The organism is Oceanospirillum sediminis, from assembly GCF_014164585.1.
Classification (GTDB): Bacteria; Pseudomonadota; Gammaproteobacteria; order Pseudomonadales; family Halomonadaceae; genus Oceanospirillum; species Oceanospirillum sediminis.
Genome location: NZ_JACJFM010000021.1, coordinates 1 through 57,671, shown reverse-complemented (window position 1 = coordinate 57,671; position 57,671 = coordinate 1). Strand labels below are relative to the sequence as shown.

Annotated in this window: 50 protein-coding genes (1 of these 50 running past the window's edge); 23 read left to right on the top strand and 27 right to left on the bottom strand. The window is 48.7% G+C overall.

Going from position 1 to position 57,671, the window contains the following annotated elements:
* The 3 genes from H4O21_RS15280 to H4O21_RS15270 all read right to left on the bottom strand — a co-directional run.
* Window positions 1–173, bottom strand: partial view of a hypothetical protein gene (locus tag H4O21_RS15280; RefSeq protein WP_182809742.1) — the 5' end (the start) only. Its footprint begins 385 nt before the window's first position; only the first 173 of its 558 coding nucleotides appear in the window; the start codon lies at window positions 171–173; the stop codon falls past the left edge of the window.
* A gap of 124 nt (window positions 174–297) precedes the next feature.
* Entirely contained in the window at window positions 298–1,149 is an 852-nt protein-coding gene (locus tag H4O21_RS15275; protein ID WP_182809741.1) for a PilW family protein, read from the bottom strand.
* A complete protein-coding gene (locus H4O21_RS15270; protein WP_182809740.1) occupies window positions 1,136–1,693 on the bottom strand; it encodes a GspH/FimT family pseudopilin in 558 nt (185 codons plus the stop codon). The genes H4O21_RS15275 and H4O21_RS15270 overlap by 14 nt, the downstream gene beginning before the upstream one ends.
* Window positions 1,694–1,778: 85 nt before the next feature.
* Here H4O21_RS15270 and H4O21_RS15265 point away from each other — a divergent pair, with 85 nt between their 5' ends.
* The gene (locus H4O21_RS15265) at window positions 1,779–2,183 is read left to right on the top strand and encodes a type IV pilin protein (protein WP_182809775.1); all 405 of its coding nucleotides are present in this window, start codon (window positions 1,779–1,781) and stop codon (window positions 2,181–2,183) included.
* Window positions 2,184–2,410: 227 nt separating this feature from the next.
* Complete coding sequence (locus tag H4O21_RS15260) at window positions 2,411–4,039, top strand: methyl-accepting chemotaxis protein (protein ID WP_182809739.1); 1,629 nt, start codon at window positions 2,411–2,413, stop codon at window positions 4,037–4,039.
* Window positions 4,040–4,119: 80 nt separating this feature from the next.
* On the opposite strand, the gene ispH is transcribed toward H4O21_RS15260, so the two are convergent.
* From ispH to rplU, 11 genes are all read right to left on the bottom strand, one after another.
* A complete protein-coding gene (gene ispH, locus H4O21_RS15255; protein WP_182809738.1) occupies window positions 4,120–5,064 on the bottom strand; it encodes a 4-hydroxy-3-methylbut-2-enyl diphosphate reductase in 945 nt (314 codons plus the stop codon).
* A gap of 139 nt (window positions 5,065–5,203) precedes the next feature.
* Window positions 5,204–5,668, bottom strand: coding sequence for an FKBP-type peptidyl-prolyl cis-trans isomerase (gene fkpB / locus H4O21_RS15250; protein ID WP_182809774.1), 465 nt, complete (start codon window positions 5,666–5,668; stop codon window positions 5,204–5,206).
* Window positions 5,669–5,893: 225 nt separating this feature from the next.
* On the bottom strand, window positions 5,894–6,463 hold the full coding sequence (lspA, locus tag H4O21_RS15245) for a signal peptidase II (RefSeq protein WP_220495683.1): 570 nt from the start codon (window positions 6,461–6,463) through the stop codon (window positions 5,894–5,896).
* 59 nt (window positions 6,464–6,522) lie between these two features.
* A complete protein-coding gene (ileS, locus tag H4O21_RS15240) occupies window positions 6,523–9,330 on the bottom strand; it encodes an isoleucine--tRNA ligase (RefSeq protein WP_182809737.1) in 2,808 nt (935 codons plus the stop codon).
* A 129-nt stretch (window positions 9,331–9,459) separates the two neighbouring features.
* Complete coding sequence (gene ribF, locus H4O21_RS15235; protein WP_306667893.1) at window positions 9,460–10,470, bottom strand: bifunctional riboflavin kinase/FAD synthetase; 1,011 nt, start codon at window positions 10,468–10,470, stop codon at window positions 9,460–9,462.
* A gap of 258 nt (window positions 10,471–10,728) precedes the next feature.
* A complete protein-coding gene (murJ, locus tag H4O21_RS15230) occupies window positions 10,729–12,339 on the bottom strand; it encodes a murein biosynthesis integral membrane protein MurJ (RefSeq protein WP_182809736.1) in 1,611 nt (536 codons plus the stop codon).
* Between the two features lie 147 nt (window positions 12,340–12,486).
* Complete coding sequence (gene rpsT, locus H4O21_RS15225; RefSeq protein WP_182809735.1) at window positions 12,487–12,753, bottom strand: 30S ribosomal protein S20; 267 nt, start codon at window positions 12,751–12,753, stop codon at window positions 12,487–12,489.
* A 179-nt stretch (window positions 12,754–12,932) separates the two neighbouring features.
* Complete coding sequence (gene proB / locus H4O21_RS15220) at window positions 12,933–14,054, bottom strand: glutamate 5-kinase (RefSeq protein WP_182809734.1); 1,122 nt, start codon at window positions 14,052–14,054, stop codon at window positions 12,933–12,935.
* Between the two features lie 56 nt (window positions 14,055–14,110).
* Window positions 14,111–15,319 carry an Obg family GTPase CgtA gene (cgtA, locus tag H4O21_RS15215; RefSeq protein WP_182809733.1) on the bottom strand — a complete coding sequence of 403 codons (1,209 nt, stop codon included), beginning with the start codon at window positions 15,317–15,319 and terminating at the stop codon, window positions 14,111–14,113.
* A gap of 288 nt (window positions 15,320–15,607) precedes the next feature.
* A complete protein-coding gene (gene rpmA / locus H4O21_RS15210) occupies window positions 15,608–15,868 on the bottom strand; it encodes a 50S ribosomal protein L27 (RefSeq protein WP_182809732.1) in 261 nt (86 codons plus the stop codon).
* 129 nt (window positions 15,869–15,997) lie between these two features.
* Window positions 15,998–16,309, bottom strand: coding sequence for a 50S ribosomal protein L21 (rplU, locus tag H4O21_RS15205; protein WP_182809731.1), 312 nt, complete (start codon window positions 16,307–16,309; stop codon window positions 15,998–16,000).
* 360 nt (window positions 16,310–16,669) lie between these two features.
* Between rplU and ispB the strand changes: the two genes are divergently transcribed.
* The 4 genes from ispB (at window position 16,670) to H4O21_RS15185 (ending at window position 20,567) form a co-directional block, all read left to right on the top strand.
* Window positions 16,670–17,641, top strand: coding sequence for an octaprenyl diphosphate synthase (gene ispB, locus H4O21_RS15200; RefSeq protein WP_182809730.1), 972 nt, complete (start codon window positions 16,670–16,672; stop codon window positions 17,639–17,641).
* 244 nt (window positions 17,642–17,885) lie between these two features.
* The gene (gene fldB, locus H4O21_RS15195; protein ID WP_182809729.1) at window positions 17,886–18,401 is read left to right on the top strand and encodes a flavodoxin FldB; all 516 of its coding nucleotides are present in this window, start codon (window positions 17,886–17,888) and stop codon (window positions 18,399–18,401) included.
* An 86-nt stretch (window positions 18,402–18,487) separates the two neighbouring features.
* Window positions 18,488–20,224 (top strand): PepSY-associated TM helix domain-containing protein, encoded by a 1,737-nt coding sequence (locus tag H4O21_RS15190; protein ID WP_182809728.1) that lies wholly within the window; start codon window positions 18,488–18,490, stop codon window positions 20,222–20,224.
* Entirely contained in the window at window positions 20,214–20,567 is a 354-nt protein-coding gene (locus H4O21_RS15185) for a hypothetical protein (protein WP_220495682.1), read from the top strand. The genes H4O21_RS15190 and H4O21_RS15185 overlap by 11 nt, the downstream gene beginning before the upstream one ends.
* 89 nt (window positions 20,568–20,656) lie before the next feature.
* On the opposite strand, the gene H4O21_RS15180 is transcribed toward H4O21_RS15185, so the two are convergent.
* Window positions 20,657–22,048, bottom strand: a complete 1,392-nt coding sequence (locus H4O21_RS15180) for a dihydrolipoyl dehydrogenase (protein WP_182809727.1) — start codon at window positions 22,046–22,048, stop codon at window positions 20,657–20,659.
* Between the two features lie 195 nt (window positions 22,049–22,243).
* Here H4O21_RS15180 and H4O21_RS15175 point away from each other — a divergent pair, with 195 nt between their 5' ends.
* Window positions 22,244–24,301: a sensor domain-containing protein gene (locus H4O21_RS15175; protein WP_182809726.1), complete on the top strand. Its 2,058-nt coding sequence runs from the start codon at window positions 22,244–22,246 to the stop codon at window positions 24,299–24,301.
* A gap of 76 nt (window positions 24,302–24,377) precedes the next feature.
* On the opposite strand, the gene H4O21_RS15170 is transcribed toward H4O21_RS15175, so the two are convergent.
* Window positions 24,378–27,245 carry a bifunctional diguanylate cyclase/phosphodiesterase gene (locus H4O21_RS15170; protein ID WP_182809725.1) on the bottom strand — a complete coding sequence of 956 codons (2,868 nt, stop codon included), beginning with the start codon at window positions 27,243–27,245 and terminating at the stop codon, window positions 24,378–24,380.
* Window positions 27,246–27,494: 249 nt separating this feature from the next.
* Window positions 27,495–27,920 carry a YqaA family protein gene (locus H4O21_RS15165; protein ID WP_182809724.1) on the bottom strand — a complete coding sequence of 142 codons (426 nt, stop codon included), beginning with the start codon at window positions 27,918–27,920 and terminating at the stop codon, window positions 27,495–27,497.
* A 333-nt stretch (window positions 27,921–28,253) separates the two neighbouring features.
* Between H4O21_RS15165 and H4O21_RS15160 the strand changes: the two genes are divergently transcribed.
* From H4O21_RS15160 to H4O21_RS15140, 5 genes are all read left to right on the top strand, one after another.
* Window positions 28,254–29,252, top strand: coding sequence for a hypothetical protein (locus H4O21_RS15160; RefSeq protein WP_182809723.1), 999 nt, complete (start codon window positions 28,254–28,256; stop codon window positions 29,250–29,252).
* Between the two features lie 10 nt (window positions 29,253–29,262).
* Window positions 29,263–29,649 carry a CoA-binding protein gene (locus H4O21_RS15155; protein ID WP_182809722.1) on the top strand — a complete coding sequence of 129 codons (387 nt, stop codon included), beginning with the start codon at window positions 29,263–29,265 and terminating at the stop codon, window positions 29,647–29,649.
* 4 nt (window positions 29,650–29,653) lie between these two features.
* Window positions 29,654–30,892 carry an HDOD domain-containing protein gene (locus H4O21_RS15150; RefSeq protein WP_182809721.1) on the top strand — a complete coding sequence of 413 codons (1,239 nt, stop codon included), beginning with the start codon at window positions 29,654–29,656 and terminating at the stop codon, window positions 30,890–30,892.
* A gap of 211 nt (window positions 30,893–31,103) precedes the next feature.
* Window positions 31,104–31,541 (top strand): D-aminoacyl-tRNA deacylase, encoded by a 438-nt coding sequence (gene dtd, locus H4O21_RS15145; protein ID WP_182809720.1) that lies wholly within the window; start codon window positions 31,104–31,106, stop codon window positions 31,539–31,541.
* Between the two features lie 17 nt (window positions 31,542–31,558).
* The gene (locus tag H4O21_RS15140) at window positions 31,559–32,335 is read left to right on the top strand and encodes a glucose 1-dehydrogenase (RefSeq protein ID WP_182809719.1); all 777 of its coding nucleotides are present in this window, start codon (window positions 31,559–31,561) and stop codon (window positions 32,333–32,335) included.
* A gap of 121 nt (window positions 32,336–32,456) precedes the next feature.
* Here H4O21_RS15140 and H4O21_RS15135 read toward each other — a convergent pair whose 3' ends face one another.
* Window positions 32,457–34,967, bottom strand: coding sequence for a penicillin-binding protein 1A (locus tag H4O21_RS15135; protein ID WP_182809718.1), 2,511 nt, complete (start codon window positions 34,965–34,967; stop codon window positions 32,457–32,459).
* A 160-nt stretch (window positions 34,968–35,127) separates the two neighbouring features.
* Between H4O21_RS15135 and pilM the strand changes: the two genes are divergently transcribed.
* The 11 genes from pilM to H4O21_RS15080 all read left to right on the top strand — a co-directional run bounded on the left by pilM (window position 35,128) and on the right by H4O21_RS15080 (window position 49,956).
* The gene (gene pilM / locus H4O21_RS15130; RefSeq protein WP_182809717.1) at window positions 35,128–36,126 is read left to right on the top strand and encodes a type IV pilus biogenesis protein PilM; all 999 of its coding nucleotides are present in this window, start codon (window positions 35,128–35,130) and stop codon (window positions 36,124–36,126) included.
* A complete protein-coding gene (locus tag H4O21_RS15125) occupies window positions 36,123–36,749 on the top strand; it encodes a PilN domain-containing protein (protein WP_182809716.1) in 627 nt (208 codons plus the stop codon). Before pilM ends, H4O21_RS15125 begins: the two co-directional genes overlap by 4 nt.
* Window positions 36,749–37,384, top strand: coding sequence for a type IV pilus inner membrane component PilO (locus H4O21_RS15120; RefSeq protein WP_182809715.1), 636 nt, complete (start codon window positions 36,749–36,751; stop codon window positions 37,382–37,384). The genes H4O21_RS15125 and H4O21_RS15120 overlap by 1 nt, the downstream gene beginning before the upstream one ends.
* Window positions 37,385–37,409: 25 nt before the next feature.
* Entirely contained in the window at window positions 37,410–37,958 is a 549-nt protein-coding gene (locus H4O21_RS15115) for a pilus assembly protein PilP (protein ID WP_182809714.1), read from the top strand.
* Window positions 37,959–38,157: 199 nt separating this feature from the next.
* On the top strand, window positions 38,158–39,378 hold the full coding sequence (locus H4O21_RS15110) for a type IV pilus secretin PilQ (RefSeq protein ID WP_182809713.1): 1,221 nt from the start codon (window positions 38,158–38,160) through the stop codon (window positions 39,376–39,378).
* A gap of 23 nt (window positions 39,379–39,401) precedes the next feature.
* On the top strand, window positions 39,402–39,923 hold the full coding sequence (gene aroK, locus H4O21_RS15105) for a shikimate kinase AroK (RefSeq protein WP_182809712.1): 522 nt from the start codon (window positions 39,402–39,404) through the stop codon (window positions 39,921–39,923).
* An 8-nt stretch (window positions 39,924–39,931) separates the two neighbouring features.
* Window positions 39,932–41,035: a 3-dehydroquinate synthase gene (aroB, locus tag H4O21_RS15100; protein ID WP_182809711.1), complete on the top strand. Its 1,104-nt coding sequence runs from the start codon at window positions 39,932–39,934 to the stop codon at window positions 41,033–41,035.
* A gap of 135 nt (window positions 41,036–41,170) precedes the next feature.
* Window positions 41,171–42,859 carry an AAA family ATPase gene (locus H4O21_RS15095; protein WP_182809710.1) on the top strand — a complete coding sequence of 563 codons (1,689 nt, stop codon included), beginning with the start codon at window positions 41,171–41,173 and terminating at the stop codon, window positions 42,857–42,859.
* A gap of 282 nt (window positions 42,860–43,141) precedes the next feature.
* Window positions 43,142–47,599 carry a glutamate synthase large subunit gene (gene gltB / locus H4O21_RS15090; RefSeq protein ID WP_182809709.1) on the top strand — a complete coding sequence of 1,486 codons (4,458 nt, stop codon included), beginning with the start codon at window positions 43,142–43,144 and terminating at the stop codon, window positions 47,597–47,599.
* 47 nt (window positions 47,600–47,646) lie between these two features.
* The gene (locus H4O21_RS15085) at window positions 47,647–49,068 is read left to right on the top strand and encodes an FAD-dependent oxidoreductase (protein WP_182809708.1); all 1,422 of its coding nucleotides are present in this window, start codon (window positions 47,647–47,649) and stop codon (window positions 49,066–49,068) included.
* A gap of 225 nt (window positions 49,069–49,293) precedes the next feature.
* On the top strand, window positions 49,294–49,956 hold the full coding sequence (locus tag H4O21_RS15080) for a TetR/AcrR family transcriptional regulator (protein ID WP_182809707.1): 663 nt from the start codon (window positions 49,294–49,296) through the stop codon (window positions 49,954–49,956).
* Between the two features lie 66 nt (window positions 49,957–50,022).
* Here H4O21_RS15080 and H4O21_RS15075 read toward each other — a convergent pair whose 3' ends face one another.
* The 9 genes from H4O21_RS15075 to glyA form a co-directional block, all read right to left on the bottom strand.
* Entirely contained in the window at window positions 50,023–50,499 is a 477-nt protein-coding gene (locus tag H4O21_RS15075) for a phosphatidylglycerophosphatase A family protein (protein ID WP_182809706.1), read from the bottom strand.
* Window positions 50,500–51,456, bottom strand: coding sequence for a thiamine-phosphate kinase (gene thiL / locus H4O21_RS15070; protein ID WP_182809705.1), 957 nt, complete (start codon window positions 51,454–51,456; stop codon window positions 50,500–50,502).
* 4 nt (window positions 51,457–51,460) lie between these two features.
* A complete protein-coding gene (gene nusB / locus H4O21_RS15065) occupies window positions 51,461–51,958 on the bottom strand; it encodes a transcription antitermination factor NusB (protein WP_182809704.1) in 498 nt (165 codons plus the stop codon).
* A gap of 12 nt (window positions 51,959–51,970) precedes the next feature.
* A complete protein-coding gene (gene ribH, locus H4O21_RS15060) occupies window positions 51,971–52,438 on the bottom strand; it encodes a 6,7-dimethyl-8-ribityllumazine synthase (RefSeq protein ID WP_182809703.1) in 468 nt (155 codons plus the stop codon).
* Between the two features lie 19 nt (window positions 52,439–52,457).
* Window positions 52,458–53,576 carry a bifunctional 3,4-dihydroxy-2-butanone-4-phosphate synthase/GTP cyclohydrolase II gene (gene ribBA, locus H4O21_RS15055; RefSeq protein WP_182809702.1) on the bottom strand — a complete coding sequence of 373 codons (1,119 nt, stop codon included), beginning with the start codon at window positions 53,574–53,576 and terminating at the stop codon, window positions 52,458–52,460.
* 17 nt (window positions 53,577–53,593) lie between these two features.
* Window positions 53,594–54,256 (bottom strand): riboflavin synthase, encoded by a 663-nt coding sequence (locus tag H4O21_RS15050; RefSeq protein ID WP_182809701.1) that lies wholly within the window; start codon window positions 54,254–54,256, stop codon window positions 53,594–53,596.
* Window positions 54,256–55,386: a bifunctional diaminohydroxyphosphoribosylaminopyrimidine deaminase/5-amino-6-(5-phosphoribosylamino)uracil reductase RibD gene (gene ribD, locus H4O21_RS15045; protein ID WP_182809700.1), complete on the bottom strand. Its 1,131-nt coding sequence runs from the start codon at window positions 55,384–55,386 to the stop codon at window positions 54,256–54,258. The genes H4O21_RS15050 and ribD overlap by 1 nt, the downstream gene beginning before the upstream one ends.
* A gap of 29 nt (window positions 55,387–55,415) precedes the next feature.
* A complete protein-coding gene (gene nrdR / locus H4O21_RS15040) occupies window positions 55,416–55,907 on the bottom strand; it encodes a transcriptional regulator NrdR (protein WP_182809699.1) in 492 nt (163 codons plus the stop codon).
* 154 nt (window positions 55,908–56,061) lie between these two features.
* On the bottom strand, window positions 56,062–57,318 hold the full coding sequence (glyA, locus tag H4O21_RS15035) for a serine hydroxymethyltransferase (RefSeq protein WP_182809698.1): 1,257 nt from the start codon (window positions 57,316–57,318) through the stop codon (window positions 56,062–56,064).
* Between the last annotated feature and the right edge of the window lie 353 nt (window positions 57,319–57,671).

Sequence of the window (57,671 nt, the reverse complement as noted above, 5' to 3'; positions counted from 1 at the left end):
CTCCGGTTCTGTTCTTGCTCCGTCAGATGTAATCGGGCCAGAGCAAAGGTCATACCGGTGACCAGAACCAGCAGGACCAATGTCATCAACAGAGTAATCGCTCCATCCTGCCCTATCCAGAGCGGTGGCTTTGATTCTGTACAATCTGACTGTCTGTATAAAGTTATCCACATAGACGTTCCTTGTTACAAGACTCCTGATTCTGATGCCTTCCCTCACATCTCCTGCTTAATATGCCCCGGATATCAATTGCGAACAATCACAGGCATATCCCAGGACCCGATCTCCCACATCAGGTTATGGGTACATAAATATCCTGTCATTGCGAACCCGAACCTGTCCGCTGACAGTAACCACCTCTGTACCGGGAGCCAGTGCTGATAAACGGATCGACAGATGACGTGTTTCCAGACACCATTGCCCGGACTGACAGGCTTGTCCGGTCAGAATATCCTGACGAACCGGCTGAGACACTATATTGCCATCATCATCCAGCCAGGCCAGCGCCAGACGGGTAACAGTAATATCCGCTTCTGTCAGATCACTCCAGCGTCCTCCAGAATCTTCACAACTGAATTCACTGTTAACAATGGTATTACGGGAAGTCCGCACCTCCAGCGCACCATCATGCAAACGAAACCCTGACTGCTCCATATTTACCGTATTCTCTCCCGTTCCTACAGGGGCTGCATGATTAGAACTGATACCGACCAGACCATCTTTATTGCTGTCATAACTGAAGATCACACAGTCATAGAAATATCCATCCTGATTACCCGCTAATCGGAGCGTACTGCTGTCCGACATGAAGGGATTATGCTGATATGAATACATAAACCCGGACCGACCAGAAAAGGCTGCAGGGACAAAACCACCTGCTCGTTTTAATTCGGAGGTCATGCGGTACAGACTGGCTCTTATATTGTGATTTAACTGAGCCTGCCGCTGACTGGAAAGAAGCTCCCGACCTGAAGCGAGATAGACAGATAACATGGCTGCGGAGATGGTTCCGGTAATCATAATAACCATCAACAGCTCCAGCAGAGAAAAGCCCTGACAGCGTTTACCCCGAAATTCAGCAGACAAGGATAATGACCATAGCTTCGCAGCATCTGAACCATGCCCAGCAGCCAGTTTACGGACAGGCATCCCATTCTCCCATATACCGGCCCTCATCACACAGACTGACTCGCCCTAAAAGGGCGATACGAATCTGAGCACTATAGCTCTCTTTTACCAGAGTAAAGCGCCCCGGAGAACGAACCCCACCATGCAGAGGATTAAATTCAGGATTAAAATGCTTAGATAACTGTATTCCCGGATAGCTGTCGCTCAGAATTCGAAACAGGTGTTTACTGTTTTCTACCTGCATCATGCAGGCATCATCATGATTCACATCGGTTTGCCAGCAATCACAACTTAGCTCAACCCGGTAGCCCAGACACCAGCTCATAAGATCTGACGATTGCTGTGACGATAGCCGGATTTTCTGTCCTCTGAGGATAGCTTCTGATCGAGCCTGAATCAGAAACTGACGCACATCCAGGATAGCTGTACGCAGCCCGTACTGATCCAGCCAGTGGCTGATCGCCGGGACCGCCATTGCAGATATCCCGGCCATAATGCCTGCGGCCAGTAATAACTCTATCAGAGTAAACCCTCTCTGATGTTTAGTGTAAGTGAGGTATGACATAACGGATAATCCATCCCTGATTATCACAAATAAATTTTGATAATATTGTATTAACTAAATCACATGTAGCCAATGGAGTGCAAATATGGATAAGGGATTTACCCTGCTGGAGTTATTATTGGTGGTTGCACTGGCAAGCATACTGGCGGCAATGGCCTGGCCTTCTTATCAACAACACCTGTACACCAGCCGGAGAAGTGATGCCTGGAGTGCGATTCTGGCAATCCGTCTGGCACAGGAAAAATGGCGAAACCAGAATGTCGGATACACCAGTGAACTGAAAGACCTGGCAATAAAGAATGTTTCTGAACAGGGTTTTTACCAGTTAAAGCTGGATACCAATGCCTCAGTCAGTGCTTTTACTATCCGGGCAGATGCGATCAGTACCGAAGCCCAGAGTCAGGACACAGGCTGTACTCAACTGACTTTCAGCCAACAGGCAGGAGAAGTAATCAGACAACCTGCCGGATGCTGGCCAGCCCCCTGGTAACCATTATTTAATTGCTCATATTACCTGTTCAGCAAGACACTTTTGCTACTGCTATTTCTTTTTAATAGCTTATAGCGATCAAAACAATAGAAATAAATAGTTTAAAACTTTTATCAAGTTCCCCCAGAATCTATATCAGTCACTATCTTTCAGCATAGAGAAGTTTAATTCTTCAGGCTATTAGCCTCCTGCTGCCTGAATGCTAATCTGAATACTGGGAGCTCATTATGTTTAACCGCTTATCCATCACCCGTGCTTTACAGGTATCTTTCGGAGCAGCCATTGCAGCAACGCTCCTGCTGGGATTATATCTGCTACTGGCCATTAATAATGTTCAGCAGCAGTTTGTCATGGTAGTCGATCGGAATGTCAGCCTGCTGACAACAGTGTCTGATTTGCGCTATTACACCGTCACCTACCGGCGTTTTGCTCTGGATTATGGCTTAACCAGTGATAAAGCCGAACACCAGAAAATTCTGCAAACCATCCGCTTTAATGACGAGAAGGTCGCAGCCGCTATGGATCACATGAAGTCTCTGGCCGATACCCCTAAGATCAATAATGATTTACAGGAATACCGCCGCAGAATTGATGACTACCGGAGTATGCAGGAAAATTATATCCGCCTGATTGATAGCGACAAGATTGATGCCGCTCGTCGCGAAATGCTTGGAGCTATGCTGGCTCCATTTAACGCTATCGTTGATCTGCTGAGCCGACTGCAGCAGGATCTGGAAAAAGAAGCGATTGATATCAAACTGGCGGAAGCAGAAAATATTAAAGGTCTGATTAATCAGACTGCCGTTGCCGGAGTACTGGTTGCTATTGTAATTCTGGTTATGGCCATTGCTATTTCGCGCAAGGTGAACCGCCCTCTTGACCAGCTCATTTCCCAGATGCAGGCAGTGGAACAGGGCAATCTGCATCAGAAACTGAATATGGCTGATTTCGCTCCGGATGAATTAGGCTCTGCTGCGCAGTCTTTCAGCCGTATGCAGGAAGGGCTCACCACCCTGGCCAGAGAAATTAATGATAGTGTAGCCACACTGGAAACCACCAGCCATCAACTGCAACAGCGTGTCAACGAAACCTCTTTGAACCTGGCCACTCAGCGTAACGAGATCGCTCAGATTGCTGCGGCAACAGAACAGATGCAAGCAGGTTTTACTGAAGTCACTGACAGAACTATGAGTGCCTCAGAACAATCCAGCCAGGCCCAGAGTGAAGCCCATGACAGCCAGAGCAATATTCAGCGCTCGGTTCAGCAGAGCGAGGCTCTGTCCACAGCACTGACCCGAACCGCAGAAGTCGTACTGAAACTTCAGGAAGACAGTCATAGCATTAGCGTGATATCTGAAGTGATCGGAAGCATTACAGAACAAACCAATCTGCTGGCATTGAATGCAGCTATTGAAGCGGCACGAGCCGGAGAAGCAGGCCGGGGCTTTGCTGTCGTAGCGGATGAAGTACGCCAGCTGGCGCAGAAAACCCAGACCTCATTAGGTGAAATCGCTGAGATTATTACCTCATTGCAAAGCCATGCAGGACAGGCTGCTGAAATGATGACGACCAGTCAGGAGCAGATGCAGATGGGGCTGGATCAGGTCCGTCAGGCCGGGGCTTCCTTTGGCAATATTCTGGCGGCCTCCGAGACCATCGCGGGTATGAGCAGCCAGATTGCCGCTGCCACGGAGGAACAGACTCAGGTGGCCCGCAATCTGGGCACCAGCGTCAGTGCTATTCATGAAGCATCGGATAGTATTGCTCATGGAGCCCAGGCAACCGAGCAGGCCTGCCAGGCATTAAAAGATGAAAGTGATCATCTGAGCCAGCTGGCCGCTCGTTTTAAGCTCTGATTTTTTTAATGCTTTTGGATGGCAGGTGGCAGGGGATTGTAGATAACTTAAATCATCCACAATCCTTCTCTTTTCCGTTATCAGACTTCTTTTAGTCTGAGTTCCGTTGGAATAGAAAAGACAATGTTTTCTTCACGTCCGGCCAGCTCCTGAGGCGCATCAGCACCCAGCTCTTTCAGACGTTCAATTACCTGTTCAACCAGCACCGCTGGTGCAGAAGCACCGGCGGTAATACCTATCTTACTTACGGACTCCAGCCATTGAGTTTCAATCTCACTGGCGTTATCAATCAGATAAGCCTGGGTACCGATTCTCTCTGACAGCTCACGCAGACGGTTTGAGTTTGAGCTGTTAGGTGATCCGACCACCAGCATCAGATCCACTTCAGAAGCCAGTTGTTTCACAGCATCCTGACGATTCTGAGTGGCATAACAGATATCATCTTTCTTCGGGCCTTCAATCTGCGGAAACTTCGTTCTCAGCGCATCGATCACCCGGGCAGTATCATCCATCGACAGGGTTGTCTGAGTCACATAAGCCAGTTTCGTCGGATCGTTGACTTCCAGCGCCAGTACATCTGCCTCATCTTCTACCAGATAAATATTACCCCCGGCAGAGAAATTATAACGTCCCATGGTGCCTTCTACTTCCGGATGCCCCGCATGACCGATCAGCACACACTCCTGGCCTTTTTTACTGTATCGCAGTACTTCCAGATGCACCTTAGTCACCAAGGGGCAGGTGGCATCAAACACTTTCAGGCCACGACGATCAGCCTCATCCTTAACGGCTTTTGATACCCCATGAGCGCTGAAAATCACGATCGTATCGTCCGGCACTTCGTCCAGCTCATCGACAAATACTGCACCGCGGTTTTTCAGATCATTGACCACAAATTTATTATGCACCACTTCATGGCGCACATAGATCGGAGGTTCAAACATCTCCAGCGCACGGTTCACAATTTCAATCGCACGATCCACCCCGGCACAAAAGCCTCTGGGATTCGCAAGCAGTATCTGCATGATGGGTATACCTGTATTACTCAGACAGAAAGCCAGCCCTGGCACCAGTTGATCATCCTGTCAGCGCCAAGCTGAAATAGGCGCTGTTAATCACGCTTCTGTTTCTCATTGATCAGAAGCTTCATCACAGCGATTCATATCATTCCGCTGCATCAGCAGCCGTATCTTCCGCTGCCCGAACTTCCAGCACCTCCACATCAAAAATCAACGTGTGGCCAGCCAGAGGGTGGTTAAAATCAACATGAACATTTTTTTCGTCAAAGTCAGCAATGACGCCTGGCAGTTCACCGTTAGCTTTATCAGCAAAGCTGATCATCAGGCCTTTCTCCAGATCCATCTCAGCAAACTGAGCACGTGGAAGAACCTGTACATTACTGGGATTGTGCTGACCAAATGCCTGTTCAGGAGCAACAGTAAAGCTTTTCTTACTGCCCGCTTGCAAACCATGCAGCAGCTTCTCAAAGTTGTCCGGCAGGTTCTCATCACCTACCACAAAACTGGCTGGTGCTTTATCAAATGTACTGTCAACGACAGCGCCTTCTTCCAGTTTCAGGGAAAAATGCAAAGTGACCTGAGCTCCCGGACCAATCTGTTGTTCACTCATCTTACTTACTCTACCTTCCACAATTATGGCTTTATCCATCAGGCCCAGCCTGACAGGTGATTAATCATCGGTGAATTATGCATGCTCTGTAGACGGTCGAATATAACGACCGAAAACGCAGGTGAAGCATCTTATTGTACGTTGCCTGTGGGCCAGGAGATTGCCCGACATAAAGAAGCGCTGTGATAAACGCAGAACAGGCAGGGTATATCCCTGCCTGTTCTGTCAGGTTTCATTATTATCCGGCGTCTGATCTTTTTTGCCATCCGGATTACGGATCATATCAATAATCATCATACCCGCACCGACAGAGATGCCGCAGTCTGCCAGATTAAATGCCGGGAAATAGTTGTCTTCCCAGTGAAACAACAGAAAGTCTACCACGTAACCCAACAGCACCCGGTCATGCAGATTACCCAGTGCACCTCCCAGTACCAGCGCCAGCGCGATCGCCAGCCAGGTTTCTGATGGCTTAAGTCGCTTCAGCCAGACCAGCAGCACAGCACTCACAACAATAGCAATAATGGCAAAGAACCAGCGTTGCCAGCCTGACTGAGAGGACAGAAAACTGAACGCTGCTCCGGTATTGTGCAGCAAGGTCAGATCAAATACCGGTAAAACCGTATAGATCTCAGCATAGCGGAAACTGTCAGAGACCCAGGCTTTTGTCACCAGATCCAGTACCAGCACCAGTGCACTCAGCCAGAGCCACTTCAGTTGTCCCCAGCGTCCTGCTGAAGACGGCAACGGGCCAGCCTGTGCTGACCCGTACCCGGATTCTTCCTTTTTACTCATCTGCGATAACCGCTTAAACGGGGGCCCAGATGCAAGAAGACATCTGAGCCGGGTTGTCATTAAGCGAACTGACGCTGTTCGCCTTCACCTTCAGGCAGGTTAGACACACAGCGACCACAGAGTTCATCATGACCTTCATGCTGACCAACATCTTCACGGTGGTGCCAGCAACGGCCACATTTAGCATGTTCTGCGGCTTTAACCGCGACTTTCAGACCTGTCAGATCCGTTTCAGCAGCATCACCGGCTTCTGTCAGTGGCTTGATCTGAGCATCAGACGTCAGCAGAACAAAACGCAATTCATCACCCAGACGGCTGACCAACTGCTGCACATCATCATCGGCAAACAGCGTAACTTCGGTAGACAGAGAGCCTTTCACCTGACCGGCACTACGGGCATCTTCCAGCGCCTTATTGACCGCTTCTTTCACATCCATGATGCGATTCCAGTAAGCGCGATCCATCTCGCCACCTTCAGCCATTTCAAACAGACCGTCATACCAGGTATTCAGATAAACAGAGTCTTCACGCTGACCTGGAATATTCTCGTAGATCTCTTCCGCAGTGAAAGCAGTAATCGGTGCAATCCAGCGTGTCAGAGCTTCAACGATATGATATAGCGCAGTCTGGCAGGAACGACGTGCCAGACTGTCCGGCTGTGTGGTGTACTGGCGATCTTTAATGATATCCAGATAGAAACCACCCAGATCCTGGGCGCAGAAATTGTGTACTTTCTGATAGACGCTCAGGAAGTGATATTCTTCATAAGCCGCCAGCAGCTCGCCTTGCAGCTGCAACGTACGGTCTACCGCCCACTGGTCCAGTGAAAGCATCTCTTCCGGTTTAACCATGTCGGTGTCCGGATTAAAACCTGTCAGGTTGGCTAGCAGGAAACGAGCCGTGTTACGGATACGGCGATAAGAGTCTGCTGTACGTTGCAGAATCTGCTTGGATACCGCCATCTCACCGGAGTAATCCGTCGCAGCAACCCACAGACGCAGAATATCGGCTCCCAGAGAGTCCGTCACTTCCTGAGGCGCAATCACGTTCCCCAGGGACTTGGACATCTTGTAGCCCTTCTCGTCCACAGTAAAGCCGTGAGTCAGTACCTGCTTGTAGGGTGCGCAGCCATTAATCGCAATGGATGTCTTCAGAGAAGACTGGAACCAGCCACGATGCTGATCCGAGCCTTCCAGATACAGGTCCGCCGGGAAGGTCAGCTCATCGCGGTTATTCAGTACCGCGTAGTGAGTCGCACCGGAGTCAAACCACACATCCAGTGTATCGGTCACTTTGTAATACTGATCCGCTTCATCACCCAGCACCTCAGTTGCATCCAGTTCAAACCAGGCATCAATACCACTTTCTTCGATACGCTGAGCCACCTGCTCAAACAGTTCCGTAGTGCGGGGATGCAGTTCATCGGTTTCTTTGTGGATAAACAGCGTAATTGGCACACCCCAGGTACGCTGACGGGACACACACCAGTCAGGACTCTGGTCAACCATTGCCTCAATACGGTTCTGGCCCCAGCCAGGGAACCACTGTACGCCCTTGATCGCTTCTAGAGCACCCTGTTTCAGACCTTTCTCTTCCATCGAGATAAACCACTGTGGCGTAGCACGATAGATCAGAGGGGTTTTAGTACGCCAGCAATGAGGATAGCTGTGCTCAAATGCTTTGTGATGAACCAGCTTGCCTTCACGTTGCAGTGCTTCCATCACCGGCTTATCGGCTTTATAAACATGAACACCGGCAAACTCGCCCGCATCATCGGTATAAGTACCGTTCGCCTGCACCAGATTGATGGTGCCCAGACCATACTTCTGACCCACCAGGAAATCATCCATACCATGATCAGGTGCCGTGTGTACCGCACCGGTACCCGCATCAGTAGTCACATGATCACCCAGGATCACAGGCACTTGCTTGTCGAAGAAAGGGTGTTTCAGCAACTGGTTTTCTAATGACTGGCCGGAAGCCGTTGCCAGCACTTCAAACAGGTCTTCACCCCAGCGCGCCATGATATCGTCAACCATAGACGCTGCCAGCACCAGGCGCTGATCACGCAGCTGTACCAGGGCGTAATCCAGATTGGCATTCAGTGACACCGCCTGGTTAACCGGCAGTGTCCATGCAGTAGTAGTCCAGATCACAACGGACACATCACCTTCGCCCGCAGGATTGCCAAACAGTTCCAGTACTTTGCCCTGATCACTGAAAGTGAACGCCACATCCAGCGCGATAGAGGTTTTATCCTGATACTCTACCTCTGCTTCTGCCAGCGCAGACTGCCCAACCACACTCCAGTAAACCGGCTTATATCCTTTTACCAGATGGCCATTGTCCTGAATACGGCCCAGCGCACGTACAATATCCGCTTCAGTCTTGTAGTTCATGGTCAGATAAGGCTTGTCCCAGTCACCATGAACACCCAGGCGAATAAAATCAGCTTTCTGACCTGCCACCTGTTCAGCCGCATAATCACGACACTTCTGACGGAACTCACGAAACGGTACTTTGTCACCGGCACGACCGATCATGGTCTCGACCTTGTGCTCAATAGGCAGGCCGTGACAATCCCAGCCCGGTACATAAGGTGCATCAAAGCCAGCCAGAGTACGGGACTTAACAATCATATCTTTCAGAATTTTATTAACTGCATGACCAATATGAATATTGCCGTTTGCATACGGAGGGCCATCGTGCAGAATAAATTTCGGACGACCTTCACCGGCTTTACGCATTCTGTCGTACAGACCCATTTCATCCCAACGCGCCAGACGATCAGGTTCACGTTTTGGCAGATTGCCGCGCATCGGAAAATCGGTTTCCGGAAGATTCAGAGTGTTTTTGTAGTCGCTCATGGCTCAGATATCACTGCTCAGATTTACAGGTAACAGGGTTTCAGACCAGGTCTGAAAATTCTTTGCTCTTGCTTCAGACCATTTTATCGGGCTGAAAGGATCGCTTGTCCGGATGCACTATCCGGCGTTCTAAAGTCTCAGGGCATTGTGCGCTAACGGAACAGGCTGACCACTGCCCATATCCTGTTCCTCAAAATAACCACGGGCCGTCTGCAGATCCTGCTCAATCTGTGTCCGTAATGCACTGACATCAGAAAAACGAATCTCATCCCGCAATTTACAACAGAAAACAACCCGGACTCTTTGTCCATAAAGGTCGCCTTTAAAATCAAACAGATGAACTTCCAGCGCCGGACGCACACCATCAACCGTAGGCCGGTTACCGATATTAGCCACGCCCATTCGGACTACGCCGTCATCCCCCGTTAACAAAACAGTGTAAACCCCCTGCAAAGCAGGTTGCTTATCCTTCAGGGATAAATTAGCGGTAGGCACACCCAGTTGCCGTCCCAGTTTACGACCATGAATAACCCGGCCACTGATCTGATAAGGTTCGCCCAGTAGCTGACTGGCCAGTACAAAATTGGCATCCGCCAGCACCTGACGCAACCGGGTACTACTGACCCTTTCTGCCCCCACCTCATAGGTTTCGGTATTGACCACATCAAAATCATGCTCATCACCTGACCGTTTCAGCAGGTTAAAGTCACCAGAACGGTCACAACCAAAACGGAAGTCATCACCCACCACCAGATAACGGACACCCAGCCCTCTGATCAGGACCTGCTCGATAAATGCCTGTGCAGACAAACTGGCCAGTCGCCGGTTAAAAGGCAGGCAGACAACCCGGTCAATACCCTGTTCAGCCAGACGCTCCACTTTATCCCGGAACCGGGTCAGACGCGCAGGCGCCTGACTGCCGGCAAAAAACTCTCTCGGCTGAGGCTCAAACACTACCACTACAGAAGGAAGGTTCAGCTCCTGAGCCTTCGTTTTTACCTGACGCAGCACAACCTGATGGCCCAGGTGGACACCATCAAAATTACCTATGGTGGCGACACAGCCCTGATGTTCAGGCCGTAGATTATGCAAACCCCGAATCAGTTCCATTTTGCCCCGGCTATCATTATCTCTGTTCATCTTGCTTAATATCCGCCCTGACCGGTTATTGTTGCCCCGAACCGGCATTTCTGCCCTGCTTTAAAGGGACAGAGAGCTATAATAGAGGCGGATGAAAAAATAAAAAGAGTCTGATTATAGCGAAATAAATGTATACTGCACCTATTCGGAGCGAAAGACATATTAGCCTTGATGTTAAGCTGCCAGGCTGCTCAGCTGAAAATCACAACAAAACGATGTAAGCCATTGATATATAAAACCTTTAAAACCAAACCAATATCAATGGCGAATATGACGTAAACGCAGCCCTGTTAATAGTAACACCCCAAGATAAGTCGCACCTCCCATCAGAACCAGCCCCCCCATCCACATGGCTCTTTGTTGCCAGCCAAAATCCACCCAGTATGCAGCAAAAGGATTCATAATAAGCAGAACACCGGCCATCATGGCGGTAGCAGAAACCAGCTGAATCACATATTTCAGCCATCCGGGTTGCCAGACAAAAATCCCTGAACGCTTCAGCCCATACCAGAGTAACCCCGCATTCATGAAGGCTGACAGCGATGTTGCCAGCGCCAGCCCGGCATGATCCAGCCAGAACACCAACAGTAAATTGAACAGCATATTCGCCGCCATCGCTTTGATGCCAATTTTTACCGGTGTTTTTGTATCCTGACGGGCGTAATAGCCCGGAGCCAGCACTTTAATCAACATAAAGGCCAGCAAACCAACGGCATAAGCCCTGAGACTGAGCGCAGCCATATCCACATCATATGGCGTCATAGCGCCGTACTGAAACAGAGTGAATAATAGCGGCTCAGCCAGTATGATCAGAGCTACCGCAGCAGGTACAGCAATCAATAGCACCATACGCATCGCCCAATCCAGCGTACGGGCAAAGCCATCAGCGGACTTCTCCGCATGCCGGGTCGACAGGCTCGGCAGGATGACCGTAGCAATAGCAATAGCAAAAACACCAAGAGGCAGCTCCACCAGCCGGTCAGAATAGTACAACCAGGACACACTGCCGCTGACCAGAAAAGAAGCCAGCATGGTATCCAGCAGTAAGTTGATCTGGCTGACCGATACGCCAAACAGGGCCGGAGCCATCAGCTTCAGAATACGCTGCACCCCTTCATCCCGCCAGCGAACCTCTGGTCGCGGTAGCAGGCCAATCCGGGCCAGAAAAGGCAGCTGAAACATCAGCTGTACAGCACCGGCAATCAGCACCCCCCAGGCCAGAGCCATCACGGGTTCATCCATTTCAGGCGTCAGCCAGAGCGCTGAACCGATCAATGACAGATTCAGTAAGACAGGGGTAAAAGCGGGGATAGCAAAGCGGTCATAACTGTTAAGGATACTACCGGCAAATGCGGTCAGAGAGATCAGCAACAGGTAAGGAAAAGTTATCCGCAGCATGTCTGCCGTCAATGCCTGCTTTTCAGGCAACTGACTGAAACCCGGAGCAAAAATCCATACCAGAACCGGAGAGGCCAGGACAGCCAGCAGAGTAATACCCGCCAGAGTCACTCCCAGGGTACCGGCCACAGCATTGATCAGATCTTTTACATCAGCCTGTTGTCTCTGACTACGGTATTCAGACAATACGGGGACAAAGGCCTGATTAAATGCCCCTTCCGCAAACAGACGTCGCAAAAAATTAGGGATTTTAAATGCGACAAAGAAAGCATCAGCACCACTGCCTGCACCAAACAGGAGGGCAATAACGACATCTCTGGCCAGCCCCAGTACCCGTGATAACATAGTCATCACACTGACAATCAACCCGGAGCGTAATAAACCAGGTTTGCGTTGCAAGGGTTGTTTTGAGGAAGTGTCGCCATCCGGGGAAGAAGAGTTTTCTGGCGGCGAGGCGTCAGGCCGGGACATGGTGTTTCCTTAAATAAGAACAGGCTGAACCCATGACAAACCAGGTTCAATGAAAATCACCCATTCTACCCCGGAAACAGAGTAACACTGAAATTCAGGCAAAAAAAAACCGGCTGATGCCGGTTTTTTTTTAAGCTCATCTCTGAATTAAGCAGCCAGTGCTTTAACTCGAGCATTCAGACGGCTCTTAGTACGAGCAGCCTTGTTCTTAGAGATGATGCCTTTGTCAGCTACGCTGTCCAGCTTAGCCTGAGCTACATTGAACTCAGCCATAGCTTTAGCGTGATCACCAGCTTCAACTGCCGCTACAACGCGCTTTACGTATGTGCGCACCATGGAGCGCAGACTAGCATTGTGATTACGGCGCTTCTCAGCCTGGCGTGCACGTTTTTTTGCAGATGCGATATTCGCCACCGTTAAGCTCCTTGGAGAAATCGGTTAATGAAATGCGCAAGCACGCGCACGTCATAAATTTAAATTCAAGTGTCGTTAGGGGTGGGCATTCTACGGGAAACCGAAGCGCTTGAACACCCCTTTAACACCTTTTTTTTACCGGAAAAAAGGCTTTTTTCTGATCTTATCTGCGATAATTATCAGACCAGCACCAGATTATCCCGGTTAATCAGCTCCGGGTCAGCAATGTAACCCAGTAGCGCTTCTATCTTATGACTGGGCTGTCCCAGGATCTTCTGCACATCATCGTGATCATAATTGACCAGACCTTTCGCAATCAGCACCCCCTGTTCACTGACACACTGCACCATATCACCACGACGGAAACGCCCGGTTGCCTGTTTAACACCCACAGACAACAAACTGGTGTTCTTTTCTGTCAGCACCCTTACTGCACCGTCATCCAGCATCAGAGTACCACGGGTCTGCAGATGCCCTGCCAGCCAGCGCTTACGAGCAGCCCAGGGCGTATCTTTTGGAAGGAACAGAGTCCCTAACGCTTCTCCTTTAACCGCACGCACGAGAATATCTGGCTGACGCCCACTAGCCACCAGAGTTGTCGCTCCGGAGCGTGCAGCCAGACTGGCAGCACGAACCTTAGTGATCATACCGCCACGCCCCAGACGACCGCCATCACCTGCCATACCAGCCAGTTCAGGATCATCCGCCCAGGCTTCAGAGATCAGAGTCGCATCCGGGACAGAGCGAGGATCTGCCGTAAACAGGCCTTCCTGATCGGTCAGGATCATCAGGGTATCGGCTTCCATCAGGTTAGCAACCAGCGCTCCCAACGTATCATTATCACCAAAGCGAATCTCATCGGTTACCACCGTATCATTTTCGTTAATGATAGGAATAACGTTCAGCTCCAGTAGCGATTTTACCGTGCTACGAGCATTCAGATAACGCTTACGGTCAGACAGATCATCATGGGTCAGCAGAATCTGGGCCGCCTGAATACCATGTCTCATAAACTGAGACTCATACGCCTGCACCAGCCCCATCTGACCGACGGCTGCCGCCGCCTGAAGCTCGTGCAGGGTGGACGGTCGTTCGCGCAGACCCAAACGGCTCATACCTTCAGCCACAGAGCCAGAAGATACCAGAATCAACTCGATGCCCTGCTGATGCAGAGCGGCCATTTGGTCAACCCAGCCTGCGATCGATGGCAGATCAAGCCCTGCACCATCATTGGTTAACAGTGCACTGCCAATTTTGACCACAATCCGTTTTGCGCGCACTAATCTGTCACGCTGCGACATTATCCATCCACCTATTTAAATTTTCAGCCTGAACAATCAACTGATTATCAATTGATTTAAGGCGTGTATTCTACTTCAACATCGTAGTCATCGTCGTCAAAGTCATCGTCATCATCCTCCGGCTCATCCCGAACCATCGCTTTACGACCATGACGACGCTCCAGGTAGGCTTCCACACGAGCAACGGCTTCTTCTTCCATTCGCTCACGCATTTCGGCCTCTTCTTCTGCCAGTTCCGGATTTTCCGCCAGCAATTCACGCTGCTCATCAATCCAGTACATCACAGAGGAACAAACATCCTGAGTTCCTTCATTGCCAATAGCAGATATCCGGAACACAGGCCCATCCCAGTTCAGCTCAGAAATAATCCGTTCACAAACAGCTTCCTGCTCGTCTTCCGGAATAAGGTCCAGTTTATTCAGCACCAGCCAGCGAGGGCGTTCCGCCAGTGTCGGACTATACTGCTCCAGCTCACGAATAATCGCCTGAGCCGATTCAACCGGATCAGAGTCATCAAATGGGGCAACATCCACCAGGTGCAGCAGCAACCGCGCACGGGTCAGGTGCTTCAGAAAACGAAAACCCAGTCCGGCCCCTTCAGATGCGCCCTCAATCAATCCGGGAATATCAGCCATTACAAAGTGCTTATGCATACCCAGCTTAACCACACCCAGGTTAGGCACCAGAGTCGTAAATGGGTAGTTAGCCACTTTAGGCTTAGCGGCAGACACCGAACGAATAAAGGTCGACTTACCAGCATTTGGCAGCCCCAGCAGTCCCACATCCGCCATAACCTTCATTTCAAAACGCAGGTTGCGCTCTTCACCCAGCTTGCCCGGCGTTGTCTTACGTGGTGCCCGATTAGTACTGGACTTAAAGCGGGTATTTCCCAGCCCTCGACGGCCACCCTGAGCAACAATCAGTTCCTGACCGATCTCAGTAATATCCCCCAGCACCTCAAGGGTATCTTCATCAATGACCGTTGTTCCAACGGGCACCTGAATAAAAAGGTGCTCACCGGCCTTACCAGAACACTGACGTCCCTGACCACCCTCTCCATTCTGAGCGCGATAACGCCTCTGATAGCGGAAATCAATCAGAGTGTTCAGTGAATCATCACCGACCAGAATCACATTACCGCCATCACCACCATCACCACCATCTGGGCCGCCTTTAGCGACATATTTCTCCCGGCGAAAACTCAGACAACCATTACCACCTTTACCGGCTGCAACGTGGACACTTGCTTCATCTACAAACTGCATGTTTCTGTACTCTTCAATCTGGCCTGTTTTTCCAGCTTCTCAACGACCGCTGCCTGTCAGCTGTGACAGATAATCTCAGACAGAGATTCTTCATACGCGACAGGGACATCCCCGTGCTGAGGTCAGCACCAGAACGGTCTCAGACAGGTGCGACACCCCAGATTTCTCAGTATCGCCGGAAAATATAACCTTAGCGTGCATCAGTACGAAATAAATCAGAATTATTACGCTGATACGAAAAAAGCCTCGCACCAGGGCGAGGCTTTTTTAACCAATCCGAAGATCGGTTTAAGCAGCAGGAACGATAGTAACGGTTTTACGTTTCTTCGGTCCGCGTACTTCAAATTTCACTACACCGTCTGAAGTAGCAAACAGAGTGTGATCTTTACCCATACCAACATTGGTACCAGCGTGGAACTTAGTGCCGCGCTGACGAACAATGATGTTACCAGCTTTAACTACCTGGCCGCCAAAGCGCTTAACACCAAGGCGTTTCGATTCGGAATCGCGACCGTTACGGGTACTACCACCAGCTTTTTTGTGAGCCATTAGTGCATCCTCGTTAAATTAAATTTGCCGCTGTCAGCCCGGCTCTGTTGCCATTATGGGCTGGAGCGAAACCTCTGTATTAAACGTCGACTCCGGCTTTAATGCTGAAGTCTGAGCATAAAGCGTGAATTAACCAGCGATGCCGGTAATTTTCACTTCAGTGTACCACTGACGGTGGCCCTGACGCTTCATGCTGTGCTTACGGCGACGGAACTTGATGATTTTAACTTTATCACCACGACCGTGACTTACTACTTCAGCAGTCACTTTCGCACCGTCAACCAGAGGCGCACCAACTTTAACGTCGTCGCCATCTGCAACCAGCAGAACCTGGTCAAAATCAACTGAAGCGCCAGTTTCCAGCTCCAGTTTTTCAATTTTCAGGACATCGCCTTCTGCAACACGGTACTGCTTACCGCCGCTTTTAATAACTGCGTACATGTTTTTCTCCAAAATACTGCAGTGCCTGACTGTTGTGAGTGCTACTTACTTACCTGTTTTGAATGGAGGCGCTCTGGCAACCATCGGACAGGGAGCAAAGGAATAATGTCAGGCAGGGCGCGCATTTTATACGAACTTCCCCTCGGGGGCAACACCGCACAGCCGTGTAATACCGGCCTCCAGAGATAAAAAACACCATGCACGACAAATAGGTTCGCAACTCTTTCATTTAGCAGGAAAAAAGCTTTTCATGTAACTTTAGTGACAAAAAGGGTATGCCGCTTGACACCCCATGTCCTGCCCAATAGCATTCAGACACTATTTTAATAAGCCCGATTTAACAGCAGAAAAGCCTGAAATATGCAGCCAAAGAGCTCGATCCACGACATCGTTGCGGATGATTTTGCCGCACTGAATCAGAACATTCTTGATCAGTTACACTCCCGTGTCCCCCTGGTTGAGAAAATCGCCGAATATATTGTGGACAGTGGCGGTAAGCGCATGCGCCCCCTGCTGGTACTGCTGGTGTGCCGGTCATTCAATTGTCTGAAGGAAGAACGCATTCCTCTGGCTGCTCTGGTTGAGTTTATCCACACTGCCACGCTGCTGCATGATGATGTAGTCGATGAGTCAGACATGCGTCGAGGCCGGGATACCGCTAATAACAAATGGGGCAATGCTCCCAGTGTACTGGTTGGTGACTTTCTCTATACCCGCGCTTTCGAATTGATGGTACAGATTGGCAATATGGATATCCTGAAAATCTATGCCAATGCGACCAACGTTATCTCAGAAGGTGAAGTTCTGCAGCTGACAAACGTTCGCAATCCCAAAATCACAGAAGAACAGTACATGACTGTGATTAAAGCCAAGACAGCGATGTTATTCGAAGCTGCCACTGAATCAGCAGCGGTTCTGTCTGGTGCCAATCCTGAGCAACAAAAAGCACTGGCAGACTATGGTAACTATCTGGGGCTGGCTTTCCAGTTACAGGATGACCTGCTGGATTATCGTGGCGATGCTCAATCGATGGGCAAGAATGTAGGTGACGATCTGGCGGAAGGCAAACCGACACTGCCACTGATCAGAGCAATGGCAACAGGTACTGAGGAAGACGCTAAGCTGGTCCGAAAAGCGATTCGCAAAGGCGGCCTGGAGCTCCTTGATGAAGTTCTGGAAATCATCAATCGCACCGGTGCTCTGGATTACACGGAACAAAAGGCCTGTGAAATGGCAGACAAAGCCAAAGTGGCTCTGGAGTGTCTGCCAGACTCTGTCTATAAAGAACGTCTGGCATTGTTTGCAGACCTGGCTGTGAAACGCTCTGCGTAAACAGGTATAGTAAGTAAGGCAGAGTTCAACAACTCTGCCTTACTGCGTCTTTAGTATCATTTTCTCCCCTTTTTTTGTCTTCGAATTCAGCCCCGGAAATGCACTGTTAAGCCTTATCTGCCAGTACTATCAGACGGATAGCCAATAAAATTCAGACCGGGTTTAATAAAATTGCTTTCATATTTAACGCCAATCATTATCATTTGCATAATTTTTAACAACACTGCAAAGAGATAAATTAGCCATGATCGCACTGCTTTACGGTACTACCACAGGCAATACAGGAGATATCGCTGAGAAGGTCCAGAAAATTCTGGGAACAGACAATGTTGATCTGTTCGATGTCAAAAACGCCGATCTGGAAGTGATCAACGAATACAGTTTTATCATTTTTGCCATTCCGACCTGGGATTACGGTGAAGTGCAGGAAGACTGGGAGGAAGTCTGGGAAGATCTGGATAATTACGACTATTCCGACAAAATAATGGCATTCATTGGTCTGGGCGACCAACTGGGTTACGGCGAATGGTTCCTGGATGCGATGGGTATGTTACATAAAAAGGTCGTTGAACGTGGCGCAACCATTGTCGGTTACTGGCCTGTCGAAGGCTACGAATTTGAAGCATCACTCGCCCTGACAGATGACAAATCTCAGTTTGTCGGTCTGGCTCTGGATGAAGATACTCAGCGAGAGCAGACAGATGAACGTCTTGAAGCCTGGTGCGAACTCATTAAAGAAGAGATGGCCCTGACGGTCTGATACTCCCTTCCTGTTCAGGCAGCACTTTCGTGCTGCCATCCTCCCCAAAAACCAATAAGATCTGATTACGATGAGGAATCCCCTTCATGGATGCGCTGAAAGAAACTTCGTCTGAGACGGAGTCACTGGCAACATCTTCAACCAGGCGCCCCAGAGTCAAACGAAAATACAATCGTCAGTATATTGCTTACCTGATCCATAGTTTCGTTGGCCTTAAACTGACTCTGATTATGACTCTGGTACTGGCATCCGGTACTCTGGCTGTGCTGGCCAAAGAGATAGACTGGCTAATGATGCCAGAAATGCGGGTCACGCCTCAGGCTGAGCGCCTTGATCCGGGGCTTTTACTGGATAAATTACAAGCGGCTTATCCGGATCATGGGCTCAGTTTTTTCCAGAGTCATCAGATTCACCCTCATACTGCCTCAATGGCGATGTATAACGATGATAATGGCGGCTTCCGCTACGCCTGGATTGACCCTTATAACGGAGAGGTTAAAGGTGATACGCCATTATTAACTGTCGGTCGTTTCCTGAGTTTTTTGCACGGCACTCTGTTTCTGCCGGTGATTGGACGAAGCCTGGTTAACGCATTCGGATTACTGACCCTGATCTCCCTTATCGCGGGTTTACTGGCTTATCCAAAATTCTGGCGCTTTTTCCTGAAAAAACCCAGAACCGGTAATACCCGCGTTTTTATTGCCGATCTGCATAAACTGGCCGGACTATGGAGTATATGGTTTCTGCTGATTATCGGCATATCAGGCAGCTGGTGGTTTTATCAAACACCTTTTATTCGCTACCTGGATGCTCCGAATCCGGTAGAACCTTACCCATCCAAACCCTTACTCAGCTATGAAACGCTGGAGGCTCTGGGCCAGAACACGCCATCAACTCTGACAGGAGAAGAGATTTCAGCCGCTGTGCATGCTGTTTATCCTGAGATGAGAGTCGATATGCTGAACCCTCCTGAGCATAGCGCTGATCCTTACACTGTTACCGGAAGCTTCGGTGAATGGCTTACAGATCCCCTCAGAAGCAGCAAGGTTTATGTAAACCCTTATACCGGAGAAATCGTTCAGACCGATCTGGTGAAAGATTATACCGCGATGCAACGCTTTGATCGTGCGATGGATCCTTTGCATTACGGCAACTGGTCTGAAGGCAACTCAGCGGATTTAGCCGTTAAAATCACCTGGTTTATTTTCGGCACCCTGATGACAGGGATGGCAGTTACAGGTCTGATCATTAATATAAAACGCACCAGGCGAGCAGCACGTATTGTTTCAGCAAGAACCCCCTATTTAAAAGCGCTGAAGAAATCCTGGCATACTTTTAAACCCTGGGGCGGCCCTATGGGTGTCTTCAAATATGCCAACATCCTGATGTTGCTTGGCGTTGGTATTGGCTGCTCCATTGCACTCAGCATTGGCAGTCAGGGCGTCAAAGGTGCAGGCTTCAGTTACAGTGAAAAAACAATTGGCCCCTGGCAGGTCTCAATGAACGCCTATGCTGGACTGTTGGAAAAGAATCTTCCCCCTATCCGTGATGGCATGCGTACAAATCTGTCTGTCGACGTACCTGCTGAAGCGCTTCCCGCAATCAAATTCATGCACGTGCGTATAGGAAAACCCCGAACAATCAGGGCTCCGGGCACTCTGATTCATGGCCCTCTTGGTGCAAAGCATGCGCACTTTCAACTACCGAAAAAAATCAGAGAGAACGCCCGCTTCTGGATGACTATCCAGACATGGGGTGGACAAATCTATCAGACATCCTGGCCTGTTATGCCCGATAACAAGGAGACTTTTGATGCCCGTTAATACTGAATTCAGACCTGGTACAGGAAAAACACTGCCAGTCATGCAGTTCTTATTACTCCTGTCAGCCCTGACATCTTCAATAGCTATGGCTCACAGCATCAACCTGGTATGCAGTCAGTCTGATAAACAGGTCAGCTGTAAAGGCGGCTTTTCAGACGGCTCTGAAGCCAGCAATCTTCCCTGGGAAGTGATCAGCTATGACGACCAGTTACTCTATCAGGGCCATACCAGTAATCGTTCTGAGTTTTCATTTCAGGCTCCGGGGGAAGACTTCTATATCCTGATGGATGCTGGCCCCGGACATGTCGTCGAACTGGATATCACTGACATAGAGCAGAACTGAGCCTGACGAACCGTTACCGTTAAAGATCTGGCCGTTTCATTTATTCCAGCGAATAAAAATAAAGTTGTTATGCCGGGTACTTTCGACCTTTATATTTCAGGCAGAAAGTGCTCGGGTAACACACCACCCAGTTCTTCCCCCAGGTTATACAAAGCACTGCGCAACCCTTCTTCCATCGTCGGATGATAGAAAGGCAGCCAGACCATCTCATCAACTGTCATCCCATTGTGAATGCAAGTCGCCAATTCAAAAGCAAAGTGTTCTGCTCTGGGTACCAGCATCTCTCCTCCTGTCAGTTTACGACTAACTCTATCTGCATATAAACGCACCAGTCCCCGGTGCTCTCCCATAATCAGTGCCCGGTTCTGAAAACCAAAGTCAGCACTGCCAATCGCTGTTTCAGACAAATTCAGCTGATCATAGCGCAAACCAAAACGGGCAATCTGAGGATCTGTGAAAGTAATCGACAAAGGAACCCGACGCTGATAGCGTTTAACACCGTCCGGACCTGCAGCATTAAATCCAGCAATGCGCCCTTCATCTGCTGCATGATGCATTTTCATCTCTTTCTGCCCGGCATCCCCGGCAATAAAAATACCACTATCCCCAACCTGCAAAGTTTCCGGGTCAAAGATGGGCACACCACTGGCCGTCATCGGCAAACCTGTTACAGCAAAATTCATTGCAGACAACGCGGTTCTGCGGCCGCCAGTCACCAGAACTTTTTCAACCCGATACCGCTCTTTTCCACTGCCGACACTGAAACCTCCGGCTTCAGTATCGACACGTACACTCTGACCAGAACAGATCATATATTCAGAAGAGAAGTACTCTCTGGCCCAGTACTGAATATCCGGATCATATATCCCACCCAGCCAGTCTTCCTGTTCAAATGCAACCACCTGAACACCCAGACGAGACAGAGCCTGAGCTATTTCCAGCCCGGCACTCCCCAGACCTATCACCGCCAGACTGGCAGGAAGTTTCTCCAGATCAAAGAACTGATCCGTCGTCATCACGCCTGAAAAAGAGGCCCACTCAGCGGAAAGTTCTGGCGAGGAACCCACCGCCACAATAACTTTTTCAGCCTGTATCAGAATATCCCCAACCCGGATCTGTTCAGCAGATTCAAAACAGGCTCTGCCACGAATAAAGCGCTCTTCAAGTTTCTCAATAGCTCGCACAGGTCCCTGAGAAAAACGCTCACGGAGCTGCCGGATTCGTTTCATCACCTCTCTGGACTCAATATGCAAATTGTGAGCATGACTGATACCGAGTTCTGGCAAAAAATGACGCTTATGATATTCATGGGCTGCTGTAATAAGTGCTTTCGAAGGCATACAGCCACTTCGGGCAGACGTTGTGCCATCTGGCCCCGGATCAATCACAACAAAATCATCAGTGAAACGGCTCACCGTTTTCAGTGCGGTGAGTCCTGCTGTACCTGCCCCTATAATGGCCACCTTTACGCGCCTTATCATGATACGGCCTCCTGTAAAACCTGTATTCAGCTGTCTGAATTGCAAAGAAAAACAAGGGTATTAAATACCTGTATCAAGACTCTATGACGCTGGCATGAACCCTGATATTTTATTAATAGGAATCAGAGCAAGAGGGACTAAACTTTGATCTGAAGCAGTCGACTTTATATTTAACCCTGGCATAGAAAACAACGTATGAATGTACTGAATACCACCTCCATGACAGAACAGGAGTACCTCAACCAGGTACTGGATAATCTGCCAGTGGCCACAGTAGTACTTTCGCCTCGTGCCCACCTGAGATATGCCAATAAACTGGCGGGGCAGGTGTTAGGGATTTCTACACAGGAACATTCCCCTCAGTTTCATACCATCCTTCTCTGTCAGTTGAGGGAAGCAGAACAAACCAGCCTGACGATGGCCTGCAAGAACGGAAAGCCGGTTCAGCTGGCCTTAACTCTGGGCCAGTCACCTGAGCGTTATATCCAGCTACAGCTACAACCCGCCAGTGGTAACAGCGGAGATATGCAGGCTGTGATTCGGGATCTCTCTGACTATGTCGCCGCCAGCAAGTTACCGATTCACTTCCATCAAGCCATGCAACAGACTGAAGATATGGTAATGGTCACAGACAGCCATGGTCGTATCGAATATGTTAATCCAGCTTTTGTGAAACAAACCGGCTACCGGGAAGAAGATGTCATTGGGGAAATGCCAGGAATGCTGAGTTCAGGCGAGCATGACAATGATTTCTATCATCAGATGTGGAAGACATTGCGCTCTGGTCAGAGTTTCCGGACCGTATTCATTAATAAACGGCAGAATGGCGAACGATATCACGAAGAAAAAACCATCACTCCGATTCGGGATGATTATGGGCATATCAGCCATTTTGTAGCAACCGGACGTGATATTACAGATCTGATTAATAGCGAGCAGAAACTGGATTATCTGCGCCGCTTTGATCCTCTGACCGGGCTACCCAATCGTGAACGCCTGACGGAACAGTTTGACCTGCATATAAGACAACGCAGCAAAGAACCTATGGCAATGCTGCTGATGGACCTGGATCGCCTTAGCCGTATTAATGACAGCCTGGGACGAGGCTGTGGCGATGAGTTACTGCAAAAAGTCAGCAAACGTCTGAAGAAAAAACTCCCGGAATGTTTTATTGGTCGCCTGGGCAGCGATGCTTTTCTTGTGATGTCGGAAGGTATCCATAGTGCGGATCAGGCTGCTCATATGGCCCAGAAAATCCAGCGTATTATGGCTCAGCCTTTCCAGCTGAATCAGTCCGAGCTGTTTGTCAGCGTTAGTCTGGGTGTCACACTTTATCCCAATGACGGACGTCAGTTTGATGAGCTGATTAACAAAGCTGACAGTGCAATGCATCGTAGTAAGAACAGCGATCAGGGCTTTGGCTTTTTCACCGACGATCTGACCACTCAGATGCAGAACAGGGTCAGACTGGAAAATCAGTTACGTCAGGCGTTGTTACATCGGGAATTTCACCTGGTATTCCAGCCCAGAGTTGATCTGAAAACAGGCCGGGTCAACGGAGCAGAAGCACTGCTGCGCTGGATACGCCAGGATGGCAGCACAGTCTCTCCGACAGAGTTTATTCCAATACTGGAAGAGATGGGATTAATCACATCCGTAGGCGAGTGGGCACTGTTAAGGGCCTGTCATTATGCCAGTCAGTGGCTACAGCACGGTCATCAGTTATGTATTTCCGTTAATCTGTCTGCGCGACAACTCAGGCACCCTAAACTGTGTGAAATCATCGCCCGCTGCCTGGACCTGACCGGACTACCGGTTGAACTACTGGAGCTGGAGCTCACAGAAACCAGCATGCTGGAAGATGTTGAGCACTCTATTGATCAGCTTGCCCGGCTAAAATCAATGGGAATACGAATTGCTATTGATGATTTTGGCACAGGATATTCATCACTGGCTTATCTGAAACGTTTGCCTGTGGATACTCTGAAAATTGACCGGGCATTCATCAAAGAACTGAGCAGAGATAATACGGATATGGATATTGTTCGTGCTGTCACTCAACTGGCTCACAGCCTGAATCTGAGTGTCACAGCAGAAGGCGTAGAGACACCGGAACAGTTAGCCCTGATCAAAGAGCTGGGCTGCAATGAAGGGCAGGGTTATCTGATGGCCAAACCGATGCCTGAAATTGAACTTCTGCAGTGGAGCCGACATTTTGATATCTCTCAGTTTCTGCCAACAGATAATAATTGATCCCTTTGCCAAACCACTGATACCGGATACCGACACGCGATAACATCTCGCTTTCTCAGACAACCTGTCGTCAGATTCAGCGTTTCGAGGACTGACAGGCATCCTGCAACCGGCGAGCCATCTCTTCAGGCCAGAGCGGCTTATCCAGTAAATAGCCCTGCGCCAGCTGACAGCCCTGATCCGCCAGAAATGCCAGTTGATCAGATGTTTCAACACCCTCGGCAACCGTCAGCAGATTCAGATTATGTGCCAGACCGACAATAGACGATGTAATCGCAACATCATCCTGGTCATGAGGCAGATCAGAGATAAAAGCCCGATCAATTTTCAGCTTATCCAGAGGAAAACGTTTCAGATAAGCCAGTGATGAATACCCGGTACCGAAATCATCCAGAGAGATCCAGACACCCAATGCTTTCAGCTCTTTCAGAATCCGTACCGCCTGACTGGCATCCGCCATCAGTGTACTTTCTGTCATTTCCAGCACCAGCTTATCAGCAGGATAACCGGTTGAACGGAGTGCCTCCCGAACCTGAGCAACCAGCCCCTGACGGAATTGCAGCGCGGAAACATTGACCGCCAGATCAATATCAGGCATGCCCTGCTGAATCCATACCTGTCCCTGACGACAGGCTTCTTTCAGAACCCATTCACCCAAAGAGAGAATTAAACCGGTTTCTTCCGCCAGAGGAATAAAGAAATCAGGCCTGACCAGCCCTTGCTCCGGATGCTGCCAGCGAACCAGAGCTTCTGCTCCTCTCAGACGCCGGGTGCGAATACAGTACTGAGGCTGATAAACCAGTCTTAATTCACCTCGCTGTATACCTTGTCGAAGTGCATTTTCCATCTCCAGACGCTGGGAAACATCCTGATTCATCTGTGAGGTAAAGAACTGAAACTGATCCCGCCCCTGTTCTTTAGCGTGATAAAGTGCCGCATCGGCATTACGGTACAAAGTATCAAAGTCCAGACCATCGCCCGGAAAAAAAGCAATGCCTACACTGGGCGTTACCGTCAGGTTGTAATCCCCTAACTCAATAGGGAGCCTGATATCATGCAGCATACGCCGGGCAATACTGGCCACCTGATCCGGATGCTCCACTTCGGGGCAGAGAATGACAAACTCATCCCCGCCAACGCGACTGACGGTATCCTGCTCCCGTATACACTGTTTAAGACGATCCGCAACCACACACAGCAAACGATCTCCCATAGCATGACCCAGAGAGTCATTCACATTTTTAAAACGGTCCAGATCAACGAATAAAAGTGCCAGCTGACACTCTTTATGCCTTGAGCGCAGAATTTCCTGGGTACAGCGGTCTGACAACAGACGGCGATTCGGCAAATCAGTCAGTGAATCATACTCTGCCAGATAGCGCAGCCGGTCTTCATTCTGCTTACGCAAGCTGATATCAGCCAGAGTCGCAATATAATTTTTCACCCGCCCATCATCAGAGCGCACCAGACTTAATGACAGCCATTCAGGGAAAAGTACACCGTCCTTACGTCGATTCCAGACCTCTCCTTGCCAGGCGCCATACTCCAGCAGTTCAAGCCACATCTGCTGATAAAAAGCCACATCATGATTACCTGATGCCATAAAAGATGGATCGCGACCAACGGCTTCCTCGGGCTGATAACCCGTGATATCTGTAAAAGCCGGATTAACCGCAACAATCCGATTATCCGGATCAGTGATAATGATCCCCTCCGTGGCACTTTCAAAGACCTGTGCCGCCAGTTCAAGTTCTCTGGCATTCTCTTTCAGTAACTGAGCCTGATTATCAATATCAGACTGATAGTTCCGGAAAAGCCCTCTGAGCCAGTGAGAATAGACAATAGCAACCAGCACCGTTCCTGCTGAAGCCAGTACCAGAGTGAGTAACAGCGTCTGAAAACTGGACAACCATCGAGCCTCCAGTACCGCTCGATGCTGCTCCAGTAAGGGAGCAAGATCATCCGGGTAGATACCAGCAACCAGTATCCAGCCCCATTCAGGCACCACACTGACCATGACTCTTTTGGTAACCGGGCCACGTCCATCCGGATAAAACCAGGGGTAATCCACTACTCCCCCGCCTTTCCGGGCAGTACGCATCACATGATCCACAGCGTTCAGTCTCAGCTTCTGAACCTGCTCATTATCCGGTAAAGCACTCAATGAAGGGTTTGACAAGGTCCGGCCATTCTCATCCAGCACAGCAATATAACCGTGATCACCGAAGCGGAAGTTTCTGAAACGACGCAAAGTTTCTTCTTTCAGGTCATTTTCAATCCGGTACAGATAATCACCTGCCCCGATGATCCAGTCAAACGGCTCAAACAGACGCACATAGGCCAGCTTGTCAGACATCTGGCTGGTATTACCAGGAGGATACCAGCGATAACGGGAGAAACCGGCTTTGCCAGGATGGCTGACAGCATCTATCAGCCCTCGCATAATATAATGTCCGGTATCATCCTGATTATCGTACAAAGATTTACCTTCGATATGAGGCGCGGTAGGAAGGAGAATACAAAGCCCCTGAAAATCATCGATAAAGATATACCCACGACCTTCAAAAAAGCGCTGTTTACGTAACACCTCTACAATCAGTGCTCTGATTTCACTGTCAGGCATATGCCCTTGCTGCTGAGTATAAATAGCCTGAGCAAAACCCCAGGCCTGATCCACCTGATGTTTCGACTCATTTTTCAGTACATCTTCCGTACGCGTACGCATATAACGGATATAACTGATTGAAGCGTCCAGTTCAGATGCCAGTAATGCTTCCTGCTGAGCCAGTATTTCAGATTCCAGAGTCGCCAGCTGGCGCTCTTTCTGTTTTTTCTGTTCTATAAGAAAATAGCTACCCAGTACAATAGAAAAAAACAGAACAGTACACACCATTCCTATCATTTGGAGCCGGGGCAGCGTTCTGGCATCTATCCTGGTTTTCATCACAGTTTCGGGCATCCACCACAGAGCTGAGCATCGTCCTTAAATACGACAAATAAAGTCGCTAATATTTAAAATATTAACAAACTTCTATATTCCTGACAGTAATAAAAGCATAACACATGGTCTGCTTTTCCAGGCATGAATCTGATCAGGCTTTATACTGAAACGTCAGAACCTTAAGATACTGTATTCTTAACAGCATTCAATGAGCAGAGTTTTACCGGGTCATTTCTGAGTATCGGTTATGTGTCAGAAAAATCCACTCATTGCCAGAACAAGCAGCCCATAACGTACGCCTTTCCCGATCAGAACTAACACCAGAAACCACAGAAAAGGTACCCGAAGTAAACCGGCCAGCAGAGTCAGAGGGTCCCCTACAACAGGAAGCCAGGAAAACAGAAGAGACCACGTTCCCCAACGTTCGAAGTGACGACGACCTTTATCCAGCTGCTGTTCAGAAACCGGGAACCAGGATTTATGCCTTAAATGATAACCAGAGCGACCTAACCCCCAGTTAATAGTGGATCCCAGAGTGTTCCCCAATGTAGCAGCCAGCCAGAGCCACTCAGGTTGCCATTGAGGCTGTTGTAGCAGATACAGCATCAGAGCTTCCGACGATCCGGGTAACAGAGTGGCCGATGCGAGAGCAGAAACAAACAGAGAAAAATAACCCAAAGACAACCCTCTTAAGAAACCAGGGAATAACAGAAGTTCCGAGCTTTCTTTTTGATAGAAAAGCGCAGACAATAAGGTTCAGGGAATACAGACACTCCGGACAGAAAACGAGTGGGATCAGAGATGATATTTTTCTTTTTTCGCACTCTCGGTCAGGCTAAATTACTAAAATAGATGCCAGACTTTCTGAACAAGCCCGTTATGACAACGCATCATGAATAAAAAAGCTGTTATATGTTACACCCTGAAACAGCTTTTTGCCTGTCAGCCAGGCTAACATTGATTGCGGGATGTTACCGGTTAATTTACTGAAGCTCAGTCAGAAAAATTATAATGGATGAAAATAACTTAAACCCTGTTGATGACGGCGACCAGAATAACGAAGAAAACAAACCGGATCTGCCCGATGTTCCGGGGGTTTATCCTGGCCAGCATAAATACACCGCTGAAGATATTGCAGAAAAAGAAGCTGCCGCTGAACGCGAGCAGCTGAAAGCGCAATGGGAAGCTCAGCAGGTTGTTAATAAGCAGGAAGAACGCCGTAAAGCAGAAGAAGCTCGTCTGAAAGCGGAACGAGAAGCACTGTATAAAGATCTCGAAAACCTGGATTACGATCTTCTGTCGTTATCTGAATACCCTTCAGATTTCGAAGTTGAAAGCGCCCGGCGTGCTCGCATGGGATGGTTTTTCGGCCTGGGAGTCGCCGTTTTTCTGTTTACCAGCTCATTGCTGAATCTGGTTCACTCCTGGGTTGGAGGAATTGCAGGCGGTGTGGCCTTCGTTCTATGGCTAAGCCACGGCACAGGCATGCTGACTATTCTCCCTGGCTTGTCCAAATACCCTGAACTACTGGCAAAACGTCGTCGTATAAAAAATCAGGTTACAGAATACATTCAGAAAACAGAAAGCAAACGAGGTTATATCCATCGCGTTTATCCTCTGGTACACCATAACCCTCGCCTACGAGCCCGAAAATTCCGCCGTATTGCTCTGATGTCCAAAGAGCACACTATCATGGGCCATATGAAAACACTTCAGGATGTGGCGCTCTATCACGAATATCTCGAAGAAGCTAAAAAAGCCGCTCAGGAATATTTCCTGAAAGAAGCAGAAGATAAGCTGCTTGAAGAACATGGCCTTTCAGATGATGACGTCGAAAACCTGGAAAAAGACCTGGATGAAGGCAAAGATACGGAGGCTGACGAGGACAAAAAGAAAATGACCTCAGAATCAACCCAACAGAGTCAATCGCCAGAATCTCAGAACGAACGGCCTCTGCAGGCCGCACAGGATGGCAAACTGAATCAGACACCACCAACAGAACAAGGCTGAGGCCTGTCTTATGGACAATCAGACAGTTGTTGTACTCGGAGCCAGTGACAGGCCTGAGCGTTATTCCAATCAGGCTATCCACCTGTTGCGACAATACAGTCACACGGTATTGCCGGTGAATCCGGGGCTCAGCGAAATAGAGGCCCCCACAGGTTATCCAGATCTGAATTGTTATCCAGATCTGGAAAGCATTAATGGCAAAGTGGATACTCTGACACTCTATCTTAATCCTTCTGCACTGGAAGCCCAGCTGGACTCTATTCTCAGACTGAATCCGGGCAGAGTGATCTTTAATCCAGGAACAGAATCCGGAAAAGCTCAGACAACTTTGACTCAGGCCGGTATACCCTGGTGTGAAGACTGTACACTGATTATGCTTAGAAATAATCGGTTCTGACTTTATGAATACACCTAATATTTCACCTGAACGTCTGGCAATTTATACCCCTTTTTCCAGACTTGCTGATGAACAGCGGATTCTTCTGAGCCATCAGTTGATGATGCATACCGCATTCCCGGGTGAGATTCTTAGCCGAATTGGCGATAACAGTCAGGATGAGTGTTTTCTGTTAACAGGCAGTGTAAGTATTAAAGGCCCGGATACCGAGGAGATCATAGTCTCTGCCGGCGACAGCAGGAGCCGTTATAGCCTGCTTAGCCTTAAACCCAGCCATGTGTCAGTTACAGCCAGAACAGATACTGAATATTTCACAATCAATGCAGATCTGCTTCAGTCTTTGCAATCAGAGAATATTACCGGCGACTTCAACAACCCGGAACTTCTGGCGGGCAGCGATAGCCATCCCGTGGTGCTGGAGTTCTATAAAAGCCTGATGAACAACCGTCTGGAACTGCCATCGTTACCGGAAGTATCCAGACAAATCAGTCAGGTGATTGTTGATGAACAGCTGGACCTGGATACCATTGCGGCCCTGATATCCGTTGATGCTGCCCTGACTGCCCGCCTGATGCGCCTGGCAAATAGTCCTGTATACCGGGGCAGAAGCACCGTCAATCATCTGGCAGATGCGATAAACAGGCTGGGAATGAATACGACACGGCATCTGGTGCTGGCCCTGAGCCTGAAGCAACAGAACACATCCAGTCATCCCTGGGTCAAACAGCAACTGCTAAGAAGCTGGAAACAAAGCATTCAGCTGGGGGCGGTCTGTTTTGTACTGGCCCGCCAGTGCACTGGCATTCCCCCGGAAGAAGCTATGCTGGCAGGCCTTCTGCATAATATCGGTGAACTGCCATTACTGAACTTTGCTGCTGGCTACCAGCAACTGCGCAAAGACCCGGGGTATCTGGAGCAGGTTCTGACAGAAGCTCGGGGACAAGCCGGAGCGATGATACTGCACAGATGGAATCTCCCGATTCCCCTGGTAACAGCCGTTCAGCACACCGACATCTGGTTCTATGAACCTAATGATACCAGACCAACACTGGCCGATATTCTGATTCTTGCCAGGCTGCACTGCCTCTCTGCATCAGAGCAGCACCCCACACTACCATCTATTGATCAGGTGCCGGCTTTCCATAAGATATCCCCTGGCGCACTGAGCAAGCAGATGACGCTTCAGATACTGGATGATGCTCGTGAGCAGATTACTGAAGTCAGAAATCTGCTGAACCGTTAAATCGAAAAATAGTGCCTGACCTCGTATAATAACCAGAGTAGAAGATAGCATCTTTTTCTGTCTCATCTGTCAGGCAATACGTTAAACTAAGTACCCTCTGAAACTGACCCGGCCTGCATCCTGCAGGCAAAGAAACCTGTATATCTCAGATAGAGACAAGCACTTACTTATTGCTGAGAGCATATAGAACAACCGACTAAAGGAGTCTGACGTGCGTGCACTGATTCAGCGTGTGGCACATGCCAGTGTAGAAGTAGACCAGCAACGCATCGGCAAAATTAATCAGGGCCTGCTGGTTTTTATTGGTGTAGAGAAAGGTGATCGTCAGGAGGATGCAGACCGTTTGCTGAAAAAAATTCTGGCTTACCGGGTATTTTCAGACTCTGAAGATAAAATGAATCTGAGCGTCACAGATATTCAGGGTGGTTTACTACTGGTATCACAATTTACTCTGGCTGCAAATACTCAGAAGGGTTTGCGTCCGAGCTTCTCTTCAGCAGCACCTCCTCCTGAAGGGGAAGCCATGTATAACTATATAGTAGAACAGGCCCGTCTGATGCATCCGGATGTTGCTACAGGCCGTTTTGGAGCAGATATGAAAGTTGAGCTACTGAATGATGGTCCTGTTACCTTCCTGCTCGAAACCTGAGAACCAAGGTGAAAAAAATGAATGAAAGAGCGTCCAGAAAAGTAGCCCTGGTGACTGGTGGAGCACAAGGAATTGGTCGTGCAATCTGCCGGGGACTACTGCATCAGGGTATGCAGGTGATCTGTGCAGACATTGATATGGAAGCTGCCGATGAAACCGTTGCAGCCTATCAGGAGTTGGGAGATATCAGAGCCCTGTCGATGGACGTCGCGGATGAGCCTGCTGTGATTCAGGGAATAAAACAGATCATCAATGAGTTCGGGCGCCTTGATGTGCTGGTAAATAACGCAGGGCTATCCAGTCCTTTTAATGATCCGATTGAAGATATGTCCCTGGATGACTGGCAGAGATATCTGGATGTCAATCTGACCGGAGTATTTCTGGTCAGTAAATATGCCATCCCTTATCTGAGGGAACAGAAAGGAAGCATTATTAATATTGCCTCCACCAGAGCAATACAGTCTGAGCGCGATACAGAAGCCTATGCTGCCAGCAAGGGTGGTGTTTTATCTCTGACCCATGCGATGGCTATCAGTCAGAGCCCCGATATCAGGGTAAACTGTATTAGTCCGGGCTGGATTGAAGTTGGAGACTGGCAAAAATCACGGGCTCGTATCGAACCCATTCATTCACCATCTGATCTGGCCCAGCACCCTGTTGGCCGCATAGGTAAACCGGATGATGTGGCTTATATGGTCTGCTATCTTGCAACAGATGTGGCAGGCTTTATCACAGGGCAGAATTTTGTCATTGATGGCGGCATGGGGATACAGATGAATTACAACGATAACTGACCTCTGTTCTCCAGTCAGTAACAGGAAGAATACAGGAATACTTTTATTCAGCTATAAATGACGAACTGGCAGAATTCTCTCTGCCAGCTCCACTACATTTATGTGTGATCATCAACCTGATTCAGAATAAAGCTTCTGCTGCAGGCCCCTCTTCAACCACTGCTTCTGCTGGCATACCAGGCATAGTCCCTGATGTCGATGCCGGTGACTGTACTGATGTAGCCCGAGGCGCCAGCTCTTTACGAAATACTTCAAAAATAGCTCCGGTCTGGCCCGGACGAGCTATGCGACCTGTAGCCGGATCAATTTTGACAGTAACAATACCTGGCGGCTGTAGCATATTACTTTCAGGTTTACCTTCCAGCATAGCCCCCATGTAATCAATCCATACCGGTAAAGCCGCCTTACCGCCATACTCTCCGGTTGCCTGAGGTTTATCAAAGCCAACCCAGACAGTAGCAACCAGATCCTGATTAAAACCTGAGAACCAGGCATCATGCCTGTCATTTGTGGTTCCTGTCTTACCGGCAATGTCATTACGCTTCAGAACCAGAGCTCTGCGACCTGTGCCCTTTTTAATCACATCTTTAAGCATAGAGTGCATAATATAAACAACCCTCTCATCCAGCACTTTTGGCGCCACAGGTCGTTCAATGCCATCTCTCACAACCCGCAATGTCGATGCCTCACACTGTTTACAGACCACAGGAGTGCTGGCCTGGAAAAGCACTTCACCGGTACTGCTCTCGATGCGCTCAATCAGATGAGGAGTAACTTTATAGCCGCCGTTTGCAATCACGCTGTATCCGGCTGCAATATTCAAGGGGGATAACTCAGCACTACCAAGAGATAAAGATAAGTTAGCTGGCAACTCTTCAGGATTGAAACCGACACTCTGAGCCAGCTCAATAACCTGCTCCACCCCAACAGACTGCATCAGTCGGATAGACACCAGGTTTCTGGACTGATACAGAGCATGCCTTAAACGCGTCGGGCCGTAGAACTTACCACTGGAGTTACTGGGGCGCCATGCTGATTCCAGACTGACATCCTCAAAAACAACCGGAGCATCATTCACAAGACTGGCTGCCGTATAGCCATTCATCAGGGCGGTCATGTAGACAAAAGGTTTAAAGACAGATCCGGCCTGACGCCCCCCCTGATATGCCCGGTTGAATTTGTTCTGATAGAAATTAAAGCCCCCCAGTAATGCCATCACGCCACCATCATCCGGAGACAAAGAAACAAACGCTCCCTGGATTTCCGGTATCTGCGACAAACCCCACCCTTCTTCAAGAGGTTCGATGTAAACCAGATCTCCACGACGCACAATATCAGTGACAGCCTTCAGCTTAGGACCTTTCCATACCGGCGTGCGATAACGGCTGGCCCAGGTAACCGCTTGCCAGGGAATATCAATATATTCACCCTCTTCATTCACAACCTGTAGTTTTTTGCCTTCTGCTAAAGACACAATCGCTGGCTGAACCTTACTGAAGGAGGGGGCCCTGCGCAGCACTTTCAACCAATTGCTGATATTTTCACCGACCGCCTCTTCGGCTCCGGTTTCCGGAGAGATGCCCAGATCCAGCTCCCCATCAGCGTAAATACTGTTCTTTTCTTCTGTTTCTTCAACAAAAGGGGGGATATCTCTTTGCTGTCCACCTCTCCAGCCATGCCGCTTATCATAGGCCAGAAGCCCATCAATCAGAGCAGCATTGGCCACTGTCTGAGCTTTGGAGTCCACAGTGGTATACACCCGATAACCCGCGGTATAAAGGTCATCCCTTCCCATTCGCTCAGCAACTTCTTTACGAACCATCTCTGCGACATAAGGCGCCTCAACCTCCCTTTGTAAACCATGATAACGAGCCGTAATCGGCTCTCTGACAGCCTGGTCATAACTGTCTTTATCGATCATATTCAGGTCAAACATCCGCTGAATGATCCAGTTACGACGTAACAGAGCACGACGCGGGTTAACAATAGGGTTATAACGAGAAGGCGCTTTTGGTAATCCTGCGATCATAGCCAGCTGGGCCAGACTTAACTCATGCAGCTCTTTTCCGTAATACACTTCTGCGGCGGCATCAATACCATAAGCCCGATTTCCCAGGTAAATCTTGTTGACATACAGAGCCATAATATCTTCTTTGCTCAGTATTTTTTCCATCTGCAAAGCAATCAGGATCTCTTTGAATTTACGAGTAAACGTCTGATCCAGAGTCAACAGATAGTTACGGGCAACCTGCATAGTAATCGTACTGCCGCCCGACTGAATACGCCCACTCTGCGCCAGCTGTACAAACGCACGGGCCAGACCTTTAATATCAATACCACTATGGGAGAAAAAGCGCGTATCTTCTGCTGCCAGAATAGCCTGAATATACGCCTGAGGAATTTCATCATAAGTTACCGGGTTTCTGCGTTTTTCCCCAAACTCACCAATCAGCTTTTCATCCCGGGTAAAAATTCTCAGCGGTGTCTGCAACTGGAAATTTCTGAGCTGTTCAATATCGGGCAACTGAGGCCCCAGATAGAGCACGATACTTAAACCAACAACACCAGCTCCGCCAACACCTGCCAACAGGAAGTAAGTCAGCCATTTAATCATCTTTCTCAGTACATTCATGAACCTGTATATCCACTCATTGGTTTGTCAGACACAGACACCATTCAGAGAAGCCATTATAGGCAACTCCACTGAACAGATTCCAATTGCATACTGACTTTAAAAGCGATTTAATCTGTATATGAAACATTAGTGACTTAATATTTAGAAGGGAATCTGAATGCTGTCATCATTGTTCCGCGCCAGAAAGAAACATTTACTCGGCCTGGATATCAGCCACTCATCTGTCAGGCTGCTCGAGATGAGCTATTGCAAGAATCAGTTCAGGATTGAAAGCTATGGCTCTGCTTCCATCTCCCCCGAAGGCATATCCGGGCACGGAAAACCGAATCCTGAACTGATCAGTGAAGCAATAAAACAAATCATCGATCAGATCTGTCCAGTAACCCGACGGACCGCCACAGCCGTTGCCAGCACATCCGTCATTCATCACACATTTCATCTGCCCCTTAACCTGAACCCTAATGAGCTGGAAGCCAGAGTCAGCGTAGAAGCAGAACAGCTTATATCACATCCTGCAGATGATATCGTCACCGATTTTTATCAAATCCCCTTAATCACCTCTCTGAATCCAGCATCTTCCCCTGAAGAGCCTGTACAGGCTATACATATGACAGCATGTCGTCGGCAGACGATCCAGGAGCTGCAATCCGCGCTGGAAGCCGGAGGACTGGAACCTGAAATTATAGATATCGAGCACTTCGCTCTGGAGCGAATTCTTCACAGGATAATACCTGGACACTGGCATGATAAAAAACGATTAATCGCAATCCTTGATCTTAGTAACCAGCAAAGCACACTGAACATGATAGAGCAGGGTAAAGTCATCTATAATCGTGCCCATCCTGTTCGTCATGATCAACGGACATCCCCGGGAGGGTTCTGCTTGCAGGCTACACTTCAGGCCGGACAGGCCCTGCAACTTTTTTTCTCAGGCCACTCTCGATGTCCTGTTTTTTGTATTCTTATCGCAGGGGATCGCGCAACGGCTCCAGGATTATCCCAGGCAATCGAAAAGCAACTGAATATTCCATGCCGGATACTGAATCCATTAAAGCAAATCCAGACAAGTCCACATATTTGTCATAAAGACCTGCTGTGTCAGGCTCCTTCTTTACACATTGCCGCTGGCCTGGCCCTGAGGTGCGAATTCCTATGACGCCACGTATTAATTTATTGCCATGGAGAGAATACAAACGAAAACAGGATCAGCGTCGTTTCTTACTGTACATCCTGCTAAGCTCAGGCAGCGCAGCCCTGCTAATCATGTTATGGCATCTGTATCTGAGCTATCAGAGCAATCACCTGCTGTACGAACAAGAATACATTCAGCAGATAACACAGAGAATCAACCAGAGCATTGAAAAAATTAACCAGCTACAACAGAAAAAGCAGCAGATTCTGGCCCGTACCCAGCAGATTGCCCAGCTCCATCAGCAAAGAGCCCCTGTACTGAAACAACTCAATCTACTGGCAAAAGCGCATACACAGGGCGTGCAACTGCTCAGCGCCGAAAGCAGAAATCATCAATTACAGTTAACGGGGAAAACCAGAGATAATATCCAGCTATCCACTTACATGAAACGCCTGGGACAGCTGAGTCCTGAGCAACCTCCGCCAGTTCTACTCAGTATCAGGCAAGTATTACCAGAACAAACAGGGCAGCAGGTACATGCTTCACTGTATTTCCACCTGAAACAGGAGCAGCTTCACCCAACAGCCGGCCCATCAGATAATACGCCTACCTCCTCAAAAGCGTCCTCAAAGGAGAATACTCAATAATGGCTTCCGGCGACCTGAAAACCCACCTGAAACGATTATCTTCTGATTTCAGTCCCGATCACTGGACTGTCCTTGAATTCAGATCTGCAGGCCAATGGCCAGTCACATTAAGAATTATCATTCTCTTTGGAATATTTCTGATCGTTCTGATCGCAGGATACCTGTTACTGATCAGAGATACGTATTTAAGGCTAGAACAGCTCAACTCTCAGAAAATACTACTGACGACCAAACTGGAATCCCGTTCTTTTCTGGCAGCTAACCTGGATGCTTATCGACAAATGACAAAAGAGGCAGAACAAAGACTTAAGATCCTTTCGAAGCAAATCCCGGATCAGGCTGGTATTCCTGAATTCATTGAGCAATTACAGCTAATATCTGACCAGCACCAGATTCAGTTACTCAGAGTTACCCCTTCCCCGGCAATACATCAGCACTCCTATCAGGTCCACCCTATTCAACTGGAGTTGTCAGGCAATTATCACCAGCTGGGGCATTTGACAGCAAGCCTGATTCGTATGGAAAGACTGGTCACTTTGCATAACTATTCAATACACCTTAACCCGGATGCTGAAACCGATTCTCTGAAGATTCTGCTTATGATCAGAATTTACTATCAGCCCTCTTCCGATTAATGCGTTGTGTCATGGAGGACACAGAATGAAAAGTATCAGTAAAAGTACTGCTCGATTGCTTGCCTGTCACCCACAGGCAGCAATGATATTTACCAGAGTGTATCAGTCAGTATGGAGGCTGTTGATTCTCAGCTGCCTGCAAGCCTGCACTGAAGAACGCATTACTCCGGCATTCCAGCAACAAATTGAACAAATTATTAATCAGCCTTCTGGCAATATCACGCCTTTGCCTGCACCAGTCAAAGCAACCACACCAGATTACACCGGCAACCAGTACGCTTCTCCATTTTCCAGGGCCGGGCAATCAGACAACCGACTTACTCCCACGAATCAGTTATCTGAAAAGTCATGGCAGATAACGATGGCAGGTACAATACGCATCCATCCGGAAGAGCAAACATCCGCTCTGATCAGAGATCAGCAAGGTAATATTTATAAGCGAAGGACCGGGGAACTGTTACCAGACCTGTCAGGCAGAATCATTCGTATCACTCATCAGCAAATCGAAGTAAAAGATTCCAGTTCTGGCCAGATTATCCTGTTAGGTACTGATTCCGGAGGTCGCCATGAGTAAAAGTCTCTTTTACCGCACCTATACGCAATACATAGATAACTCTCTCACAGTATTGAAATGTTTCGCTGTAGCCTGCCTGATGATTATGGCGACTTCAGTCAGTATCCTCTCCTATGCAGCAGTCGCTGAGGTTTCGAAAAGTCCAGTTTTATCCCACTCAGACACCTCTAACTCCTTGATCAATATTCCGGACAGGACATTGACGCTTAACTTTCAGAAAGTAGATATACGGGCAGCCATACGCCTGGTCACAGAAAATACCGGCCTGAATCTGGTTATCAGTGATCAGGTCAAAGGCCACATTACACTGTACCTGGAGCAAGTCAGCTGGAAAAAGGCACTTGCTCTGATATTACAGAGCCAGTCTCTGACTTATCAGAAAGATGGCAATATCCTTCTAATCACTCTGGAAGAAGAAATTATCAGGCAGGAACATTCCGAACTGAAACACAAAGCAGAACGGGAGAAACTAGAAGCACTGCAATCTGAGTATATAGATATTCATTATGCTAAAGCCTCTGACCTGGCTACTCTGCTTCGCGCATCGGATCAGCAAACATCAATTCTCTCAGACAGAGGACAGGTGCGATCAGATAACAGAACCAATACACTGATGATTAAAGATACGCCTGCCGTTTTACAGGAAGTACGGGAACTGGTCAGTATACTGGACAGGCCGGTTCAGCAGGTACTGATAGAGGCAAGGGTTGTTACTTCACGCACCAATATCAGTGATGAGCTGGGTATCCGCTGGGGCGGCATCAGCAATGCTCATCCGGATAGCAGCAGTCTGAAACTGGCCAATGGTCCCTTAAGTGTTGATCTGGGAGTTAAGGGGTCAGGCTATATGAACTACAGCCCGATTGCAGGCCGTCTGGCCCTCGGTTACACCAGTTCAGATATTCTGGTTGATCTGGAGCTGGCAGCACTGGCCAGTGAAGGTAAGAGCGAAATTATTTCACAACCTAAAATTATTGCGACCAATAAGAAAAAAGCCCTTATAAAGTCAGGCAAACAAATTGCTTATCAGGAGGAGTCTTCATCCGGAGGCACTAAAACCGCATTTAAAGATGCGCTACTATTGCTGGAAGTCACACCTCAGATTACCCCGGACCATCGTATCATTATGGATCTCAGAATAAATCAGGATAACCCTGGCAGTCAGGAATTCTCCGGAGTACCTTCCATCGATACCAATGGTCTGGAAACTCAGGTTGTCATACGGGACGGGCAGACTATTGTATTAGGCGGTATTTACAGTTCGTCATCCTTCTATCAGAATTTCAGTGTGCCGGTACTGGGCGACTTACCCTTGCTGGGAAATCTGTTCAGACATTCCGAAAAGTCTCAGGAAAAAGTAGAATTACTGGTCTTTATTACGCCCCGGCTGATCGAAAGCACACTTTCCAGCCCGAACTGATATGAATTTCATCACGTAACTACATGTATTATAACCATAATATTGTTCTGGTCGGCCCAATGGGCGCAGGCAAAAGTACCATAGGCCGCCTGCTGGCTGCTGAACTGGGAATGATCTTTTTTGACTCTGACCGGGAGATTGAAGCTCGTTGTGGCACCAATATTCCCTGGATTTTTGATGTTGAAGGAGAAGAAGGCTTCAGACAACGGGAAATCCAGGTCATCGACGAACTATTACAGTCAGAAGAGCCAGTGCTTATCGCCACAGGAGGCGGAGCGATTACCCGAAAAGAGAATCGTGATGTCATTGGCCAGCTTAGTACGGTTGTCTATTTGCATACTTCCGTTGAACAACAGCTTCAGCGAACAGCGAAAGACAAAAACCGTCCCCTGCTTCAGAACGATAACCCTCGCGCTATTCTTGAGTCTCTTTTTGAAGTCAGACACCCCCTGTACGAAAGCAGCGCAGATCTGATTATACGTACAGACAAGCAAACGCCCAAAGCGGTTGTCAAAACGATTATTAAAAAGCTTAAAAACTTGTGAGCCCTATAATGAACCAGATACTGAATGTTGACCTTGGTGACCGCAGTTACCCGATACACATCGGAGCTGAGTTGCTCTCCCAGCCAGGATTACTGACACCACATATTCACGGTCACCAGGTAATGATTGTCACCAATACAACCGTGGCCCCTCTGTATCTGGACACCCTGAAGAGAACATTATTATCCACAGAGCAGTACCAGGTCGCCAATGTCATTCTTCCTGATGGAGAAGAACATAAGACCCTGGCCCAGGTAAATCTCATTTTTGATGCATTGCTGGAAAACCGGTTTAATCGTACGTGCACTCTGATAGCACTCGGAGGTGGAGTCATCGGTGATATTACCGGCTTTGCTGCGGCCAGTTACCAGCGTGGTGTTAATTTCATTCAGATTCCTACCACACTATTGTCGCAGGTTGATTCCTCTGTGGGAGGAAAGACAGGTGTAAATCATCCTCTTGGTAAAAATATGATCGGTGCATTCTGGCAGCCTCAGGTTGTACTGGCTGATACCCGTGTACTGAAAACCTTGCCGGCCAGAGAATTATCAGCAGGGCTGGCAGAAGTGATCAAGTATGGCCTGATCCGGGATCCGGACTTTTTCATATGGCTTGAAGACAATATTTCAGGCCTGATGGCGATGGACGACGAATTACTGACAGAAGCCATTTTCCGTTCATGTCAGAATAAAGCCGATGTTGTCGCTGAGGATGAAAAAGAACATGGCGTACGCGCCACACTCAACCTTGGTCATACCTTTGGTCATGCGATAGAAACCGAACAGGGCTACGGCAACTGGCTTCATGGTGAGGCGGTGGGCACAGGGATGTTAATGGCTGCAGATTTGTCATGGAGAGAAGGCTGGCTAAGTAAAGAAGACTGTTCAAGAGTCAGACAAATACTGGCCCACGCCAACCTCCCTGCAGAGCCTCCTGCACAGATGAGTGCACAATGCTTTATTGATCATATGCTGGTCGATAAAAAAGTGCTGGATGGTAATCTAAGGCTCGTTTTACTGAAAACAATTGGCCAGGCTGTGGTAACCAGTGATTTCTCTGAAATGCATCTTCATGCTTGCCTGGAAGCAGGGAAAAATCTCGGTCAAAAATGATATTAAAGTCTTCCAGAAGGGAACAGAACCGCCTATCATCGTGTATTCTGTGCAGACTTTAACCCCATTTTGCCGTTCTGATAGTGGACTTAAAAATCTATGTTCGGAAATAACAGTAATAGTAAGGATTCTGACATGAGCGGAGACAATTTCTCCTTTTCGCCAATCACCCCCTCCGTCACTGATGGCGTGATTGAAGAATCACTGTTCTTTCCTGCTCAGCAGCAGCACCAGGTCATTGAACTGATTACACATCTGTGTCGGTACAGTAATTTAATGCTCACTATCACCGGCCCCCAGGGTGCGGGGAAAACACTGGTAAAACGCCGGATTCTGGATGGACTGGACTCTGGTGTTCAGATCTGTGATCTGAATACCGATACTGTAACCCAGCCACAGGCTTTTCTGGGTGTGCTCAGTTCAGTGCTGAATCTGGGGTTGCCTACCGGGGCTGATCTGAATCAGTATCTGACGCGCCTGAAAGATTCTTTTGCCCTGATGCACAGAGAGGGCCAGGCCTGTCTGATTGTTATTGACGATGCACAGAAGCTTAGCAGCGAAACACTGGAGCTATTACTTATTCTTCTATCTGATGATGATGAATTATGTCGCCCCCACGTACTGATGCTCGGTGAAAATCAACTGCTGGATACCTTAAACAGTTCACGTCTGAAAGACAGATTCATAGCTATTGGCCATCATCTGGCACTTGAGCCGATGAATACCAGTGAAGCACGTAACTATCTGGATTACCGCTTAGAAGCAGCCAATGTAGCAGGTATGCTGAGCGACGATCAGAAAACCGATATTTTACGCTCAGGGGGCGGAGTACCGGGTCAGATTAACCGCATGGCGAATCTGGCATTAAGCGACCCGGATTCGCTGAAAAAGGTTGCAGGTATTACCGCTCAGACGGCTTCTACAGCTTACTCTCAGACTGCAGCACCAGACTTTGAGATCCCTCTGTCAACAGCAGATATTGACGATGAGCCAGAGGGGCTGGCTGCAGAGCCGAAGACCAAGAAAAGGAAATCGGCCAAAAAGAAGGCATCCTCACCTGCCCGTATTCCAGTCTGGCACCTGGCTGCCCTGTCAGTGGTCTCCGCACTGCTAATTATAGCTTTTCTGTACCAGGATGATCTGATTAACGCCGGTCAGGAAGCCCCTGCGGAAGTCGCAGAGAATACCCCCTTAACTGACCTGAATCGTCTTGACCGACCTGCGGATGAAACGCTGGCAGAAGCAGAGTCATTACAAGAGACTGAAGATGGTGAAGCTATTACGATTATTAAGCCTGTATTCCCTCAGGAAGATGATCGGACAGAAGAAGAAAAACGTCAGGCTGATGCCAGTCTGCTGGAGTCAGTCAATACCTCTTCTACTGCTTCAGCAAACATACCAGAGCCCACATCCGCTAAACCAGTTGAAGCCAAACCGGAACCAGCTGAGCAAAAATCTGTTGTCGTAGCAGAATCAGAACCTGAGAAACCGGCTTCGGCTACAACCACCAGCAAAAGTAACAGTCCCTATAAACAGGAAGATGCTCTGCTGAAGCTGAATAAAAACCAGTACACATTACAGCTGCTGGGTACCCAGATTGAAAATAATGCCATTAAATTTATTGGAGGCCTGAACAGTAAAAAGAATGTGCGTTATTTTGAAACGGTTTACAAAGGCAAGCCATGGTTTGTCGTTATTTATGGTGAATACCAGGACAGAGATTCTGCTATTGCCAGTATTCCAAAGCTTGCAGCTGAGCTTCAGGCACGCAAACCCTGGGCTCGAAGTATCGCCAGCGTACAGGCTGACATAAGGAAGAAATAACCACTAGCCACAAATCTGCACGGCGCTGCTTTTTATCTGAAACCAGCGCCTTTTCCAGAAAATCCTCCGATTAAAACTAATCCTTTAGTCTATTTGACTAAACCGATTACTTTCACACAATGTTACTGTGTTTGAGATTCCACACACTCCTGTGTAGAATCTCTCTCCCTTTGCCTCATAAGAAAGCCCTGTCAGGACGGGAAAAAGCGTATCGACAAAGAAAAATAAAAACGAAGCTTCAGAGGCCATAACAACGATTTTGTACTAGCGAGAGTTAGCTTTATGAGAACTGGTCTGTATCATCCTGATGAATTCAGAGATAACTGTGGTTTTGGCCTGATCGCACACATGAATGGCGATGCAAGTCATAACTTGTTACAGACAGCGATCGAAGCTCTGACCTGCATGACTCACCGCGGTGGTATCGCGGCTGATGGCAAGACGGGTGATGGCTGTGGTTTGCTGCTGAAAAAACCAGATACCTTCCTTCGTACCATAGCAAAGGAGCAGTTTGCCGCTGAGCTTTCTGACAACTTTGGTGTAGGTATGGTATTTCTGTCACAGGATAGCGCAAAAGCCGAGAAAGCCCGCACAACAATGAATGCGGAACTTTCTACACAAGGCCTGACGGTTGTCGGCTGGCGTCCGGTTCCTATCAATACCGACGTTTGCGGTCCTATGGCGCTGGATTGTCTGCCACAATTTGAGCAGGTTTTTGTCAATGCTGATGGTATGAATCAACAACAGCTGGCAGTAAAACTGTTCCTTGCACGCCGAAAAACAGAGATGGCACTGAAAGAAGACACGGATTTCTACGTCGCGAGTCTGTCTTCTCAGGTTATTTCTTACAAAGGCCTGGTAATGCCGGCAGATCTGCCAAAGTTCTACCAGGACCTGAGCGACGAACGTCTGGAAACCGCAATCTGTGTTTTCCACCAGCGTTTCTCTACTAATACCGCGCCAAAGTGGCCTTTGGCACAGCCTTTCCGTTACCTGGCACACAATGGTGAAATTAACACCATTGAAGCGAACCGTAACTGGGCCAACGCCCGTAAGAGCAACTTTAATAACGACCTGCTGAATCTGGATGAACTGGATCAGGTTGTGAATACCACTGGTTCTGACTCCTCTAGTATGGACAACATGCTGGAAGTACTGCTGACCGGCGGTATGGATCTGTTTAAAGCCGTGCGTCTGATGATTCCGCCTGCGTGGCAGAACAACGACACGATGGATGCCGATCTGCGTGCTTTCTACGAGTACAGCTCCATGCATATGGAACCATGGGATGGTCCTGCCGGTCTGGTGCTGACCGATGGTCGTCATGCCGTGTGTATGCTGGACCGTAACGGTCTGCGTCCTGCACGCTGGGTGATCACCAAAAATGGTTATATCACCCTGGCTTCCGAGATTGGTGTATACGACTACAAGCCAGAGGACGTTGTCGCGAAAGGCCGTGTTGCACCAGGCCATATGCTGGTTGTCGATACTGAAACCGGTGAAGTAATGCACCGCGAAGATATTGATAACCGCCTGAAATCAGCACATCCCTACAAACAGTGGATGCGTGAGAAGGCAACCTTCCTTGAGTCGACGCTGGGTGAGCTGCAAGGCCCTAAATTTACCCCGATCGCTCCGGAAGCACTGCAGGCGCATATGAAGATGTTCCAGGTCAGCTTTGAAGAGCGTGACCAGGTGCTGCGCCCATTGGCTGAAAGTGGCCAGGAAGCGGTTGGCTCTATGGGTGACGACACCCCTATGGCGGTATTGTCCCGTAAGAACCGCCTGACGACCGATTACTTCCGTCAAAAATTTGCCCAGGTGACCAACCCACCGATTGATCCTCTGCGTGAAGCGATCGTGATGTCGCTGGAAACCTGCCTGGGTACCGAGCTGAATGTCTTTGAAGACAGTGTCGACCACGCCAACCGTGTCGTACTGACCACTCCTGTACTGTCGCCGCGTAAATTCAAGACGCTGACACTGCTGGAGGACAAAGGCTTCCCAGCGCACAAAATTGAACTGCAATACAACCCTCAAGATACCGGCCTGAAACAAGCGCTGGCAAATGTCTGTGAACAGGCAGAAGAAGCCGTGCGTTCCGGCAAAGTGATCATCATTCTGACCGATCGCCATATTGAGCAAGGTTTACTGCCCGTTGATGCGACTATGGCAACTGGTGCAGTGCATCACCACCTGAGTACTAAAGGCCTGCGTTGTAATGCGAACCTGATTATCGAATCTGGCCTGGCCCGTGATTCTCACCAGATGGCCGTTATGTTCGGCTTTGGTGCTACCGCGATCTATCCGTACCTGAGTTATAACGTACTGGCTGATCTGCAGCGCACTGGTGAACTGCTGGGTGATCCGGCTGAGATCCGTGAGAACTATCGCAAGGGTATCCAGAAGGGCCTGATGAAGATCCTGTCTAAGATGGGTATCTCCACAATTGCCTCTTACCGTGGTGCCCAGCTGTTTGAAGCGGTGGGTCTGTCAGAAGAAGTCTGTGACCTGTGTTTCAAAGGTGTGGCATCCCGTATTAAGGGTGCGGAGTTCAGCGACTTCCAGATGCAGCAGGAGCTGCTGGCGGAAACCGCATGGAAACCACGTAAGAAAATAGAACAGGGTGGCCTGCTGAAATACGTGCACGGTGGTGAGTATCATGCTTACAACCCAGATGTGGTACGTGCCGTTCAGGAAGCCGTACAAACGGGGAGCTATGAAGCTTTCCAACGTTTCTCCAGACTGGTTAATGAACGTCCAGCAGCCACCATTCGTGACCTGTTGAAAGTGAAGCAAGCGTCTAACCCTATTGCTCTGAGTGAAGTTGAGCCGGCGGAATCCATTCTGCGTCGCTTCGACTCGGCGGCTATGTCTCTGGGTGCTCTGTCTCCGGAAGCCCACGAAGCACTGGCTCAGGCGATGAATGAGCTGGGCGGTCGCTCTAACTCCGGTGAGGGCGGTGAGGATGCGGCGCGTTTCGGTACGCTGAAAAACTCTAAGATCAAGCAGATTGCATCCGGTCGTTTTGGCGTCACACCACATTACCTGGTGAATGCGGAAGTGCTGCAGATTAAGGTCGCCCAGGGTGCAAAACCCGGTGAAGGTGGTCAGTTGCCAGGCGGTAAAGTGAACGCACTGATTGCACGTCTGCGTCACTCAGTGCCAGGTGTAACTCTGATTTCACCACCACCGCACCACGATATCTACTCCATTGAGGATCTGGCGCAGCTGATTTTCGACCTGAAACAGGTAAACCCAGACGCTCTGATCTCAGTGAAACTGGTATCTGAGCCAGGTATCGGCACCATCGCAACTGGCGTGGCTAAAGCCTATGCCGATCTGATCACCGTTTCTGGTTACGACGGAGGTACTGCAGCCAGCCCTCTGACCTCCATTAAGCATGCGGGTTCTCCATGGGAACTGGGTCTGCCGGAAGTGCATCAGGCACTGCGCATCAACAATCTGCGTGACAAAGTACGTTTGCAGACAGACGGTGGCCTTAAAACCGGTCTGGATGTGATTAAAGCGGCGATTCTGGGTGCAGAGAGCTTTGGCTTCGGTACCATCCCTATGGTTGCTCTGGGTTGTAAATATCTGCGTATCTGTCACCTGAACAACTGTGCGACAGGTGTTGCCACTCAGAACGAAAAACTGCGTGAAGAGTACTTTATCGGTACTGTGGAAATGGTGAAAAACTACTTCCGCTTTGTCGCGCAGGAAGTACGCGAGATCATGGCAGAGATGGGGGTACGCACTTTTGAAGATCTGGTTGGCCGTACTGATCTGTTGGAAGCGATCTCTGATGATCAAGCACCAGCTAAGATCCAGAAGCTGGATCTGACTGATCTGCTGAATAACAACTTTGTACCCGCTGATGCGCCGAATACCTGTCAGGTGGCTCGTAACGAACCTTTCGATAAAGGTGAGCTGGCTGAACGTATGGTTGCAGAAACACACGCCGCTATTGATAGTGGCAAAGGCGGTGAGTTTGCCTTTAACGTTACCAACTGTGACCGCTCTATCGGTGCTCGTCTCTCGGGTGAGATCGCCAAGCGCTGGGGTGATCAGGGCATGAGCGAGAACCCTCTGACCCTGAAACTGACCGGTGTAGCCGGACAGAGTTTTGGAGTCTGGAACGCCAAGGGCCTTAACCTCTATATCGAAGGCGATGCCAACGATTACGTGGGTAAAGGGATGAACGGCGGTAAGATCGTTCTTCGCCCACCTTCAGGCAGCCCATTTAACTCGAATGAAACATCTATCATCGGTAATACCTGTTTATATGGTGCAACGGGCGGCAAGCTGTTTGCAGCAGGCCAGGCAGGTGAGCGCTTTGGTGTGCGTAACTCCGGCTGTCATGCCGTGATCGAAGGCGCTGGTGACCACTGCTGTGAGTATATGACAGGCGGTATGGTGACTGTACTGGGTGAAACCGGTTATAACTTCGGTGCTGGTATGACCGGTGGCTTCGCCTACGTGCTGGACCTGGACCGTACCTTTGTTGATAAATACAACCATGAGCTGGTCGATATTCACCGTATCAGCTCCGAGCCGATGGAAGCTTATCGTAACCATCTGCGTAGCGTTATCGCTGAGTTTGTTGAAGAAACCGGTAGTGATTGGGGGCAGGAACTGCTGACCAATTTCTCTGACTACTATCGTCACTTCTGGCTGGTGAAACCAAAAGCGGCCAGCCTGAGCAGCCTGCTGGACAGTACACGCCAGCGCTCAGAGTAATTCAACACGCAGATTAGTGATTAGCTTTTATATGAGGTGAGGCTGCTATGGCTGAACGTTTAGGTAACGATTTTCAATTTGTTGAAGTGGGTCGTAAAGACCCACAAAAAACACCGGCGGACGTGCGTAAGAACGAATTTAAAGAGATCTACGCACCGTTTAAAGCGGATGAAGCATCAAATCAGGCACATCGCTGTCTGGCTTGTGGTAATCCATATTGTGAATGGCGCTGCCCGGTACATAACTACATTCCAAACTGGCTCAAACTGGCCACCGAAGGCAACATCATGGAAGCGGTTGAGCTGTGTCACAGCACCAATTCACTGCCAGAAGTGTGTGGCCGTGTCTGCCCTCAGGATCGTTTGTGTGAAGGCTCCTGTACACTGGGTGAAGGTGGCTTTGGCGCGGTAACCATCGGTTCGGTTGAGAAGTACATCACTGATACCGCTTTTGCTATGGGCTGGCGTCCGGATATGTCCAAAGTAGTCTGGACCGACAAGAAAGTCGCCATCATTGGCGCCGGTCCTGCCGGTCTGGCCTGTGCGGATATCCTGGTCCGTAACGGTGTTAAGCCTGTGGTCTTTGATAAGAACCCGGAGATCGGTGGTCTGCTGACCTTCGGTATTCCTGAGTTCAAACTGGAAAAACACGTGATGTCCCGCCGCCGCGAAGTCTTCTCCGACATGGGTGTGGAATTCCGGTTGAATACCGAAGTGGGCACCGATATCACCATCGATCAGCTGCTGAGCGACTACGATGCAGTATTTATGGGCATGGGTACTTATACCTATATGACTGGCGGTATTCCTGGTGAAGATCTGCCGGGTGTTCATGCGGCACTGGACTTCCTGATCTCTAACGTAAACCACTGTCTGGGTTACGAGAAATCACCGGAAGACTACACCAGCATGGAAGGTAAGCGCGTAATCGTTCTGGGCGGTGGTGACACCGCAATGGACTGTAACCGTACCTCTATCCGTCAGAACGCTGAGTCTGTAATCTGTGCCTATCGTCGTGACGAAGCCAATATGCCGGGTTCCAAGCGTGAAGTTGTGAACGCAAAAGAAGAAGGCGTACAGTTCCTGTTTAACCGTCAGCCTGTGGCTATTGTCGGTGAGGACAAGGTTGAAGGCATCAAGCTGGTAACGACCCGTATGGGTGAACCGGATGCTAATGGCCGTCGTCGTCCAGAGGTTGTGGCCGGTTCTGAAGAGATCGTACCGGCTGACGCAGTACTGATCGCGTTTGGTTTCCGTCCAAGTCCTGCCGAGTGGTTTGATCGCTGCAAAATCAATACAGATGACGGTGGCCGTGTGATCGCACCAGCTGAGTCACGCTACCCATACCAGACCAGCAATGAAAAGATCTTTGCCGGTGGTGATATGGTTCGTGGTTCCGATCTGGTTGTGACAGCCATTGACGAGGGGCGTAAGGCTGCGGAAGGTATTATGGATTACCTGGATGTGTAATTCCGACTGATACCAGCCTGTCCGAAAAGCCGCGTAGCCTGATGCTATGCGGCTTTTTTGTATCTCATCCTTACAACTCCTTACAAATCGTTTTTTTCTTTTAACTCAATAAGATAAATATTAAATTAATCAATTGAACGGTATCGACCGATTTTTAGCAGTTTGCTTTTTAGTCTAAATACTCTACCCTCCTTTTAATCAATCGATTAAAAATGAAGCACTGCTATGAACGCTCAATTTACACCGGAAAAAAGTAAGAAGAAGCGCGGACGGCCTACCACCAGAAGCGCACGAAATGTAAGGGAAAACCTGATCTCAGCAGCCCGCGCCTGTTTTATTGAAAAGAATTATCAACAGATTACAACCCGGGAAATTGCTGCCAGAGCAAACTCAACTATGGCGATGATCCATTATTATTTCGGTAATAAAGAAGGATTATTTCAGGCTATGTTTGTTGAGACATTTGAACCTCTGCGCCAGATGACCCGACAAGGAGTAGAAAACCCACCAGAAACCTTTTCTGAATTTTTCAGACAGTATTATGCTCTGATGACAGAGTATCCTGGATTTGTTGTTGTCATACTAAAATGTATGCTGTTCGAAAATGGTCCACTGGAAGAAAATTTTATTCATCAACATATGCGTGAAAAAGCAGAACCGATGGAAAAAATGCTGATGAAGATGCAGGAAAAAGGGGTTATAAACCCGGACATGGACACCAAAATGCTCCATATCAGCATTATCAGTCTGATGAATATGCCTTTTCTGATGGAACCTAATCTGGAAGCTACCCTGGATATCAGGCCAGATAAGGAATTCTGGCAAAAAATGGCGGAGCACCAGTGTATTTTGCTGGAACAGGGCTGTTTAAAGCGTGGACAGGCCTGAAAAGAATAAGACCCCAACAGGCAAAGAGAACTGACTTTTTGCCTGTTTTCTATCACTCAAAAAGAATTACCAGAGACGAATCAGAATCTGCAGGCAGATCCATGAATAGACCCCTGCCAGTACATCATCAACCATAATACCAAAACCGCCAGCCACCCGACGGTCAGCCCATTTCACAGGCCAGGGCTTCAGCACGTCAAAGAAACGAAACAGGGCAAAGCCTGCCAGCGCCCATTCCCAACCGGCAGGAGCCATAAACATCGTCAGCCAGTAACCTACGAATTCATCCCAGACAATACCGGAATGATCATGAACACCGAGGTCTTCTGATGTCTTTTCGCACAGCCATACTCCGACCAGAAAGCTAACAACCAGCAAAGTAACAAATGCGAAAACAGACCAGTGCTGAAACCATAACAGATAAGGAATAATGGCTGCTGCTGTGCCTGCGGTTCCCGGTGCCCAGGGGGAAGCTCCACTGCCTAACCCAAAAGCCAGAAAGTGAACGGGCTTTTTCCAGACACTGGCAGGTACTCTGTTCATTCAGTTATTCCTGCCAAAGTGGTCAAATCCGGCTGAATTAAAATGATTCAGCCCTTCGATACCAGGCGTGCTGGTGATAACACCAACCGGGTACAACTGGAGGTGACACTGATCAGCGCATACTTCCAGTTCCAGGCGCCTTTTAGGAGAGATCATAAAGCAGAGCTGATAATCATCTCCCCCACTAATAGCCATTTCGAAAGCCCTATCTTCACCGAACAAGGATTTCAACGACGAAGAAATGGGTATTCTGCCCGGATCCAGCACTGCCCCAACACCACTGGCTTTAAGGACATGATTCAGGTCAGCCAGAAAGCCATCCGATATATCAATAGCAGCACGAACCCGGCCTGACAAAGAAGACAGCAGGTCAAAACGAGGCTCAGGCCGCAGATAGGCCTGCTTAAGACTTTGATACTCAGGAAGATCCAGTTCCGGGTTCAGTACAACCTCAAGACCACCGGCAGCTTCACCAAGAGGCCCTGACACGTAAATCAGATCTCCGGGCTTAGCTCCACTGCGCTTCCAGGCCGCTCCGGGAGAAACATATCCCTGAACCTGCACCGTGACCGAAAGTGCACCACGGGTGGTATCCCCTCCAACCAGAGCAATACCAAAACGTCGCGCAAGATCCGAAATTCCCTGAGAAAAAGATTCCAGCCATTCCCCCTTTCCCTCAGGGAGAGTCAGGGCAAGCGTAAACCAGGCAGGCTTAGCTCCCATAGCAGCAAGATCACTCAAACTGACCGCCAGAGCACGCCAGCCAATATCATAGGGGTCAGCATCTTCCGGAAAATGAACTCCGGCAACAGATGTGTCCACAGATACAACCAGCTGCTTCCCTTCAGGTACAGAGATCAACGCACAGTCATCACCAATACCCAGACAGACATCCCGGCGTTCAGGCTGCAATATCTCTGAGCAGAAATAACGGCGGATCAGTTCAAATTCACTCACAGAATCAGCCTTTATTACGAACCGAAGCTTCAGCGGCACGTAATCTCGGTGCCAGTTTATCCAGAATGCCATTCACATATTTATGACTTTCTGTCGCCCCAAAGCGCTTAGCCAGCTCAATAGCTTCATTAATTACGACACGATATGGAACATCAATACGCTTACTCAGCTCATATGTCCCGATACGCAGAATAGCTAACTCAACCGGATCAAGCTCATCCACTCTGCGATCCAGTAAAGGTGCAAACTGTTCATCCAGCTCATTCTTACACTTTGGAATACCATGCAGCAATTCATTAAAGTATGTCAGATCAGCAATCTCAACAGCTGCACTGATATCTTCATGGGACTCCAGATTATCATCCGCCTGCGCAGAACGAATCTGTAACTCAACCTGTTGCAGAGCCGCACCTGTCATCTGCCACTGATACAATCCCTGTAACGTTAACTGGCGAGCAGCACGTCGAGCGGCTGTTCTACTGGATTTTTTACCTTGAGACATTATTTTTCCGGATTAAAAGTTATTAAATAAGCTGACCATTTCCAGAGCACTCAGGGCGGCTTCAGAGCCTTTATTACCAGCCTTAGTACCGGAGCGCTCAATTGCCTGCTCAATGGTGTCAACAGTCAGGACACCGTTAGTGATCACAACACCTGTTTGTAAGGATAGCTGGCCCAGACCTTTTGTACATTCCCCGGCCACGTATTCAAAGTGAGGGGTTCCACCACGAATCACTGCCCCCAGAGTAATGACCGCATCCGGCTGCTGTTTCTCAATCACTCTCTTAACAACCAGCGGCAATTCCCATGCACCCGGGGCGCGAATCACACTGATATTATCTTCCTCAACCCCGTGGCGACGCAGAGTATCAATCGCACCCTCAACCAGATGTTCAACAACAAAGCTGTTAAAACGGCCGACTACGATCGCGTATTTAGCATTGCAATTAACAAAATTGCCTTCAAAAGATTGTACAGTCATGAAATCAGATCCTGTTCCATTATTCTTCGCAGGGGATATATTCTTCAATCTCCAGATCAAACCCGGAGATAGCATTAAATTTCATTGGAGAACTCAGCAAGCGCATTTTGCCAACGCCCAGATCACGCAGAATCTGAGAGCCGGTTCCAACCGTCAGATAAGCACCAGAATAACTCACATTAACTTTGGACTGCTGTCGTTGATTCAGCATCAGCTCAACAGAGTCACTCATATCAATACGGTCACCGGTATCCAGCAACAGAACGACGCCTCTTCCTTCTTGCGCAACCTTTTCCAGCGCTTTGCGCATCGTCCACTTCATACCGCCATCGGCAGGAAGAGCACCGACAACATCACGCAGAACCTCTGCCCGGTTATGTACCCGGACCAGAGTAGGCTCATCTTCCTTAATATCCCCCAGACTCATCGCCAGATGAGTACAGTTCTGAATATCATCCCGGTAGGTGACATATTTGAAGTCACCGTACTCAGTACTCATCACGCCCTGCTGATCGCGCTCAACAGTATGTTCATTGGCGGTGCGGTAATGAATGAGATCAGCAATAGTGCCAATTTTCAGATTATGCTTTTCAGCAAACTTTTCCAGGTCAGGGCGACGGGCCATAGTGCCGTCTTCATTCATGATTTCAACAATCACGCCTGCCGCTTCAAACCCCGCCATACGGGCCAGATCGCAACCAGCTTCGGTATGCCCGGCACGACTCAGCACACCACCTGGCTGAGCCATCAGAGGAAAAATATGTCCGGGCTGTACAATATCTTCAGATTTGGCACTTTCTCTGACAGCAGTACGCACAGTATGGGCACGATCTGCTGCTGAAATACCTGTTGTCACACCTTCTGCAGCTTCAATAGACAACGTAAAATTAGTCGAGAACTGAGCGCCATTACTCTGAACCATGAGAGGAAGCTTCAGCTGCTCACAACGTTCTCGGGTCAGGGTCAGACAAATCAATCCTCTGGCATGAGTGGCCATAAAGTTAATATCCTCAGCCCGGACCATCTCTGCGGCAATGACCAGATCACCTTCGTTCTCACGATCCTCATCATCCATCAGGATGACCATCTTTCCCTGACGGATATCGTCCAGTAATTCTTCAACTGTGTTTAACTGCATCAGACATCTCTTTTTCATCAGCCCCGGTAAAAACCGTGTTGGGCTAAAAATTCAACACTCATACCCGAAGAAGAGGAAGTGTTATCCTCTGAAGCACCTAATAAACGTTCCAGATAACGGGCAATAAGATCAACTTCCAGATGAAGTTTCTGTCCCGCACTGTAACCTTCCAGTACCGTCTCAGCCAGAGTATGAGGCACAATGTTCAATTCAAAAATATCGCCCTCCAGTCCATTCACCGTCAGACTGGTTCCGTCTACTGTAACAGACCCCTTGTCCGCAATATATTTCAGCAGGCCAGCAGGAGCCTGTATACGAAAGCGGACTGAACGGGCATCATCACATCGCTCAACAATTTTGCCAACTCCATCAACGTGCCCGCTGACGATATGTCCACCAAAGCGGGAGGATAGCATCATGGCCTTTTCAAGATTAACCTGTCTTCCTGGGCGATATTCAGCAAAGCAGGTGTGGCGTACTGTTTCCAGAGAAACATCAGCCTGAAAGCCTCGTGCATTAAGCTCAGTAACCGTCAGGCAAACACCATTAACTGCAATACTGTCGCCAAGCTTAACATCTGTCAGATCCAGCTCACCGGTATTCACTCTGACCTTATAGTCACCACCAGCAGGCTGCAGCGATTCAATTGTACCAACCGCTTCTATGATTCCGGTAAACATTATTCCGTATTTCCTTTAAAGCGGGCTGTTAACATCAGATCATCTCCCACTGTACGACAATCTCTGATCTCCAGCGACATCTTATCAGCCATGTTCCGGACTCCGGGAAGATTCAGTAATCCACGGGCGCTGTGTCCTAATAAAACAGGAGCCATAAACAGAACAAATTCGTCAATCAGACCTGCTTCAGCAAAAGCACCTGCCAGAGTAGCTCCTGTTTCCAGCAACACCTCATTACAGTCTCTGTCGCTCAGGTACTCCATCAGTGATGACAAAGCAACTCGCCCCATGCTGTCAGAAGGCAAGCGAACAGTGGTCACTCCCATATGCCTCAGTTCAGTCAGTTTATCCGGATCTGCCTGACAGAAAACGACTACGGTTTCACCGGGCTGTCTGAGAATTTTAGCATTCAGTGGAATTCTTAACTGAGAATCCAGAACAACACGCATCGGCTGACGCTCAGCAATCACGCTGGCATTCTCCAGGTTCAGCTGATCAGCTCTCACAGTTAATGAGCAGTTGTCATAAATAACTGAACTGACTCCGGTAACAATTGCTGAGCTTGCCGCCCTTATTCTCTGAACCTGAGTACGGGCAGCAGGTCCGGTAATCCACTGGCTTTCTCCGGACTGCATCGCAGTACGACCATCCAGGCTCATCGCCATTTTACAGCGGATAAAAGGTCGGTTATACGCCATCCGATAGATAAATCCAGGGTTAAGAGCATAGGCTTCATCCCGTAGTACATCACAGGTTATTTCAACACCGGCATCCCGTAGTTTCTGAATACCGTTACCTGAAACAAGCGGATTTGGATCCTGCATGCCAATAACAACACGTTTAACTCCGGCATTGATCAACGCATCGGCACAGGGAGGGGTTTTACCCTGATGGGAACAGGGTTCAAGCGTAACATACGCCGTAGCGCCTTCTGCACAGATACTATCAGGCAGCGTTGAAAGAGCATTGACTTCTGCATGCCCTTCACCTGCTCTTTCATGCCAGCCGGAGCTCAGGATTTCATTATCCCTCACCAGAACACAGCCCACTCTGGGGTTAGGAAATGTAGAATACTGCCCTTTTCTGGCCAGACGAATAGCCATAGACATATAGTACTGATCTGATTGCATGCAGAAGAGGTCCTGAATTAAACGCTTAATTATGAATCTTTAGGAAGATGCTCCCCTTTAAGAAAAGGAGGATCCTGTGCCAAACGATCAATTTCTGCCCGGAATTCATCCAGATCCTGAAAGCTGCGGTAAACAGAAGCAAAACGGATATACGCAACCTGATCCAGTAATCGAAGCTGAGCCATCACTTCTTCCCCAATCAGCCGGGAAGGAACTTCTCTGTCACCCCGCGCCCTCAGACGCTGACGAATGCGTTCCAGTGCCGCTTCAAAAGACTCTGTACTGACAGGTCTTTTTTCAAGTGCTCGCTGCATGCCTGCACGAAGCTTAGATTCATCAAAAACCTCACGCTTCCCATCATGCTTCACAATTTTAGGCATAACCAGCTCAGCTGTTTCGTACGTTGTAAAACGCTCTCCGCAACCCAGACATTCACGGCGACGACGAACCTGATCCCCGTCAGCAACCAGTCGTGAGTCAGTAACCTTTGTTTCCTGTGCTCCACAAAATGGACAGTACATACAAGACTCTTTAATCAAGAATAAATTCAGAACGTCTCCGCCAGTATAAACTGATCGGTTATACACTTATTTTACCTGTTCACCGCCTGCTTTTACTACCGCAGAAACAGATAAGCCCGGCAAAAGCCGGGCTTATCTGAAGATAAAATCAGTATCAGGCGTAAACAGGGAACTGTTTACAGATAGCCTTCACTTTTTCCTTCACTGTCGAGATAACATCTTCATTATTGATATCATCCAGGACATCACAGATCCAGTTTGTCAGTTCCGCTACTTCAGCCTCTTTGAAACCACGACGAGTCACTGCCGGAGTACCAATACGCAGGCCAGAAGTGACAAAAGGTGAACGCGGGTCATTAGGTACAGAGTTTTTATTTACAGTGATATTAGCACGGCCCAGAGCTGCATCAGCATCTTTACCAGTAAACTCTTTATCAATCAGATCAACCAGGAACAGGTGATCATCAGTACCATCAGAAACAATCTTGATACCACGGGCTTTGAATGTATCAGCCATTGCCTGTGCGTTCTTCACAACCTGAGCCTGATACTCTTTCCATTCTGGCTCCATCGCTTCTTTAAAGCACACTGCTTTTGCTGCGATGATATGCATCAGAGGACCGCCCTGAGACTCAGGGAATACTGCGAAGTTCAGTTTCTTCTGTAATTCTTCATCAGCACGGGCAGACAGGATCAGACCACCACGTGGACCACCCAGCGTTTTGTGAGTCGTTGTCGTAACAACATCAGCAACACTAATTGGAGATGGGTAAACACCTGCAGCAACCAGGCCTGCAACATGGGCCATATCAACAAACAGGAAAGCCCCTACTTTGTCTGCGATATCGCGGAAACGCTGCCAATCAACAACACGAGAATAAGCAGAGAAACCTGCCACAATCATTTTTGGCTTGTGCTCTTCTGCCAGACGCTCAACTTCTGCGTAATCAATCTCACCAGTTTCCGGATTCAGACCATACTGAACAGCATTGTAAATGCGGCCAGAGAAAGAAACAGTTGCACCATGAGTCAGGTGGCCACCGTGTGCCAGACTCATACCCAGAACAGTATCACCGGGCTTACACAGAGCCATGTAAACAGCCGCATTAGCCTGAGAACCAGAGTGAGGCTGAACATTTGCGTAAGTTGCACCAAACAGCTCTTTCGCACGATCAATAGCCAGATCTTCAACAACATCAACATGCTCACAACCACCATAGTAGCGCTTACCCGGATAACCTTCAGCGTACTTGTTGGTCAGGCCAGAGCCCTGGGCCTGCATTACACGAGGACTTGTGTAGTTTTCAGAAGCAATCAGTTCAATATGCTCTTCCTGACGAACTTCTTCTGCCTGCATAGCAGCCCACAGTTCTTCATCGTAACCAGCGATAGTCATATCACGTGTAAACATCGTCTACCTCTAACCTGCAAAAGTTGAGTTTCTCGGGTATCAGAACCCGCTCAAAAACTGGAAACGCGGATTCTAACGCACTTATGAACAAGGTTCACTTGAAAAGAATCGATTTTTACGTTGAAAAGATTCATATAACAGGAAGAACTGTTATTCAGCTTCTTTAAAGCTCATACAGTTAGCTGCCATTTAAAATCAATCACAATCTGAGAGTGTTAAATTCAACAAACTAAACTTCTGTTTATCATTGCCCTGATTCGCTTTTTCTTCATACAACGAAAAAACCCCGGTCATAGAGACCGGGGTTCTTAATTTAAAGCTTGATGATGTCCTACTCTCACATGGGGAGGCCC

Bases quoted from the DNA above. Each gene is read 5' to 3' on its own strand.
- ileS (WP_182809737.1), bottom strand. From the start codon at position 9,330: ATGAGCGACTACAAAAACACTCTGAATCTTCCGGAAACCGATTTTCCG.
- H4O21_RS15265 (WP_182809775.1), top strand. From the start codon at position 1,779: ATGGATAAGGGATTTACCCTGCTGGAGTTATTATTGGTGGTTGCACTG.
- H4O21_RS15275 (WP_182809741.1), bottom strand. From the start codon at position 1,149: ATGCCTGTCCGTAAACTGGCTGCTGGGCATGGTTCAGATGCTGCGAAG.
- H4O21_RS15135 (WP_182809718.1), bottom strand. From the start codon at position 34,967: ATGAATGTACTGAGAAAGATGATTAAATGGCTGACTTACTTCCTGTTG.
- H4O21_RS15085 (WP_182809708.1), top strand. From the start codon at position 47,647: ATGGCTGAACGTTTAGGTAACGATTTTCAATTTGTTGAAGTGGGTCGT.
- lspA (WP_220495683.1), bottom strand. From the start codon at position 6,463: ATGAGTAAAAAGGAAGAATCCGGGTACGGGTCAGCACAGGCTGGCCCG.
- ispH (WP_182809738.1), bottom strand. From the start codon at position 5,064: ATGCAGATACTGCTTGCGAATCCCAGAGGCTTTTGTGCCGGGGTGGAT.
- ribF (WP_306667893.1), bottom strand. From the start codon at position 10,470: ATGAACAGAGATAATGATAGCCGGGGCAAAATGGAACTGATTCGGGGT.
- H4O21_RS15150 (WP_182809721.1), top strand. From the start codon at position 29,654: ATGAATACACCTAATATTTCACCTGAACGTCTGGCAATTTATACCCCT.
- H4O21_RS15180 (WP_182809727.1), bottom strand. From the start codon at position 22,048: ATGATAAGGCGCGTAAAGGTGGCCATTATAGGGGCAGGTACAGCAGGA.
- H4O21_RS15115 (WP_182809714.1), top strand. From the start codon at position 37,410: ATGAAAAGTATCAGTAAAAGTACTGCTCGATTGCTTGCCTGTCACCCA.
- pilM (WP_182809717.1), top strand. From the start codon at position 35,128: ATGCTGTCATCATTGTTCCGCGCCAGAAAGAAACATTTACTCGGCCTG.
- aroB (WP_182809711.1), top strand. From the start codon at position 39,932: ATGAACCAGATACTGAATGTTGACCTTGGTGACCGCAGTTACCCGATA.
- H4O21_RS15140 (WP_182809719.1), top strand. From the start codon at position 31,559: ATGAATGAAAGAGCGTCCAGAAAAGTAGCCCTGGTGACTGGTGGAGCA.
- ribD (WP_182809700.1), bottom strand. From the start codon at position 55,386: ATGCAATCAGATCAGTACTATATGTCTATGGCTATTCGTCTGGCCAGA.
- glyA (WP_182809698.1), bottom strand. From the start codon at position 57,318: ATGTTTACACGTGATATGACTATCGCTGGTTACGATGAAGAACTGTGG.
- nrdR (WP_182809699.1), bottom strand. From the start codon at position 55,907: ATGTACTGTCCATTTTGTGGAGCACAGGAAACAAAGGTTACTGACTCA.
- cgtA (WP_182809733.1), bottom strand. From the start codon at position 15,319: ATGCAGTTTGTAGATGAAGCAAGTGTCCACGTTGCAGCCGGTAAAGGT.
- H4O21_RS15175 (WP_182809726.1), top strand. From the start codon at position 22,244: ATGAATGTACTGAATACCACCTCCATGACAGAACAGGAGTACCTCAAC.
- H4O21_RS15260 (WP_182809739.1), top strand. From the start codon at position 2,411: ATGTTTAACCGCTTATCCATCACCCGTGCTTTACAGGTATCTTTCGGA.
- H4O21_RS15080 (WP_182809707.1), top strand. From the start codon at position 49,294: ATGAACGCTCAATTTACACCGGAAAAAAGTAAGAAGAAGCGCGGACGG.
- fldB (WP_182809729.1), top strand. From the start codon at position 17,886: ATGATCGCACTGCTTTACGGTACTACCACAGGCAATACAGGAGATATC.
- fkpB (WP_182809774.1), bottom strand. From the start codon at position 5,668: ATGAGTGAACAACAGATTGGTCCGGGAGCTCAGGTCACTTTGCATTTT.
- H4O21_RS15050 (WP_182809701.1), bottom strand. From the start codon at position 54,256: ATGTTTACCGGAATCATAGAAGCGGTTGGTACAATTGAATCGCTGCAG.
- murJ (WP_182809736.1), bottom strand. From the start codon at position 12,339: ATGTCCCGGCCTGACGCCTCGCCGCCAGAAAACTCTTCTTCCCCGGAT.
- H4O21_RS15185 (WP_220495682.1), top strand. From the start codon at position 20,214: ATGCCCGTTAATACTGAATTCAGACCTGGTACAGGAAAAACACTGCCA.
- rplU (WP_182809731.1), bottom strand. From the start codon at position 16,309: ATGTACGCAGTTATTAAAAGCGGCGGTAAGCAGTACCGTGTTGCAGAA.
- H4O21_RS15125 (WP_182809716.1), top strand. From the start codon at position 36,123: ATGACGCCACGTATTAATTTATTGCCATGGAGAGAATACAAACGAAAA.
- nusB (WP_182809704.1), bottom strand. From the start codon at position 51,958: ATGTCTCAAGGTAAAAAATCCAGTAGAACAGCCGCTCGACGTGCTGCT.
- gltB (WP_182809709.1), top strand. From the start codon at position 43,142: ATGAGAACTGGTCTGTATCATCCTGATGAATTCAGAGATAACTGTGGT.
- H4O21_RS15120 (WP_182809715.1), top strand. From the start codon at position 36,749: ATGGCTTCCGGCGACCTGAAAACCCACCTGAAACGATTATCTTCTGAT.
- ribH (WP_182809703.1), bottom strand. From the start codon at position 52,438: ATGACTGTACAATCTTTTGAAGGCAATTTTGTTAATTGCAATGCTAAA.
- H4O21_RS15160 (WP_182809723.1), top strand. From the start codon at position 28,254: ATGGATGAAAATAACTTAAACCCTGTTGATGACGGCGACCAGAATAAC.
- H4O21_RS15155 (WP_182809722.1), top strand. From the start codon at position 29,263: ATGGACAATCAGACAGTTGTTGTACTCGGAGCCAGTGACAGGCCTGAG.
- H4O21_RS15075 (WP_182809706.1), bottom strand. From the start codon at position 50,499: ATGAACAGAGTACCTGCCAGTGTCTGGAAAAAGCCCGTTCACTTTCTG.
- H4O21_RS15170 (WP_182809725.1), bottom strand. From the start codon at position 27,245: ATGAAAACCAGGATAGATGCCAGAACGCTGCCCCGGCTCCAAATGATA.
- rpmA (WP_182809732.1), bottom strand. From the start codon at position 15,868: ATGGCTCACAAAAAAGCTGGTGGTAGTACCCGTAACGGTCGCGATTCC.
- H4O21_RS15095 (WP_182809710.1), top strand. From the start codon at position 41,171: ATGAGCGGAGACAATTTCTCCTTTTCGCCAATCACCCCCTCCGTCACT.
- ispB (WP_182809730.1), top strand. From the start codon at position 16,670: ATGCAGCCAAAGAGCTCGATCCACGACATCGTTGCGGATGATTTTGCC.
- H4O21_RS15270 (WP_182809740.1), bottom strand. From the start codon at position 1,693: ATGTCATACCTCACTTACACTAAACATCAGAGAGGGTTTACTCTGATA.
- aroK (WP_182809712.1), top strand. From the start codon at position 39,402: ATGTATTATAACCATAATATTGTTCTGGTCGGCCCAATGGGCGCAGGC.
- H4O21_RS15190 (WP_182809728.1), top strand. From the start codon at position 18,488: ATGGATGCGCTGAAAGAAACTTCGTCTGAGACGGAGTCACTGGCAACA.
- ribBA (WP_182809702.1), bottom strand. From the start codon at position 53,576: ATGCAGTTAAACACAGTTGAAGAATTACTGGACGATATCCGTCAGGGA.
- proB (WP_182809734.1), bottom strand. From the start codon at position 14,054: ATGTCGCAGCGTGACAGATTAGTGCGCGCAAAACGGATTGTGGTCAAA.